At 67.1% G+C, this 57,671-nt stretch carries 44 protein-coding genes (1 of these 44 running past the window's edge); 25 read left to right on the top strand and 19 right to left on the bottom strand.

Annotated elements, in window-relative coordinates; genetic code table 11:
* From ACUKCB_RS19655 to ACUKCB_RS19625, 7 genes are all read left to right on the top strand, one after another.
* Positions 1–4,674 carry the 3' portion of an amino acid adenylation domain-containing protein gene (locus ACUKCB_RS19655; RefSeq protein WP_473037065.1) on the top strand. It extends 4,836 nt beyond the left edge of the window, so 4,674 of the gene's 9,510 nt are visible here — the last part of the coding sequence; its start codon lies off the left edge, out of view; it ends in the stop codon at positions 4,672–4,674.
* Between the two features lie 271 nt (positions 4,675–4,945).
* The gene (locus tag ACUKCB_RS19650; protein ID WP_473037064.1) at positions 4,946–5,734 is read left to right on the top strand and encodes a thioesterase II family protein; all 789 of its coding nucleotides are present in this window, start codon (positions 4,946–4,948) and stop codon (positions 5,732–5,734) included.
* Positions 5,735–5,806: 72 nt separating this feature from the next.
* Positions 5,807–6,838, top strand: coding sequence for a TauD/TfdA family dioxygenase (locus tag ACUKCB_RS19645; RefSeq protein ID WP_473037063.1), 1,032 nt, complete (start codon positions 5,807–5,809; stop codon positions 6,836–6,838).
* Positions 6,835–8,664, top strand: coding sequence for a non-ribosomal peptide synthetase (locus tag ACUKCB_RS19640; protein ID WP_473037062.1), 1,830 nt, complete (start codon positions 6,835–6,837; stop codon positions 8,662–8,664). The genes ACUKCB_RS19645 and ACUKCB_RS19640 overlap by 4 nt, the downstream gene beginning before the upstream one ends.
* Positions 8,665–8,810: 146 nt before the next feature.
* Entirely contained in the window at positions 8,811–19,340 is a 10,530-nt protein-coding gene (locus tag ACUKCB_RS19635; protein WP_473037061.1) for an amino acid adenylation domain-containing protein, read from the top strand.
* A gap of 2 nt (positions 19,341–19,342) precedes the next feature.
* Positions 19,343–19,543, top strand: coding sequence for an MbtH family protein (locus tag ACUKCB_RS19630; protein WP_473037060.1), 201 nt, complete (start codon positions 19,343–19,345; stop codon positions 19,541–19,543).
* A 142-nt stretch (positions 19,544–19,685) separates the two neighbouring features.
* Positions 19,686–20,987 (top strand): MFS transporter, encoded by a 1,302-nt coding sequence (locus tag ACUKCB_RS19625; protein WP_473037059.1) that lies wholly within the window; start codon positions 19,686–19,688, stop codon positions 20,985–20,987.
* Between the two features lie 47 nt (positions 20,988–21,034).
* On the opposite strand, the gene ACUKCB_RS19620 is transcribed toward ACUKCB_RS19625, so the two are convergent.
* From ACUKCB_RS19620 to ACUKCB_RS19600, 5 genes are all read right to left on the bottom strand, one after another.
* On the bottom strand, positions 21,035–21,727 hold the full coding sequence (locus ACUKCB_RS19620; RefSeq protein ID WP_473037058.1) for a DUF1449 domain-containing protein: 693 nt from the start codon (positions 21,725–21,727) through the stop codon (positions 21,035–21,037).
* 157 nt (positions 21,728–21,884) lie between these two features.
* The gene (locus tag ACUKCB_RS19615; RefSeq protein ID WP_473037057.1) at positions 21,885–22,493 is read right to left on the bottom strand and encodes a hypothetical protein; all 609 of its coding nucleotides are present in this window, start codon (positions 22,491–22,493) and stop codon (positions 21,885–21,887) included.
* A gap of 27 nt (positions 22,494–22,520) precedes the next feature.
* The gene (locus ACUKCB_RS19610; RefSeq protein WP_473037056.1) at positions 22,521–23,705 is read right to left on the bottom strand and encodes an MAB_1171c family putative transporter; all 1,185 of its coding nucleotides are present in this window, start codon (positions 23,703–23,705) and stop codon (positions 22,521–22,523) included.
* Positions 23,705–23,977: a hypothetical protein gene (locus ACUKCB_RS19605; RefSeq protein ID WP_473037055.1), complete on the bottom strand. Its 273-nt coding sequence runs from the start codon at positions 23,975–23,977 to the stop codon at positions 23,705–23,707. The genes ACUKCB_RS19610 and ACUKCB_RS19605 overlap by 1 nt, the downstream gene beginning before the upstream one ends.
* Before the next feature lie 336 nt (positions 23,978–24,313).
* Positions 24,314–24,745, bottom strand: coding sequence for a hypothetical protein (locus ACUKCB_RS19600; RefSeq protein ID WP_473037054.1), 432 nt, complete (start codon positions 24,743–24,745; stop codon positions 24,314–24,316).
* A 275-nt stretch (positions 24,746–25,020) separates the two neighbouring features.
* Between ACUKCB_RS19600 and ACUKCB_RS19595 the strand changes: the two genes are divergently transcribed.
* Entirely contained in the window at positions 25,021–25,584 is a 564-nt protein-coding gene (locus ACUKCB_RS19595; RefSeq protein ID WP_473037053.1) for a hypothetical protein, read from the top strand.
* Positions 25,585–25,948: 364 nt separating this feature from the next.
* Positions 25,949–26,335, top strand: a complete 387-nt coding sequence (locus ACUKCB_RS19590) for a hypothetical protein (RefSeq protein ID WP_473037052.1) — start codon at positions 25,949–25,951, stop codon at positions 26,333–26,335.
* A 269-nt stretch (positions 26,336–26,604) separates the two neighbouring features.
* On the opposite strand, the gene ACUKCB_RS19585 is transcribed toward ACUKCB_RS19590, so the two are convergent.
* From ACUKCB_RS19585 to lxmK, 5 genes are all read right to left on the bottom strand, one after another.
* Positions 26,605–27,402: a phosphotransferase family protein gene (locus ACUKCB_RS19585; protein WP_473037051.1), complete on the bottom strand. Its 798-nt coding sequence runs from the start codon at positions 27,400–27,402 to the stop codon at positions 26,605–26,607.
* A 191-nt stretch (positions 27,403–27,593) separates the two neighbouring features.
* On the bottom strand, positions 27,594–28,196 hold the full coding sequence (locus ACUKCB_RS19580; RefSeq protein WP_473037050.1) for a flavoprotein: 603 nt from the start codon (positions 28,194–28,196) through the stop codon (positions 27,594–27,596).
* A complete protein-coding gene (locus tag ACUKCB_RS19575; RefSeq protein WP_473037049.1) occupies positions 28,189–29,175 on the bottom strand; it encodes an LLM class flavin-dependent oxidoreductase in 987 nt (328 codons plus the stop codon). Before ACUKCB_RS19575 ends, ACUKCB_RS19580 begins: the two co-directional genes overlap by 8 nt.
* Complete coding sequence (locus ACUKCB_RS19570; RefSeq protein WP_473037048.1) at positions 29,165–30,139, bottom strand: T3SS effector HopA1 family protein; 975 nt, start codon at positions 30,137–30,139, stop codon at positions 29,165–29,167. The genes ACUKCB_RS19575 and ACUKCB_RS19570 overlap by 11 nt, the downstream gene beginning before the upstream one ends.
* Positions 30,136–31,275, bottom strand: coding sequence for a class V lanthionine synthetase subunit LxmK (gene lxmK / locus ACUKCB_RS19565; RefSeq protein ID WP_473037047.1), 1,140 nt, complete (start codon positions 31,273–31,275; stop codon positions 30,136–30,138). The genes ACUKCB_RS19570 and lxmK overlap by 4 nt, the downstream gene beginning before the upstream one ends.
* Before the next feature lie 294 nt (positions 31,276–31,569).
* On the opposite strand from lxmK, the gene ACUKCB_RS19560 reads away from it, so the two are divergent.
* From ACUKCB_RS19560 to ACUKCB_RS19545, 4 genes are all read left to right on the top strand, one after another.
* Positions 31,570–33,393 carry an ABC transporter ATP-binding protein gene (locus tag ACUKCB_RS19560; protein ID WP_473037046.1) on the top strand — a complete coding sequence of 608 codons (1,824 nt, stop codon included), beginning with the start codon at positions 31,570–31,572 and terminating at the stop codon, positions 33,391–33,393.
* A 275-nt stretch (positions 33,394–33,668) separates the two neighbouring features.
* Entirely contained in the window at positions 33,669–34,049 is a 381-nt protein-coding gene (locus ACUKCB_RS19555) for a hypothetical protein (protein ID WP_473037045.1), read from the top strand.
* Positions 34,049–34,402, top strand: coding sequence for a winged helix-turn-helix domain-containing protein (locus ACUKCB_RS19550; protein WP_473037044.1), 354 nt, complete (start codon positions 34,049–34,051; stop codon positions 34,400–34,402). Before ACUKCB_RS19555 ends, ACUKCB_RS19550 begins: the two co-directional genes overlap by 1 nt.
* A gap of 777 nt (positions 34,403–35,179) precedes the next feature.
* Positions 35,180–35,395: an LxmA leader domain family RiPP gene (locus ACUKCB_RS19545; RefSeq protein WP_473037043.1), complete on the top strand. Its 216-nt coding sequence runs from the start codon at positions 35,180–35,182 to the stop codon at positions 35,393–35,395.
* 94 nt (positions 35,396–35,489) lie between these two features.
* Here ACUKCB_RS19545 and ACUKCB_RS19540 read toward each other — a convergent pair whose 3' ends face one another.
* The 5 genes from ACUKCB_RS19540 to ACUKCB_RS19520 form a co-directional block, all read right to left on the bottom strand.
* Positions 35,490–36,356 (bottom strand): ABC transporter permease, encoded by an 867-nt coding sequence (locus ACUKCB_RS19540; protein ID WP_473037042.1) that lies wholly within the window; start codon positions 36,354–36,356, stop codon positions 35,490–35,492.
* A complete protein-coding gene (locus tag ACUKCB_RS19535) occupies positions 36,289–37,203 on the bottom strand; it encodes an ABC transporter ATP-binding protein (protein WP_473037041.1) in 915 nt (304 codons plus the stop codon). Before ACUKCB_RS19535 ends, ACUKCB_RS19540 begins: the two co-directional genes overlap by 68 nt.
* Positions 37,204–37,406: 203 nt before the next feature.
* Entirely contained in the window at positions 37,407–37,664 is a 258-nt protein-coding gene (locus ACUKCB_RS19530) for a helix-turn-helix domain-containing protein (RefSeq protein WP_473037040.1), read from the bottom strand.
* A 647-nt stretch (positions 37,665–38,311) separates the two neighbouring features.
* Positions 38,312–39,622: a M16 family metallopeptidase gene (locus ACUKCB_RS19525; protein ID WP_473037039.1), complete on the bottom strand. Its 1,311-nt coding sequence runs from the start codon at positions 39,620–39,622 to the stop codon at positions 38,312–38,314.
* A gap of 5 nt (positions 39,623–39,627) precedes the next feature.
* Positions 39,628–40,944 (bottom strand): M16 family metallopeptidase, encoded by a 1,317-nt coding sequence (locus tag ACUKCB_RS19520; protein WP_473037038.1) that lies wholly within the window; start codon positions 40,942–40,944, stop codon positions 39,628–39,630.
* 1,320 nt (positions 40,945–42,264) lie between these two features.
* Here ACUKCB_RS19520 and ACUKCB_RS19515 point away from each other — a divergent pair.
* The 5 genes from ACUKCB_RS19515 to ACUKCB_RS19495 all read left to right on the top strand — a co-directional run bounded on the left by ACUKCB_RS19515 (position 42,265) and on the right by ACUKCB_RS19495 (position 47,372).
* Positions 42,265–43,614: an MFS transporter gene (locus ACUKCB_RS19515; RefSeq protein WP_473041074.1), complete on the top strand. Its 1,350-nt coding sequence runs from the start codon at positions 42,265–42,267 to the stop codon at positions 43,612–43,614.
* Between the two features lie 96 nt (positions 43,615–43,710).
* On the top strand, positions 43,711–44,148 hold the full coding sequence (locus tag ACUKCB_RS19510; RefSeq protein ID WP_473037037.1) for a YciI family protein: 438 nt from the start codon (positions 43,711–43,713) through the stop codon (positions 44,146–44,148).
* A 42-nt stretch (positions 44,149–44,190) separates the two neighbouring features.
* Complete coding sequence (locus ACUKCB_RS19505) at positions 44,191–45,444, top strand: RNA polymerase sigma factor (RefSeq protein WP_473037036.1); 1,254 nt, start codon at positions 44,191–44,193, stop codon at positions 45,442–45,444.
* A 408-nt stretch (positions 45,445–45,852) separates the two neighbouring features.
* On the top strand, positions 45,853–46,599 hold the full coding sequence (locus ACUKCB_RS19500; protein WP_473037035.1) for an ABC transporter ATP-binding protein: 747 nt from the start codon (positions 45,853–45,855) through the stop codon (positions 46,597–46,599).
* Complete coding sequence (locus tag ACUKCB_RS19495; RefSeq protein ID WP_473037034.1) at positions 46,596–47,372, top strand: ABC transporter permease; 777 nt, start codon at positions 46,596–46,598, stop codon at positions 47,370–47,372. Before ACUKCB_RS19500 ends, ACUKCB_RS19495 begins: the two co-directional genes overlap by 4 nt.
* Positions 47,373–47,424: 52 nt before the next feature.
* Here ACUKCB_RS19495 and ACUKCB_RS19490 read toward each other — a convergent pair whose 3' ends face one another.
* Positions 47,425–47,988: a CGNR zinc finger domain-containing protein gene (locus tag ACUKCB_RS19490; RefSeq protein WP_473037033.1), complete on the bottom strand. Its 564-nt coding sequence runs from the start codon at positions 47,986–47,988 to the stop codon at positions 47,425–47,427.
* Positions 47,989–48,050: 62 nt separating this feature from the next.
* Between ACUKCB_RS19490 and ACUKCB_RS19485 the strand changes: the two genes are divergently transcribed.
* The 7 genes from ACUKCB_RS19485 to ACUKCB_RS19455 all read left to right on the top strand — a co-directional run bounded on the left by ACUKCB_RS19485 (position 48,051) and on the right by ACUKCB_RS19455 (position 52,923).
* Positions 48,051–48,887 carry an alpha/beta fold hydrolase gene (locus tag ACUKCB_RS19485; protein WP_473037032.1) on the top strand — a complete coding sequence of 279 codons (837 nt, stop codon included), beginning with the start codon at positions 48,051–48,053 and terminating at the stop codon, positions 48,885–48,887.
* 93 nt (positions 48,888–48,980) lie between these two features.
* On the top strand, positions 48,981–49,967 hold the full coding sequence (locus ACUKCB_RS19480; RefSeq protein ID WP_473037031.1) for an NAD-dependent epimerase/dehydratase family protein: 987 nt from the start codon (positions 48,981–48,983) through the stop codon (positions 49,965–49,967).
* A gap of 278 nt (positions 49,968–50,245) precedes the next feature.
* Positions 50,246–50,851 carry a DNA-processing protein DprA gene (locus tag ACUKCB_RS19475; RefSeq protein ID WP_473037030.1) on the top strand — a complete coding sequence of 202 codons (606 nt, stop codon included), beginning with the start codon at positions 50,246–50,248 and terminating at the stop codon, positions 50,849–50,851.
* Between the two features lie 28 nt (positions 50,852–50,879).
* Positions 50,880–51,164 (top strand): DNA-processing protein DprA, encoded by a 285-nt coding sequence (locus ACUKCB_RS19470; RefSeq protein ID WP_473037029.1) that lies wholly within the window; start codon positions 50,880–50,882, stop codon positions 51,162–51,164.
* A gap of 235 nt (positions 51,165–51,399) precedes the next feature.
* Positions 51,400–51,825, top strand: coding sequence for a hypothetical protein (locus tag ACUKCB_RS19465; RefSeq protein WP_473037027.1), 426 nt, complete (start codon positions 51,400–51,402; stop codon positions 51,823–51,825).
* A gap of 10 nt (positions 51,826–51,835) precedes the next feature.
* Complete coding sequence (locus ACUKCB_RS19460; RefSeq protein WP_473037026.1) at positions 51,836–52,351, top strand: IS630 family transposase; 516 nt, start codon at positions 51,836–51,838, stop codon at positions 52,349–52,351.
* Positions 52,348–52,923, top strand: coding sequence for a transposase (locus ACUKCB_RS19455; protein WP_473037025.1), 576 nt, complete (start codon positions 52,348–52,350; stop codon positions 52,921–52,923). Before ACUKCB_RS19460 ends, ACUKCB_RS19455 begins: the two co-directional genes overlap by 4 nt.
* 202 nt (positions 52,924–53,125) lie before the next feature.
* Here ACUKCB_RS19455 and clpB read toward each other — a convergent pair whose 3' ends face one another.
* The 3 genes from clpB to dnaJ form a co-directional block, all read right to left on the bottom strand.
* The gene (gene clpB / locus ACUKCB_RS19450) at positions 53,126–55,753 is read right to left on the bottom strand and encodes an ATP-dependent chaperone ClpB (RefSeq protein ID WP_473037024.1); all 2,628 of its coding nucleotides are present in this window, start codon (positions 55,751–55,753) and stop codon (positions 53,126–53,128) included.
* An 85-nt stretch (positions 55,754–55,838) separates the two neighbouring features.
* On the bottom strand, positions 55,839–56,384 hold the full coding sequence (locus ACUKCB_RS19445) for a heat shock protein transcriptional repressor HspR (RefSeq protein ID WP_473037023.1): 546 nt from the start codon (positions 56,382–56,384) through the stop codon (positions 55,839–55,841).
* A complete protein-coding gene (dnaJ, locus tag ACUKCB_RS19440) occupies positions 56,381–57,541 on the bottom strand; it encodes a molecular chaperone DnaJ (RefSeq protein ID WP_473037022.1) in 1,161 nt (386 codons plus the stop codon). Before dnaJ ends, ACUKCB_RS19445 begins: the two co-directional genes overlap by 4 nt.
* Positions 57,542–57,671 lie beyond the last annotated feature (130 nt).

Here is a 57,671-nt window from a genome sequence, read left to right as displayed (position 1 = left end):
GCCGGTATCCGGACGGTCGTCTGCGACTCCGCGTCGCGCACGGCCCTGGACGTGCCCGGTTCGTGCAAGGTGCTGATCGACGCCGAGGAGGAGGCGATCGGTGCCCTCGGAGCCGAGGACCTCGGTGTGGAGGTGTCCCCGGAGGACGTTGCGTGTGTGATGTTCACGTCGGGTTCGTCTGGTGTGCCCAAGGGTGTGGTGACGGCTCATCGGGGTGTGGTGGGCACGTTCTGGGGTCAGGACTATCTGGATTTCGATGCGGACCAGGTGTGGTTGCAGTGTTCGCCGGTGTCGTGGGACGCGTTCGCGTTGGAGCTTTACGGTGCTCTGCTTTTCGGTGGGCGTTGTGTGTTGCAGCCGGGGCAGCGGCCGCGTTTCGACGCGATCGCTGATCTGGTGGTGGAGCACGGGGTGACGAATCTGCAGATGTCGGCGGGTTTGTTCAATGTGATGTTGGATGAGCGCCCTGAGGTGTTCGATGTGGTGCGTGTGGCGATGACGGCGGGTGAGGCGGCGTCGGTTGCGCATGTGGCCAGGGCTTTGGGTGAGCATTCCGGGGTTCGGGTGGTGAATGGTTATGGTCCGGCGGAGAACATGGGGTTCTCGACCAGTTTCGAGGTGGTCTCGGTCCGGGCCGGCCAACGCTCCATCCCCATCGGGAGGCCACTGCGCGGTACCCGGGTCTATGTGCTCGACCAGTGGTCGAACCCGGTGCCGGTGGGCGTACCGGGTGAGTTGTACATCGCTGGTCGTACGTTGGCGCAGGGGTATCTGCGGCGTCCGGATCTGACGGCGGAGCGGTTCGTGCCCGATCCCTTCGGGGAGGCGGGGGAGCGGATGTACCGTACCGGTGACCTGGTCCGGTGGACCGGTGACGGGGAGTTGGAGTTCCTGGGCCGGGTGGACGACCAGGTGAAGGTGCGGGGTTTCCGGGTGGAGCCGGGTGAGATCGAGGCGGTGCTGTCCGCTCTGCCCGGCGTCGCCCAGAGTGTGGTGGTGGTTCGGGAGGACCGTCCGGGCGATCGGCGGTTGGTGGCCTACGCGGTGCCCGAGACCGGAACGGACCTCGACACCGACGCTGCGCGCACCGGCCTGGCCCGGACGCTGCCGGAGTACATGGTGCCGTCGGCGGTGGTGGTGCTGGACGGGCTGCCGTTGACCGCCAACGGCAAGTTGGACCGGCGGGCCCTGCCCGCTCCGGACTACGCTCACGCCTCCACCGGCCGGGCCCCGCGCACGCCCCGGGAGGAGATCCTGTGTGGGTTGTTCGCCGAGGTGCTGGGCCTGGAGCGGGTCGGGATCGACGACTCCTTCTTCGATCTGGGCGGGCACTCCCTGCTCGCCACCCGGCTCATCGCCCGCATCCGATCCACCCTCGGGGCCGAAGTGGAGCTGCGGGAACTGTTCGCCGCCCCCACGGTCGAGGGCGTGGCGGACTCCATCGAGGCGGCGGGCGAGAGGTGCTCCCGTCCGGGCGTCGTGCCCGCGGTTCGCCCCGACGTACTGCCGCTCTCCTTCGCGCAGCGGAGGCTGTGGTTCCTCAACCGCCTGGAGGCGGGGAGCACCTCCTACAACGTTCCGCTCGTCCTACGGCTGCGCGGTGAGATCGACGCGCAGGCGCTCCGTGCCGCGTTCGGCGATGTCGTCGGCCGCCACGAGGCCCTGCGTACGGTCTTCCCCGCGCCCGGAGGCGAGCCCCACCAGCGCGTCCTCGGGGAGGACGAGGCCCGGTCGCGCTTGAGCCTCGCGGTTGCGGACTGCCCGTCCGACGGGGTGGGGCAGGCCGTGGACACCCTGGTGGGCAGGGTCTTCGACCTGGCCGAAGACCTTCCGGTACGTGCCGACCTGCTGAGGATCTCCGATCGGGAGACGGTACTGGTGGTGCTGTTGCACCACATCGCCACCGACGGCTGGTCCGAAACGGTCCTCCTGCGCGACCTCGCCGAGGCGTACCGCGCCCGCAGCGTCGGTGATCCCCCCGGTTGGAGTCCCCTGCCCGTGCAGTACGCCGACTACACGCTGTGGCAGAACGCACTGCTGGACGAGGAGGAGCCGGAAAGCCCGGCCGCCGGTCAGCTCGACTTCTGGCGCCGGGCCCTGGACGGGTCCCCCGAGGTGTTGGAACTGCCGACGGACCGGCCCCGGCCCGCGGTGGCCTCCAACCGCGGCGAGAGCCTCGCCTTCTCCCTCGACGCGCAACTGCACGCACGGCTGCAGGAGATCGCCCGATCCCGGGGATGCACGCTGTTCATGGTGTTGCAGGCCGCGCTGGCCGTCGTGCTCGCCCGCTCGGGCGCCGGTGACGACGTCCCGATCGGTACACCCGTGGCGGGACGCGACGACGAGTCCCTGCACGACCTGGTCGGGTTCTTCGTGAACACGCTGGCGCTGCGCACCCGTGTCGACCGGGACCGCGCGTTCGCACGGATCCTGGACGGGGTCCGGGACGCGGACCTGGCGGCGTTCGAGCACCGGGACGTGCCCTTCGACCGTGTCGTGGAGGCGGTCTCGCCGACCCGGTCCATGGCGCACCACCCGCTCTTCCAGGTCATGCTGGTGCTTCAGGACGGCGTCGGCCAGACGATGCCCGGACTGGACGCGGAACGGGAACCGTTCGGATGGCGGATCGCCAAGTTCGACCTCACGTTCTCCTTCTCCACAGGGCCCGAGGGCATGTCCGGTGCGCTGGAGTACGCGGTCGACCTGTTCGACCGGGACACGGCGGCGGCTCTGGTGGCCCGTCTGGAGCGGGTGCTGGCCGCGGTGGCGGAGGACCCCGAGGTCGTGCCGGCCGAGATCGAACTGCTCTCCGCCGGGGAGCGGCGGCGTGTGCTGACGGACTTCAACCGGTCCGGCTCGTCCCCCCTGGACGGTGGGGTGTTGCACCGGGTGTTCGAGGAGCAGGCTGCTCGGGTGCCGGGTGCGGTGGCGTTGGTGTCGGGGCGGGAGCGGGTCTCCTACGGGGAGTTGAACGCGCGGGCGAACCGGTTGGCCCGGTACCTGCGGGACCGGGGGGTGGGTTCCGGCCAGTTGGTGGGCGTGTACCTGCCGCGGGGCCCGGAGATGGTGGTGGCGCTGTTGGCGGTGCTGAAGGCGGGCGCGGGTTACACGTTGCTGGATCCGGCCTTCCCGGCGGCCCGACTGGAATCGGTGGTGGCCTCGGCGGGGGTCGGCACGGTGCTCGCGGATGCGGACGGCCGGGATGTGCCGTCGGCTCCGGGTGTGCGGGTGCTGTCGGTGGACGGGGCCGGTGTGGCCGCGTACGGGGACTCCGACCTGGAGGTCGAGGTCTCGTACGAGGACGTTGCGTGTGTGATGTTCACGTCGGGTTCGTCTGGTGTGCCCAAGGGTGTGGTGACGGCTCATCGGGGTGTGGTGGGCACGTTCTGGGGTCAGGACTATCTGGATTTCGATGCGGACCAGGTGTGGTTGCAGTGTTCGCCGGTGTCGTGGGACGCGTTCGCGTTGGAGCTTTACGGTGCTCTGCTTTTCGGTGGGCGTTGTGTGTTGCAGCCGGGGCAGCGGCCGCGTTTCGACGCGATCGCTGATCTGGTGGTGGAGCACGGGGTGACGAATCTGCAGATGTCGGCGGGTTTGTTCAATGTGATGTTGGATGAGCGCCCTGAGGTGTTCGATGTGGTGCGTGTGGCGATGACGGCGGGTGAGGCGGCGTCGGTTGCGCATGTGGGCAGGGCTTTGGGGGAGCATTCCGGGGTTCGGGTGGTGAATGGTTATGGTCCGGCGGAGAACATGGGGTTCTCGACCAGTTTCGAGGTGGTCTCGGTCCGGGCCGGCCAACGCTCCATCCCCATCGGCGGTCCGATCGGCGCCTCCAGGACCTACGTCCTCGACGACCGCCTGCGCCCGACCCCCGTCGGAGTCCCGGGTGAGTTGTACATCGCTGGTCGTACGTTGGCGCAGGGGTATCTGCGGCGTCCGGATCTGACGGCGGAGCGGTTCGTGCCCGATCCCTTCGGGGAGGCGGGGGAGCGGATGTACCGCACCGGTGACCTGGTCCGGTGGTCGTCCTCCGGCGATCTCGACTACCTGGGCCGGGTGGACGACCAGGTGAAGGTGCGGGGTTTCCGGGTGGAGCCGGGTGAGGTCGAGGCGGTGCTGTCCGCTCTGCCCGGCGTCGCCCAGGCCGTGGTCGTTGCTCGGAACGACCACGGCGGCGCCGCATCGCTCGTCGCGTACACCGTCCCGGTCGCCGGCGCGGAACTGGACGGAGCCGCCGTCCGCGCCGCGGTGTCCGACGCCCTGCCGGAGTACATGGTGCCGTCGGCGGTGGTGGTGCTGGACGGGCTGCCGTTGACCGCCAACGGCAAGTTGGACCGGCGGGCCCTGCCCGCTCCGGACTTCGCGGCGGCGGTCTCGGGGCGGGGGCCCCGCGACCCGCGCGAGGAGATCCTGTGTGGGTTGTTCGCCGAGGTGCTGGGCCTGGAGCGGGTCGGGATCGACGACTCCTTCTTCGATCTGGGCGGGCACTCCCTGCTCGCCACCCGGCTCATCGCCCGCATCCGCTCCGCCACGGACACGAAAACCACTCTGGAGGACATCTTCCGCGCCCCCACCGTGGCCCAGCTCGCCGAACGCCTCGACCGAGCGCCCGTGACCCGGGCCCGGCCGGCTCTGCGCCGCCGTACCGAGGCCGGGGTGGAACTCGGCGGCTGACCCCGCCGACCCCGCCCCCCGCAGCGGCCGGGCCCCTGACCGGGGCACCGGCCGCTGCGCCGTTCGCTCCCGCGGCCCGACTCCGACGTGAGGCAGAACGCCGACTTGGAACTGCCGCCACCTTGCCGTCACTTCCTGCCTCGTGCGCCACGGACACGGGCATATCTTTCCATTATTCGATCAGTTCCGCAGAAGGAATTCCCGATGGCGGTCCGGGTGGACCCGGGGATTGACGTCGGCCCGTAAGTGCGAACTGGAAAGGAATGGAATAATGGAATTCGAAAACGAATCGGCCGCGAGTGAGATCCTCTGGGAACTGCGGCGCGGTTCTCCCGGCGCCCCGTCCCTGTTGATCCTGCCCCACGCCGGAGGCAACGCCCACTACTACGCCCAGTGGGAGGAGCGCCTTCCCCAGGGGGCGGGCCTGCTGGTGGCCCAGTACCCGGGCCGGGGCTCGCGGTTCACCGACGACCTGCCCGAGAGCATCGACGACCTGGTCTCCCCGATCGTGTCCCTGCTCGCCGATGACCACCGTGACCTGGTGGTACTCGGCCACAGCATGGGGACCCTGGTGGCCTACGAGGTCGCCCGGGGGCTCACCGAGGCCGGGCGCCCGCCCCGGGCGCTCATCGGATCGGCCTGCCGTGCCCCCTTCCTGCCCAACCCCAGCCCGGTCCTGCCCGAGACCCTCTCGGACGAGGACCTGGTGGAGGCGATCAAGGCCCGGGGTGGCACCGACCACGAGATCCTCGACGAGCCCGAGCTGCGGGAGATCATCCTGCCCTCGATCCGAGCCGACTTCTCCCTCGACGACGCCTACCGGCGCGATGACGCCGTGCGCACCCTGAACGTCCCCGTGACGATCGTGGGCGGCGACGCGGACTCCGTCGTGCCGGTGGGCGACCTCGTGGAATGGCGCGAGGTGAACCGGGGTGAGACCTCCGTCGAAATCCTCTCCGGGGGCCACTTCTACTTCGACGAGAGCGAGGAGAACATGGCCCGCTTCATGGCGGTCATCGGTTCGGTGACCGCGTCGGTGTCCGTCGCACACGCGTCCTGAACAGCTCGGCGGAACGAAGAAGAGACCGTACGCAGCGCGGGTGGTCGGACCCGTGAGGAAGAAGGAGGAAGAATGTCGTTGGTAACCGAGAGGACCACGCCGCGCCGCGAGGCGGGCAAACCCTCGATCATCGAGATCCACGGTGCGCGGGACATGGACGAGGCGGTCCGGATCCTGGAGCGCGAGCGCGCCGCCATCACCGGGGAACTGGCCTCGGCGGGCAGCGTTCTGGTCAGGGGTCTCCCCGTCCGGGACGCCGCCGCCTTCGGCCGGGTCCGCGACGTGCTGATGCCCCAGCCCGCCGCCTACAAGGAGAAGGCGACCCCGCGCACCGATTTCGGCGGCGGCGTGTTCTCGTCGACCGACCTCCCCGCCATCCAGCCGATCCGCCTGCACAACGAGAACAGCTACACCCTCGACTTCCCGGGCACCCTGATGTTCTGCTGCGTCGTCGCCCCCGAGAAGGGCGGCGCGACGACGGTGGGCGACATGCGCGAGGTGCTGGAACTGATCCCCGAGGACCTGCGCCGCAGGTTCGAGGAACACGGCTGGCTGCTGGTCCGCAACTACTCGGCCCTGGCCGGCCTTCCCTGGCAGACCAGCTTCGCCACCGAGTCCCCCGCCGAGGTCGAGGCTTACTGTGCCGAGAACGTCATCGGCTGCGAGTGGCTCGACGCCGAGACGCTGCGCACCCGCCAGCGCCGGTCGGCGATCATCACCCACCCGGGTACGGGGGAGCGGGTCTGGTTCAACCACGCCGCCTTCTGGAGCCGGTGGTCCCTGGACGAGGACGTCCGCGACGTGCTGTTGGAGACCTACGGCGAGGACGGGCTGCCCTTCGAGACCTTCGTCGGTGACGGCACCCCGCTCACCCGGGAGGAGGCCGAAGCGCTCAACGCCGCCTACACCAGGGCCACCCGTAGGGAGACCTACCAGGTGGGCGACCTGCTGCTGGTCGACAACATCCTCAACGCGCACGGCCGGGAGGCCTTCGAGGGCGACCGGAAGATCCTCGTCGCCATGGGTGATCCGGTGCCCCTGGCCGACTGCGCCCCGACCGCTCCCCCCGCCACCGGTACGAGCCAGAGCGGGAGCGCCCAGTGACCACGTGGACCGAACCCCTCGCAACCCCGACCGGGCGGGGCGGCGCCGTCCGGGACCTTCTCGACCGCCTCGCCGAAGTGCCCGGTTCCCGCGACGCCGTCGTCGACGGGGACCGCGTCCTCACCTTCGACCAGCTCAGGGCGGGGGCCGTGCAGGTGGCCCGCGCACTGGTCGGCCGAGGCATCGGTCGTGAGCGCGTCGTCGCCCTGTGCATGCCCCGTGGGGCCGATCTGGTCCTGGGCCTGATCGGCACCCTGACGGCCGGATCGGCCTACCTGCCCGTCGACCCGGCCCTGCCCGCCGAGCGCCGCCGCCACCTGCTGGAGAACGCCGCCGCGGACCTGGCCGTCGTGCCCTGTACTGCTGGTGGGGACGGTCACGGGGACTGCGGCCGTGCGGAGGGAGCCGCCGCCGAGACCCTCGCGATCTGCCAGATCGTCCCCGGGCGGACCATGGCCGAGGCGGGCCAGGAACCCTTCCTGCCCGCGGCCGTCAGCCCCGGCAACCTCGCCTACGTCATCTACACCTCCGGGTCCACCGGTCGGCCCAAGGGCGTGGAGGTCGCCCGCGCCTCGGTCTCGGCCCTCCTGACGGACTTGGAGGACGAGCACCTGGTCGGTCCCCCCGGCGGCCGCGTGGGCTGGAACGCCTCCGCGTCCTTCGACGCCTCGGTCCAGCAGTGGGTCCGCCTCTGCAGGGGTGACACCGTCGTCACCCTCGACGACCGGACCCGGTCCGACCCGGCTGCCATGGCCCGGCTCATCGACGAGCAGGCCCTGACCGACCTGGACATCACCCCGTCCCACGCCGACCTGCTGCTCGACCACCTGGAGGGGCACCTGGGCCCGGACCGCGCGGCGGGGCCGCTGACGATGCTCATCGGAGGCGAGCCCATCAGCCCACCCCTGTGGCAGCGCCTGAGCGCGATGGCGGAGCAGGGATCGATCCGCGCGGTCAATGTCTACGGGCCCACGGAGTGCACCGTCGACGCGACCGCGGGCTGGATAGACCCCTCCCGCGAACCGCACATCGGCGCCGTCCTCCCCGGTCTGGAGCTGCGCCTGCTGGACGAGCGCCTGCGTCCGGTGGCGGAGGGCGCCGCCGGTGAGATCTACCTCGCCGGGCACCGGGTGGCCCGCGGCTACCGCGGAGCCCCCGGCCTGACCGCCGAGCGTTTCGTCCCGGACCTCGAAGCCGCCGACGGTTCGCGTATGTACCGCACCGGTGACCTGGCCCGCCGCTGCGAGGACGGCCGTCTGGAGTACCTGGGCCGGGGAGACCGCCAGGTCAAACTGCGGGGCTTTCGCATCGAGCCCGGTGAGATCGAGGGCGTGCTGGGCTCCCATCCCGGTGTCGCCGAGGTGGTCGTCGACCTGCGCGATCTGGCCGGGGGCCCGGCGCTGGTGGCCTACTACCGGGCACGCGGCGCCGGACCGGAGCGGGGGCTGCGCGATCTCGCCGCCACCGAGCTGCCCGGCTACATGGAGCCCGCCGCCTACGTGGAGCTCACCGAGTTCCCCAGAACGCCCAGCGGCAAGCTCGACCGCGCCGCCCTGCCCGACCCCGAGCCGACGGACCGGAACGGCGCGGACGGCGAGGACCTGAGCCCCGTGGAACAGCTCATCGCCCAGGTGTGGGCCAAGGTCCTCGGCGTCTCGGTGATCGGTGCCCAGGACGACTTCTTCCGCCTCGGCGGCCACTCGCTCCTGGCCATCAAGCTGGTCTCCCAGGTCAAGGCGCGGATGGGGGTGAAGATCCCGCTCAAGGCCGTGTACGAGAACCCGAAGTTGCGCGACCTCGCGTCCGTCATCGAGTCCGAGGTCTGAGTGGGCGCTCCCGCTCGGAGAACCCGCCCGGCCGAATCCGCCCGCGGGGGGTCGATCCCCTGTCCTCGACCCCCCGCCGGCCCCCGAACGACCCCGCAGGCCCGCACGCCAGACCGGCGGCGAACCCCATCCGAGAAGGAGTAACCGTGATCCCCCTTTCCTACGCGCAGCGGCGGCTGTGGTTCGTGAACCGTCTCGAAGGGGCGGGTTCGACGTACAACGTGCCGGTGGTGGTGCGTTTCGGTGTCGGTCTGGACGTCGGTGCGCTGGAGGCGGCGCTGGGTGACGTGGTGGAGCGGCACGAGGTTTTGCGGACGGTCTACGGGGAGCAGGGGGGTGAGCCCTATCAGCGGGTGCTGGATCCGGTTGAGGGGTGTCCGGTCTTCGAGGTGGTGGAGTGCGCGGCCGGGGGGGTGGACGCGCTGGTGGGGGAGTTCGCGCGTACGCCCTTCGATCTGGCGGTCGATTATCCGGTGCGGGTGCGTTTCTTCTCGTGTGGTTCGGGCTTGTCGGTGTTGGTGGTGCTGGTGCATCACATCGCGACGGACGGTTGGTCCGAGGGCGTGTTGGTGCGGGACCTGTCCGAGGCCTACGCCGCACGGCGTGGGGGTCGTGCGCCGGGGTGGGAGCCGCTGCCGGTCCAGTACGCCGACTACGCGCTCTGGCAGCACGACGTCCTCGGCAGCGCGGACGACCCCGAAAGCCTCCTCGCCCAACAGTTGGACTTCTGGAACCGGACGCTGGAGGGCGCCCCCAGCCCGCTGACGCTGCCCTTCGACCGGCCGCGTCCGGCCGTCCCGACCGCACGCGGTGCGCAGGTACCCCTGGACGTCGACGCGGACCTGCACGCGGAACTCTCACGGGTGGCCAGGGAACACGGCTGCACTCTGCTGATGGTGGTGCAGGCGGCCCTGGCGGTCACGTTGTCCGAGGCCGGCGCCGGGAACGACATCCCCCTCGGGACTCCGGTGGCCGGTCGTGATGAGGAGGCCCTGGACGACCTGGTCGGGTTCTTCGTCAACTCCCTGGTCCTGCGTACCGGGGTCGATCCGGACCGGACGTTCGCGGAGATGCTGGCCGGGGTGCGTGAGACCGACCTGAAGGTCTACGCGCACCAGGACGTGCCCTTCGACCTCGTCGTCGAGAGCCTCAACCCGAACCGCGCGGTCGCGCATCACCCGCTCTTCCAGGTGACGGTCGCGGTCAGCGGCGAATCGGGCGGGCAGGCGGCGTTCGACGGCGTGGAGTCGGTGTCGCTCTCCTCCGTCTCCACCGGTGTGGCCAAGTTCGACCTGGCCGTGGGGTTCACCGAGCGCAGGGACGGGGGTGGTTCCCCGGCCGGTCTGGCCGGTGTCCTGGAGTACGCGGTCGACCTTTTCGACGCGGACACGGTCCGGGCCGTGGCTACGGTGCTGGAGCGGGTGCTGCGGGCGATGGCCGAGGACACCTCGGCGAGGGTGGGTGCCGCCGTGCACCTGTCAGGCCCGGAGCGCACGGCACTGACAGCCCGATGCGCCCAGGAACCCGCTGCGGAGGCCGAACAGGACGGTCCGGCGCCGGGGAGCGCGCAGACCCCGCGGCAGGAGATCCTGTGCGGTTTGTTCACTGATTTGCTGGGCCGTGAGTCGGTGGGTCTGGGGGAGAACTTCTTCCGTGCGGGCGGTAACTCGTTGCTGGCTCTGCGTCTGGTGTCGCGGGTGCGTTCGGTCCTGGACACGGAGGTGGGGCTCCGGGACTTCTTCCGTGACCCGACGGTACGGGGCGTGGACCGGTTGGTCACCGAGGGGCGGGGCGCGGCCGATCGCCCGGCTCTGACGGCGGTGGAGCGTGGTGCGGAGTCGCCGTTGTCGTACGCGCAGCGGCGGCTGTGGTTCGTGAACCGTCTCGAGGGGGCGGGTTCGACGTACAACGTGCCGGTGGTGGTGCGTTTCGGTGTCGGTCTGGACGTCGGTGTGCTGGAGGCGGCGCTGGGTGACGTGGTGGAGCGGCACGAGGTTTTGCGGACGGTCTACGGGGAGCAGGGGGGTGAGCCCTATCAGCGGGTGCTGGATCCGGTTGAGGGGTGTCCGGTCTTCGAGGTGGTGGAGTGCGCGGCCGGGGAGGTGGACGCGCTGGTGGGGGAGTTCGCGCGTACGCCCTTCGACCTGTCCGTGGACCACCCGGTCCGGATCCGCTGTTTCGCACCTGGCTCCGAGGCGCCCGTACTGGTCGTTCTGACGCACCACATCGCGACGGACGGTTGGTCCGAGGGCGTGCTCGTCCGGGACCTGTCCGAGGCCTACGCCGCACGGCGTGGGGGTCGTGCGCCGGGGTGGGAGCCGCTGCCGGTCCAGTACGCCGACTACGCGCTCTGGCAGTACGACGTACTGGGTTCCGCCGAGGACGAGGGCGGTCTGCTGTCCCAGCAGTTGGACTTCTGGCGGGGGGCTCTGGAGGGCGTGCCCGAGGTCCTGGAACTGCCGTTGGACCGCGCTCGGCCGGCCGTGCCCTCGCACCGGGGCGAAAACGTCGCCTTCGGTCTGGACGCCGACCTGCACGGGCGGTTGACCGAACTGGCCCGGGCACGCGGCTGCACTCTGCTGATGGTGGTGCAGGCCGCTGTGGCGGCGGCCCTGTCCAAGGCCGGCGCGGGTGAGGACGTTCCGCTGGGCACCCCGGTGGCGGGCAGGACGGAACCGCAGCTGGACGACCTGGTGGGCTTCTTCGTGAACACGCTGGTGCTGCGCACGGATGTGGCCGGGGAGAAGACCTTCGCCGAGGTCCTGGAAGGGGTCCGCGACGCTGACCTGGCGGCGTTCGACCACCAGGACGTGCCCTTCGACCTGCTGGTGGAGGAGCTCAACCCCGAGCGTTCCACCGCACACCACCCGCTGTTCCAGGTCACGGTCGCACTCAACCAGGCCGACACGGAGGAGTCCACCCTCGGCGGTACGGCCGTGGAGGTCACCTCGGTCACCACCGGCGTGGCCAAGTTCGACCTCGCCGTCGGATTCGTGGAGAACCGGGACGGGTCGGGGGCTCCGGCGGGACTTTCCGGGGTCGTGGAGTACGCGTGCGATGTCTTCGACGCTGACACGGTCCGGGCGCTCGTCGCGGTGCTGGAGCGGGTGCTGCGAGTGATGGCCGAGGACGTCTCGGTACGTGTGGGTTCCTGTGTGGAACTGACGGAGCAGGAGCGCGCGGCGCTGACGACTCGTGTGGTCGAGCGGGTGCCCCCCGTGGGCAGCGGTGAGGGCGATGCCGGACCTGACGCGCCCCGTACGAGCCGTCAGGAGATTCTGTGCGGGTTGTTCGCCGGGTTGGTGGGCCGTGAGTCGGTGGGGCTGGGGGAGAACTTCTTCCGTGCGGGCGGTAACTCGTTGCTGGCTCTGCGTCTGGTGTCGCGGGTGCGTTCGGTCCTGGACACGGAGGTGGGGCTCCGGGACTTCTTCCGTGATCCGACGGTGCGGGGCGTGGACCGGTTGGTCACCGAGGGGCGGGGCGCGGCCGATCGCCCGGCTCTGACGGCGGTGGAGCGTGGTGCGGAGTCGCCGTTGTCGTACGCGCAGCGGCGGCTGTGGTTCGTGAACCGTCTCGAGGGGGCGAGTTCGACGTACAACGTCTCCGTGGCCCTGCGCCTGCGCGGTGCACTCGACGTAGGGGCCCTCGAAGCCGCAGTCGGTGACGTGGTGGAGCGGCACGAGATCCTGCGCACCGTCTTCACCGAACACGAGGGGCAACCCCGCCAGCACGTGCTCGGCGCGCGGCAGGCCCGCGAACGCCGCCTCCTGAGGGTGAGCGCGGTCCCCGAAGCCGCCGTCGCGGCCCGGATCGAGGAGATCAACGACCACGCCTTCGACCTGGCCGAGGATCTGCTCGTGCGCGCCGAACTGCTGAGGACCGGCGACGGGGAATCGGTGCTGGTGGTGCTGGTGCACCACATCGCGACGGACGGTTGGTCCGAGGGCGTGTTGGTGCGGGACCTGGCCGAGGCCTACGCCGCGCGCTGCCGGGGCCGGGCCCCGGAGTGGGAGCCGCTGCCGTTGCAGTACGCGGACTTCGCGCTCTGGCAGGAGGCCCTGCTGGACCGGACCGGCCCGGAGGGCCTGGCCGCGGCTCAGCTGGACTTCTGGCGGAAGGCTCTGGAGGGCGCGCCCGAGGTCCTGGAACTGCCGTTGGACCGCGCTCGGCCGGCCGTGCCCTCGCACCGGGGCGGGAACGTCGCCTTCGGTCTGGACGCGGACCTGCACGGGCGCTTGCTGGAGGTGGCGCGCGCCCACGGCTGCACCCTGTTCATGGTCCTCCAAGCCGCCCTCGCGGTCACGCTGAACCGTTCGGGCGCGGGTGAGGACGTTCCGCTGGGCACCCCGGTGGCGGGCAGGACGGAACCGCAGCTGGACGACCTGGTGGGCTTCTTCGTGAACACGCTGGTGCTGCGTACGGACACCTCGGGCAACCCGGCCTTCTCCGAGTTGTTGGAGCGGGTGCGCGAGACCGACCTGGCGGCGTTCGACCACCAGGACGTGCCCTTCGACCTGTTGGTGGAGGAGCTCAACCCCGAGCGCTCCACCGCACACCACCCGCTGTTCCAGGTGATGATGGTGCTCCAGAACAACACCGTCGTCGAACCGCACCTGCCGGGCCTGAGCGTCAGCCCCGAACCCTTCGGTTCCCACACCGCCAAGTTCGACCTCACCTTCGCCTTCCACGAGGGGCCCGAGGGGATCACCGGTGTCGTCGACTACGCCCGCGACCTGTTCGACCGGCGGACCGCGGAAGGGCTCGGTGAGCGCCTGGTCCGGGTGCTCACCGCCGTCGCGGACGATCCCGGAACCGGTGTCGCCGACATCGACCTGCTCACCGACGACGAGTTCCGCTCCCTGGTGACCGACGTCAACGACACCGCCGCGGGCGAACCGTCGGCCCTCGTGCACACGCTGTTCGAGGAACGGTCCGCCGCGGCGCCCGACTCCGTGGCGCTGGTGTTCGAGGGCGCCGAGTTCACCTACACCGAACTGAACACCCGGGCCAACAGGCTCGCCCGCCATCTGCGGGCGAACGGTGTCCTGCCGGGCACGATGGTCGGCGTCCTGCTGGAACGCGGCGTCGACTACGCCGTCGCGCTGTTGGCCGTGCTCAAGGCCGGTGCCGGATACGCACCCCTGGACCCGGCCTTCCCCGACACGCGATTGGCGGCGATGGCGTCGGCATCCGGTGCCGACCTGGTCATCACCCGCGCCGCTCTGCTGGAACGGGAGACGGGAGCGGTCCGCCTCCTCCCCGTAGACACCCTCGCGGCCCCGATCGACGCACACGAGGGCACCGACCTCGCCCTGGAGCTGTCACCGCTGAGCACCGCCTGTGTGATGTTCACGTCCGGATCATCCGGCGTACCCAAGGGGGTGCTCGCCCCGCACCGGGCCATCGTGTCCACCTTCACCGGCCAGCACTACGCCGAACTGGGACCCGACCGGGTCTGGCTGCAGTCGGCACCCGTCTCCTGGGACGCCTTCGTCCTGGAGTTCTGGGGAGCACTGTTGCACGGCTCCGTCTGCGTCCTCCAGAGCGGCCAGGTCCCCGAACCGCCGCGCATGGCCGAACTGGTCGCCGAGCACGGAATCGACTCGCTCTTCCTGTCCACCGGCCTGTTCAACCTGGTCGTGGACGAGTATCCCCAGGTCTTCGACGGAGCACGACAGGTCCACGTCGGTGGCGAGAAGCCCTCCGCCGAGCACATGCGCCGATTTCGCGCCGCATTCCCCGACACCAGCCTGCACAACGGGTACGGGCCGGTGGAGAGCATGGTGTTCACCCATTCCCACCAGGTGCGCGACCAGGAGGACGGGCCCGTGCCCATCGGGGGCCCGCTCGGCAACCGCCGGGGCTATGTCCTCGACGAGCACCTGCGGCCGGTGCCCGCGGGCGTCCCCGGGGAGCTGTACGTGGCGGGCGCCGGACTGGCGCACGGATACGTGGGGCGCCCCGACCTGACGGCCGAACGCTTCCTGCCCGACCCCTTCGGGGAGGCGGGGGAGCGGATGTACCGTACCGGTGACGTCGTCCGCTGGGCCGCGCCCGGCCGCCTGGAGTACCTGGGCCGCGCCGACGACCAGGTGAAGGTGCGCGGTTTCCGGGTCGAACCGGGCGAGATCCAGGCCGTGGTCGCCGCGATGCCCGGGGTCGCCCAGACCGTCGTCACCGCCCGCAGGGACCACAGCGGGGCCATGGCCCTGGTCGCCTACGTCGTTCCCGCGGCCGGAGCGGTCCTGGACGGCGCCCGGGTCCGTGCCGCGGTCGCGGAGGCGATGCCGGACTACATGGTTCCCTCCGCCGTGATGGTCCTGGACGCACTGCCGTTGAACACCAACGGCAAACTCGACAGGCGCGCCCTGCCCCGACCGGACTTCGCGTCCGCCACGGGTTCGGGGCGCGGTCCGCGCGGACCGCGCGAGGAGATCCTGTGCGGGCTGTTCGCCGAGGTGCTGGGGCTGGAACGGGTCGGTGTCGACGACTCCTTCTTCGACCTGGGCGGCCACTCCCTGCTGGCCACCCGCCTCATCGCCCGGATCCGCTCCGTGCTCGGCGCCGACCTCGGTCTCCGGGAACTGTTCACCTCGCCCACCGTGGCCGGGGTCGCCCGGACGGTCGAGGCCTCCGGGGACCGCTCCGCGCGCCCCGGTGCGGTGCCCCAGGTGCGGCCCGAACGCCTTCCGCTCTCCTTCGCCCAGCGCAGGCTGTGGTTCCTGCACCAGATCGACGGCCAGGAACGCGCCTACAACATCCAGACGGTGCTGCGCCTGGACGGCCGCCCCGACCCCGAGGCGTGGTCGGCCGCGCTGGCCGACGTCGTCCAGCGTCACGAGGTGCTGCGCACGGTCCTGCCCAGCGACCGGGGTGAGCCCTACCAGCAGGTCACGGACGGTTCCGACATCCGCCTGAGGGTGAGCGAGCACGAGGCCGAGCAGATTCCGGACGTGCTCCGGGAGATCGACTCCCACGTCTTCGACCTGGAGTCCGGGCCCCTGGTGCGCGCCGACCTGCTGCTCGCCGGTGAGGGTGAATCGGCCCTGGTGGTGCAGATGCACCACGCCATCGGTGACGGCTGGTCGCTCGCCCCCCTGGTCGGGGACCTCCGGGAGGCCTACGCCGCGCGGAGCCGGGGGCACGCCCCCTCGTGGGACGCGCTGCCCGTCCAGTACGCCGACTACACGCTCTGGCAGAACGCACTGCTGGGTGACCCCGAGGACCCGGAGTCGGCCCACAGCCGACAGGCCCGCTACTGGGAGCGGACCCTGAGCGGGCTCCCCGAGGTCGCGGAGTGGCCGCTCGACTTCCCCCGCCCCGCCGAGGCCCGCTACACGGGCGGCACCGTCACGACCGTGCTCGACGAGGACCTCCACGCCGGGCTCCGGCGCATCGCCCGCGAACACGACTGCACCCTCTTCATGGTGGTGCACGCCGCGCTGGCCGCCCTGTTCACCAGGATGGGCGTCGGCGACGACATCGCCGTCGGCACTCCGGTGGCCGGCCGCACCGACCCCGCTTTCGACGACCTCGTCGGGTTCTTCGTGAACACGCTGGTCCTGCGCACCGACACCTCCGGCTCCCCGACCCTCGCCGGACTGCTGGCCCGGGTACGGGAGGCCGACCTGGCCGCGTTCGACCACCAGGACCTGCCCTTCGACCACGTGGTGGAGCTCGTCAACCCGACGCGCAGCACCGCACACCACCCCCTCTTCCAAGCCATGCTCTCCCTGGCGACGGGTGAGGTCTCAGCCGTTCCCGAGGGGACGGATCCGGGCCGCTACGGCCGCGCCGAGACCGGTACCGCCAAGTTCGACCTCGGCTTCACCGTCGCCGACCGCACGCCGGACGGGACCCGGCCCGCGACCATCGCCCTGGAGTACGCCACCGACCTGTTCACCGAACGGACCGCGCGGGACCTCCTCCGGCGCCTGGTCGCGGTGATGCGCGCCTTCACCGCAGACACCGGACGCAACCTCGACGAGCTCGACGTCCTCCTGCCGGACGAGCGGATCCGGCAGCTCGCGCCGACGGACGCCCAGGAGCCGCCCGAGCACCGGTCGACCTTCCTCGGACGGCTCGCGGAGCAGGTGCGCCGCACCCCGGACCGGACCGCGGTCATCTTCGACGGCAACGAACTCACCTACCATGAGCTCGACGTCCGGGCCAACCGCCTCGCCCGCACGCTGATCGGCCTGGGTGCGGGTCGTGACCGGCCGGTGGCCCTGCTGATGGAGCGTTCGGCGGACCTGCTCGTCGCCATGGTCGCCGTACTCCGGAGCGGTTCGCCCTTCCTGCCGCTGGATCCGCGCAACCCCGCGGAACGGCTCACCGGCATCATCGAGGACTCCGGGGGCGGGCTGCTGCTGACGGACGCGCACACCGGCTCGCACGAGGCCGTGCGCGGGCTCTCCGCATCCGTCACCGTGCTGCCCGCCGACGAACGGTTTCCCGCTCCGGACGCCTCCTGGGACGAACCCCACCCGCTCCCGCACCCCGACTCCCTCGCCTACGTCATCCACACGTCCGGGTCCACCGGGCGCCCCAAGGGCGTGGCCGTCACCCACGCCAACCTCGCCCACCTGCTCCGCTCCCTGGAGGACGGCGGTTTCTACCTGAGCGAACCCGGGGTCTGCGCCTGGACCGCCAGCGCGGCGTTCGACGCCTCCGTGCAGCAGTGGGCGCCGGTCTGCCGAGGGGACGCGGTGCTGATCGTGGACGACCGGACCCGCGAGGAACCGGACGCCTTCGCCCGGGAGCTGCTGCGCCACGGCACCACCTACCTGTGCCTGACCCCCACCCACTGGGAGCTGGTGCGCGACGGGCTCCTCCAACGGCCGAAGGACCTCCCCCCGCTGCGCCTCGCACTCGGCGGTGAGGCCGTACCCGCCCAGGTGTGGACCGAACTGGCGGCCGTGACCGACCGCGTCGCCGCGTTCAACCTTTACGGCCCCACGGAGGCAACGGTCGACGCCACGATGGCGACCGTGGCGGGGGAGCACCCGCACATCGGCCGGGGTCTGCCGGGCACCCGGACCCTCATCCTCGACGAACGGCTGCGGCCGGTGCCCGCCGGCGTCGTCGGCGAGCTGTACCTGGCGGGCGGGGGAGTGGCCCGCGGGTACCTGCACAGGCCCGGTCTGACCGCCGGGCGGTTCGTCACCGACCCCTACGGGGAACCCGGTTCCCGGATGTACCGGACCGGGGACCGCGCCTCCCGGACCCCCGGGGGCGACATCCGGTTCCACGGGCGGTCGGACGACCAGGTCAAGATCCGCGGCTTCCGGATCGAACCCGGCGAGGTCGAGGCCGTCCTCTGCGCCCACCCCGACGTCGCACGGGCGGCGGTCGTGGTTCGCGAGGACCACCCCAAAGACACGAGGCTGGTCGCCTACCTCGTGGCCGGGGCCGGACGCGGGATCGACCCCGACGAGCTGTCCGCGCACGCGGCGCGCTCTCTGCCGGGGTACATGGTCCCGGCGGCGACCGTCGTCCTGGACGGCCTTCCGCTGAACTCCAGCGGCAAACTGGACAGGCGCTCCCTGCCCGCGCCCCGCTACGCCCCCACCGAGGTCGGGCGCGATCCGCGCACCCCGCACGAGGAGGCGCTCTGCGCGCTGTTCGCCGAGGTCCTGGGGCTGGAACGGGTCGGAATCGACGACTCTTTCTTCGATCTCGGCGGTCACTCCCTGCTGGCCGCGCGGTTGGTCGGCCGGGCCGGAACGGAACTGGGCGCCGAGCTCAGGGTCCGGGACGTGTTCCGTTCGCCCACCGTCGCCGGGTTGGCGGCCGAGACGGACCGGGGACGGCCGGGACGGTCTCCGGCCGACGCGGGGTCGGGCGGCGAGGCGGTGCCCGAGAACCCCGCCGGCGCTCTGGACGTCCTGCTTCCCCTGCGGACACGGGGGGAGCGGCCACCGCTCTTCGCCGTTCACCCCGGGATGGGCATGAGCTGGTGTTATGCCGGCCTGGCCCGGCACCTGCCCGAGGACCAGCCGCTCTACGGCCTGCAGACGCGGGCGCTCACCGTTCCCGGGGAGCTGCCGCACAGCGTCGCCGAGATCGCCGAGGAGTACCTGGAGCGTGTCCGCTCCGTCCGGCCGCACGGCCCGTACCGGCTCCTGGGCTGGTCGTTCGGCGGCATCGTCGCCCACGAGATGGCGGTCCGCCTCCAGGCCGCGGGGGAGGAGGTCGCCTTCCTCGGACTCATGGACTCCTACCCCGTGCCGTCCGGCGCCGAGCGCACCGACTTCACCCAGGAGGAGGTCCTGGCCATGATGCTCGACCTCCCGGCCCACGCCGGCCCCGCCGGAACGCCGGTCGACCGCGCCGCGGTGGTCCGGGCCGTCCAGCAGGGCGATCCGGTCCTGGCCGAGTTCGAGGAGGCCGATCTGGCGCTCCTCGTGGACGCGGCGGTCAACCACGCGGTGGTCATGAACCGCCACACCCCCGGAACCTTCACCGGGGACGCGATCTTCTTCCGCGCCACGCGCGGGAGAACCGAGTACTCGCCCCTGGTCGAGTACTGGAGGGAACACGTCGACGGTTGCATCGACATCCACGACATCGACTCCACGCACATGGGGATGACCCGCCCGGAGCCGGTGCGGCAGATCGGCCGACTCGTGTCCGCCCAGATGGAATCCACCCCCTTCGAACAGCTGAGGAGCTGACGATGAACAACCCGTTCGACAACGCCGAGGGCACCTTCTACGTCGTGGTCAACGCCGAGGGCCAGCACTCCCTGTGGCCGTCCTTCGCCGACGTCCCCGCCGGCTGGGACGTCGTCGCGGGTGAGGACACCCGTGAGGCCTGCATGCGCTACGTCGAGGAGAACTGGACCGACATCCGGCCCCGGAGCCTCGCCGCCGTCTGACCGGCACCCGTTTCGCACCACCGGTGCGGGCCCGTGCGACGGGCCCGCACCCGCACCACCGCAGTCCGCCCCACCCGGTTCAGGGCTGTACGGCCCGTCGCCTCCCCGCGCCAACCGCCACCAGGAATTGAGAGCTGAGAACATGGCAGTGCAGACCAGACCGAGCAGATCGGTCCGCGGCCTGGGCCGCGACTTCCACCGCTTCTGGATCGGAAGCATGAGCAGCAGCGCGGCTGACGGCATCATGGCGACCGTCCTCCCCCTGATGGCCGCCATGTTCACCAACGACCCCGTACTGGTGGCCGGGCTGGCCTTCGTGCGCTTCCTGCCGTGGCTGATCTTCGGCCTGTTCGTCGGCGCGCTCGTCGACCGCCTGGACCGGGGCAGGGTGCTCATCGCCGCCAACCTGGTGCGCGCCGCCACGCTGGTGGTACTCGCGGTGATCGTGGCCTCGGGCAGCGCCACCATCTTCACCCTCTACGCGGTCATGTTCGTGGTGATGTCCTGCGAGGCCTTCTACGACATCGGCGGCCGCGCCCTGATGCCCGAACTGGTCGCCAAGACCTCCCTGGACCGGGCCAACAGCCGTATCGTCGGAGGCCGGGTGGTCGTCCAGGACTTCGGCGGCGCCCCCATCGGCGGCCTGCTGATCGTGGTCGCCGCGGCACTTCCGATCGCGGTCAACGCCGGGGCCTATCTGCTCGGCGCGCTCATTCTGATCGGCCTGCCCCTGAGCGCCCGGCGCCCCAGGGGCGAACAGGCGGATCCGGGTGCGCGTGCCGTCTCCGTCCTCGCCTCGGTCCGCGAGGGGACCTCGTTCCTCTGGAACGACCGGCCGCTCCGGTACCTGGCACTGCACGGGTCACTGGTGGCCATGGGCTTCATGCTCCAGTCCTCCGTGCTGGTCCTCATCCTGCGGTCGCACTTCGGGGTGCCCGAGGCGCTGTACGGCGTGTTCATCTCGTCGGCCGCGCTCGGGGCGCTGATCGGCGCCCTGTCGGTCTCCCGCGTGGTCGCCCTCCTGGGGCGCTTCCGCACCGAGGCCATCGCCTACACGGTGATGGGCGCCGGGTGCGTGGGGTTCATCCTGTCGCCCAACGCCTACGCCGCCGGTTTCTTCTGGGCCCTGATCGCGGTCGCCATGGCCGTGTCCAACACCGTCATCATCGGTGTCGCCCAGCTCGCCATCCCCTCGGAACTGCGCGGCCGGGTGCTGGGATCGGTACAGATCTTCGCGATGACCTTCAACGCCTGCGGCGCCCTCATCGGCGGCTTCCTCGGCCGCGTCGACCTGCGGCTGCCCTCACTGGTCGGCGGGGCGATCGTCATCATCGCCACACTGCTCTTCCTGCCCGCGCTGCGGACCATGACCCGGCGCGCCAACGAGGCCGAGGAACGCGATCGGCTGGAGGCGGAACGCGACGAGCGGGCCGGATCGGCCTAGCCACGCGAGTGGAGGAGTCCGGGGCGGCTGCCCCGGCACGACCCCGGTCAGGACTGGCCGGGGTCGAGTGCTGCGTCGAAGGCGGTCACCAGGAAGACGTCCTCGCCGGGGTCGTGGTCGAAGATCAGTGCGGTGCTGCCCAGGGGGAGGAGTTCGCCGCCGGTGGTGCGCACCGGGATGGAGATCGAGGCGCCGCCCGCGGTGGTGATCTCGGCCTGGCCGAAGTCCTCCCGGGCCTCGCCGATCCGGATCACGCAGGTGCGGCCGACCAGTTCGTGCTTGGAGTCGCTCCTGCGCCCGGGCAGGAGGCGCTGGAGGCCCATCACGACACCGCTGGTGACCGCCCAGGCGGCGACCAGCGCGATGACCAGCACCACGGCGCCGAGCGCGTACAGCAGCGGGGTGGAGGCGGTGTCGACGAGGGTGGTCAAGATGCTTCCCATCATGCTCACGAACCAGGCGACGCAGATCAGCATGGTCAGGGTCACGGTCACGGGGACCTGCCCGACCCGTCGCCCACCACCACTCTCAACGGAAGCCTTCGGCGCTGTTCCCGTCAGACCCGCCTTGCCCAGGAGGGCGCTCAGACCGGCCGCGTCGCCGTCGGCGTCCACGCTGTCGAGCATCTCGGTGTCGGCGGCGCCGACGATCACGAAGATCCAGTAGCCCAGGACGACGACGAGCATCGGGGTGAACAGGACGGAGGGGAAACCGAAGGCGGTACTCAGGAAAAGACCCACCCCGCGCACCCACCCCTTCACACCCGGGTTCGGAGCCGGTGCCGTGCCGACACGCCGTACTCCCTCGCAACTGTGCCGGAACTCTACCGAAGGCCCCAGTTCAGCGGGTTCGGAGGGGTGTCGTTGTCCGGTTGTGGCCACGCGGGGAGGCGCACGCTCAGCGGAGAAGGGAGAAGACGACCGCCGCAATGGCCGAGCCGAGTACCGCTCCCACTACTGTCTGCGCCCACGTGTGGTCACGAAGGCGTACGCGCGACCAGCCGACGAGTACGACGCCCGGGACCGTGACCGCCATAGCCGTGCCATAGGTGAGTACGAGGATGACCGAGACGCCTCCAGCCACGGCGGTGTGGACGGAGACCTTCCACCACACGGTGATCACCAGAGTGAAGATCAGAGCAGTCAGCATGGCTATGACCAGTGCGAGCAGTACCTGCGGCGCGTCCAGGAACACCAGCGTCGTGATTCCGAGGGTCACACATCCGATGACGATCAGCAGGGGAACGAAGCGCTGGCGGCGCTCCCGGACATGGTGGTCGGTCCACCAGCTGAGCCGAGCTCCGACGATGAGGATCGCGTAGGGGACGATGCCGCAGAACAGCGCGGAGAGGAACCCCCAAGCGATCCCGGAAAGGTTTTGGGTGCTGTACCACCCGACCGCGAGAAGGATGACGATGACAAGGACACCGGGCGCGAGGACCTCGGTGACGGCCCGGGCCGCCCGGTCCGCAGTGGTCGGTGTACGAGCGTCGTCGAGAGCGGTCACAGTAGTTCCTCGGCCTTGTCGGTGTCATCAGTGGTGTGGGAAGAAGGATGCGGAGAGTTCGCGGACAGCCGGGGAGCGGTAGGCACGGGCGACGCGACGCAGCCAGCAAACCTCATGGTCCAGGTCCCCTCCGCCATGGTGTCTGTCGCCGGACCCTGGAACCCCAGGGATACCGCGGGCCTTGGCGTGGAGGGCGACACTCCACTGGCACGCTTGAACGAACGCTTCGATATCCGCCCTGTGCGTGCTGGACGCCGCGGCGGCCCGGCGGGCGACATCGTCGACTCGGTCCTGCGTATGCTCGCGCAGAGCGAGAACACCATCACGTATCTCGATGGTGTACCGGTACAAGCGCAGACGTGTGTCCCAGAAACGCCTCTCGTACCAACGCGGATTCGTGTCGATCTCCAGAACCACATCCGGATTCTGCAGGTGGATCGCTTTCCACAGGGGACGAAGTTGGTGCAGAGCCCGGAGGTCGTTCACCCTTTCCAGGGCCGACGCCACGAAATCTGCGGGAAGTGTCGTTCCGATGATGACCAGGAAGAGCGAGAGGTTGAGCAGCAGGCTGTTCAGCAACGTCGTGAAGTCGGGGGTGAAGGGCGGTTCGATGCCGGGGGTGAACCCCAAGATCATGAACAACGCCTTGTTCGCGACGTAAAAAAGTCCCATGATCGTTCCAGCGCCACCGATGGCCAGCCCGTAGCGCAGACGTCCGGCGGGTGCCTGACGTGCCTGCCGGAGGAAGAGCCCACTCGCCATGGCGAGGACGATTCCGAGGTGTGCCAGCCAGGCGCCCCAGTAGATCAGGATCGGGATACTGCCTCCGCCTCCCAGGGCGAAGTCACCGTCGGAGGACCGGGGGACGAAAGGCAACGCCCAAAGCATGACGGTGGCGGTGACGGCTGCCAAGGTGATTCGTGTTCTGCGTCCCCGCAGGTCATGGCCGCGCCCGACCAACCACGCGATGAAGTCGAGAACGGCGGCTGCCGCGACTACGCCTGCCAGATGCTTGGGAACGGTGAGCAGGTAGGCAAGGTCGATCTCGCGGAAAATGGCCTCAACGTAGGGTACACGCAGGGTGGCCGCGACCGTGAGTCCGAGGAAGGCCACCGTGAGCGGACGGTGTTTGGGGTCTCGAAGGGCCTTTGGAGCGCGCCATGCCACCACACTCCCCGCCAACAGCGGTGGCAGAAGCTCTAGGAGAGGCATCAGGTCGTGCCCACACTGCCGCCGAGGGTCTCCTGAAGACGGCCCAGAGCGCCTCGTCTCGGCGTGGTCACGGACATTCGGTCGACCATCTCGCCGAGCAGGCTGGCGGTCATCTCCGCCTGACGTTCTTCCAGGGAGTTGTACCGGGCACGCTTGCGCAGTAGAACCCGGCGAACGACGAGTGGATCAAGATCGGGGAACAGTACCGCGAGACCTCGATCGTCCTGTAGGAGCTCGTGCCCCCACAACATGTGTGCGATCTCGTGCAGCACGATGTGACGCTGGTGTGTTTCCGATGTGTTCGCTGCGTAATAGACGTGGTCAACGTCGCTGGTACTGATCCAAGCCCCACACATCTGGTTACTGGGCGTGGCGTTTTCCCACGGGTGCAGACGGATGGACCGACCTCTCCGGGATTCCAGGCTGCGGAGGAAGGTGTCGAACGAGAAGGGAACTGAGGCAGGTGGGACAAGATCGTGAATCTTCGCTGAGCACAGCTCACGTAGTTCGGCATCAGGATCCTTGGGGAAAAGACGTGAGTACCATCTTCCTGAGCTGGTCACCCCGAGGTTCCTCCCACTGGTTCAACTACTGTGGCATGCAGGATGCTAACAGTCTGATTCGTCTGTTTCTCCTGGACTCAGTCCTTCCAAGGACCGTATGTGATCGATGATCGCACCGAGCTGTTCGCGGCTGGAGTCGGACAGGTCCTTGGCTCGGAGCGCCACGTTCAGCGCGCCACTCTCCTTGAGCTGGGACAGCAGTGCGAGCTGGGGTTCGACGCGCGCGGCGTAGTCGCTATCGAAGAAGTACCTGAGGTCGGTCCCCGCCCACGCGGCCAGCGCTTCCAAATGGTGGATCCGCGGGTTGGTGGTCTTCCCGGTGGCCAGCTCCCATACATAGGGGCCGGATATGACGTTCCGGCCCTCCTCCTCGTTGATGCTGCGAGCGACCTGCCCGTAGGAGGGGCGCTTGCCCCCGGGCGGAGTACGTAACTCGATGAGTCGCTGCACCTTCTCCGCCAGGCTCTGTGGCCGCATGTGGCCAGTGCGGCGACCGTTGCCCTCCTCCAACGCTGACTCCTTCACCTGGTACGGGCCCCGGCCACGCCGCGATTCGGCGTGGCGCTGCGAACTGGCCAACCACTCTAAGCATTGCGCGGGAAGGACTTCGTGTCATAAACAGGTGTTTACGACTCAATGGTTCACGCGCTCCATCTGATGGCATGCTAGCTGGGAGAATATCCCTTCGTTCACGCATGAAGATGAGACGTCTGGGGCGGGTGGTCTGAAGGCTGTGACGGTATGAGGTGCAGATGGGCAGGGTCATGCGTGTGCAGACGCTCGGGGGCATCCGTGTCGACGGTGCGCCGGCTCGGAGCGGGCGAGCCCTGGAGTTGGTAGCCATACTCGCGCTCTCGGGAGGGGTGGCGCCCCGGGACTGGTTGTTGGAGAACCTGTTCGAGACACCGCCCTCCCCATCGAGCCTGCCGACGCTCGCGATGCGGGCGCGAAGGCTTGGTCTCGACGTCGCATACGACATGGACCGGTGTCGGTATCGCTTGGACGGCCGTGTTTCCTGTGATGTGGTGGAGGTTCTGGACCTTCTTCGGGAGGGGTGTATATCAGATGTTCTCAAGGTTTACCATGGTCCTTTTATTCCCAGGAGCCACAGCCCCTTTGCCATGGGTATAAGAGGAGAGCTGGAAAAAAGAATGTCAGATGCCGCAATCCGCTCTTCGGATTCCCGTGTCATGATAGCTGTGGATCGCGTTGTTAAGCACCCGGAACTGAGTATGGCCCTCCTGCGGTCCGATTCCGACCCGTCGACAGTCTCGTTGAGCCGTTCATGGCTGGGAACCCTGGGATGTGACCAGTGAACGGTTGACCCAGTTCGTGAGTAGGTCTGTATCCCCGCGTAGGCTCAGGTTCTTCGCTGATATCGAGGGCGCGTATGCCTTCCTGATGCCCAAGGCAGTGGTGTGGCTCTTCGAGATGCCCACCACCGCAAACGTGGCCGCACCGGCCCTGGTGTCGTTTCTCGTCCTGCAGGGGGCGGCCCAGAGGGTGAATTACCCATAGTTCTCGTCGCGCAGGCAGGCCGAACCCCTGTGCCGACGGCGTTGGCGGCCGTTCGTCGGGCTCAGTCATGATCCGGACCTTCAGGAATGACTTCACCAGCGCCAACACCCGCTCGTCCTTCACCCGTACTCGCACACGGTCTGCCTGAGTTGGCTCATGGTGTTGTCCTCGCAAGCGGACCATCGCACCGACCTGTTCGAAGACGACCACCAAGAAGCCCTGGACCCCGACCTGGGACCGGCCGCGCCCAGAGTGAACCTGGTGGCTCCGCCCCAGGAGCCGACGTTGCCGATCCCCGGGACCAATCTGGCCGCCCGGCCGACGTTCCATCGCACACGGCAGACGATCGAGGCGCATCTGACCTTCGCGTTCACCGCTTTGGCCTGCACCTGCCGAGTACAGGCCCGTAGCGGAGTGAGTATCCGGGCCCTCGTGCGGCAGCTGCGTCCGCTGCGCTCGGCGACCATCGTGGGCGACGGAATGGCCCAGCCCTTTCCGCCGGAGATTCCGACTGCCCAGCAGGAGGCGCTTGACGCACTTATGCAGTGATGAGGACGCGTACTGACCGTTTGAGCCAACTCAGGTTGGAGTTCTACACACCGCAAGAAGTATTTTACAAGCTCCCGCTTGAGGGCGAGGGTGTTGTTTCAACGAGTTGACACCACCCACCGCTCCCGTGCCTGCAAGGAGAACCGGGCGAACCCACGGCTTGGTCAGGTAGAAGCCGACCCGAAGAATTTAGGCCGGGGACCCACATCTGCGATAGAAAGCTGTCCTGCCTCCTGAACGTGCAACCCCTCTTTTTCAGGTTGTCCATATCATGGATTCCGCCTTACTGTTCCATGCTGTCGAACGGGTTGGGGGTATATGCCTTCTTGCCATTCATGGAACAAGCTGAGGTTCGTTCCGTCGAGGCGCTCGCCAACAATATCCAACATGTCATGGAGATCATCGTGCCAGCCTACGTAAGAAGCGTAGTCATGGGCATGGACCATAGTCCGCAACGCCGATATATTGACTAGTGTATCAATTTTCGGAATGCTACCGTAGCCCTGGAGGAAGGACTGGCCCAGAAGTGCATAGTCTGCTCCGGGAATTTGGCGCATATCACGCTTGTGGGAATCGTGCAGTTCAGTGATTTCCCCGATTAGCCAGGCGATATCGAATGTAGGATCACCGTTGCACATGTCCTCGCCTATTATCAGTGCCCCAGTGCCGCTGCTTTCTGCGGGAACAATCTGGGCGAGTGCAGGGTTTCCATGCAATACTGAATGGTTCGATGAAGACGAGCTAAAATGTTCCGTGAACTCGCGCAGGCGTTCCATGCGGTGGAACCCGAGGCGGCTGTGGGCCAGGCGCCATAGGCGGCGCGCTGACATGCTTTCCCCTCCATCGGCGAACCAGCGGCGTGCCCTGATGAAACCGGGAGGATCAGGTGGCAGTTCGGCAACTGCGGGTAGCCGGTGCAGGGCTCTGAGCGCTGCACCCACGGCCCTTAGCAGGTCTGCGACACCACGATCGATGTCCACGCGCCCGGTGCGCAGGACCGCCGCAGCTGGAACAGATCCGCTCATCTCATAACGCAGCGGCTCCGTCGAATTCTCAGCGAACTGCACGGAAACGCCGACGGATGGTACGGCCTCCCGGACCTTCGCCTTCAAACGACCCTCGGCACAAGCCAGCGGGCCAGGGGCGGCAGTCCCCGTGCGCCTCATCCAGATGTAGCGACCGTGCCCCGTGCTGCGGACCACCGTTCGGACGTTACGAGTACCGAACGTGGCCACAACAGGGCCATGCGACATGTGGGTCATGGGTTCGGGTCCTCTTCGGAAACCATCGCCTCGATGCGTTCCAGTAGTTCGGGAAAAGGGGCAGCCGCGAAACCAGGAGCGTGTTCGCTCGCACTGCTCGGAGCGGGACGAGGTGAGGCGACGGTCAACCTGGGCTGCTTCCGCACAGCGCTCGCGTGCTGTTGAAAGGCGACACTCTCGATTCCACCGGGCGGTACCGCCGGGGCCACCCCGATGAAAGCCTTCGTGCACTGGAGCGCCAGCAAGGACGGGCTCTCGGTCAGGCCGAGTGCGAGTCTGCCCAAGTAGTGCATACTGCACGGGTAGACAGCGATGGCCTCGGGCCATTGCGCCAGTTCTACGTGTAGAGCGTCTTGAGGTGCGTCACCAGGCCTATCCCAGGTGTCGGTCAGGGTCTCATGCCCGGCCACCGCGCTGAGCGCGGTGCGGGTGACGAACCTCTGGGCTCCCTTCGTGACCACCGTGCGGGTCTCGACATGGGGATGGGTCAGGCGCAGCCAGTTGAGCCAGTACGGCAGGAAGGTCACTCCCAAGGCCCCGGTTCCCACGATGAGCAGGCGGTGCACGGAAAACGATCCGTTGCGATAGGGATCAAGCATGGTGCTTTTCCATGGCTGCGGTAATTTCCTCCAGATCGGTGAGGGCGGCGTCCATTCCCTCCGCGGCAAGCACCCCGGTTGTGTTCAGGATGATCTCGTCAACACCGCACTGTGTGTATTGGCTGAGTTGGTCCACCACCTCGTCCGTGCTGCCTGTCACGAACACACCCGACTCCACCAGCATCCGTGCCGATCCGACCGGATCAGAGGGATCGGCGTCGATTCCCGCCTTGTTCAACATGTCCACGTAGTGCGGTAGCCGCAGATGAGTGCCGGCTCCCAGCTGGGCAAGCCGACGCGGGTCACGACGCGGGCGCTTGAGAGCGACATGGACGGTCGAAGCCACACGCGGTATGGGACGGCTGGCCTCCTCGGCCCCTTCTCGCAGTGCGGGCAAGATCCGTTCGGTCAGGAACGCCAAGGGGGTGAGCAAAGTAATGGCGACATCGGCGACTCCTCCCATCGATCGGGCCATTCCAGGCCGCAGCACACCGGCCCCAACCTCGACAGGAGGACTTGGCATCTCTGGAAGTTTGTCGTGGAGCTGGAAGTACTCTCCGTCGTGCCGGACGACTTCGCCCGAGAGAAGGGCACGAAGCAAGGAGACGTACTCAACTGTTGCCGCTCTGCCGCTGTGGTAGGGGCGTCCGTTGAGCAGCCGAACCCAGCCCGGATAGCCGGGGCCGACACCGATGACGGCTGGTCGTCCCGTCAACGCAGCGATCGAACGGGCTTCCACGGCTGCCGTGTAGGGGTGGCGCAGCGGAGTGAGGGCCACGCTCGTGCCCATGGGGACGTCGACACCGTATCCGGCGAGGTAGGACAACGCAGGGAAGGTCTCGATCTGCATCGACTGCCCCATCCAGAACCGACGGGTACCGATACGGGACGCGCAACGTCCGTAAGCGAGTAGTTCATCCACCGACGTGGGTTGGAGCGGGAAAAGTACGGAGGGCCGTCCGTCCCTGTCATTCACCATGGGACACCTCCGGCAGGAAAGGGGAGGTCAGGTTGCGATGCGGTTTTTGCGGATCGATGCCTGCATGGAACATCGCCTTCTCGACTCGTTGCTCCAAGGCTTGGTGAGAGGACTCACCGACCTCGAAAGCAGAGTCGATCAGTGCCTCAGCGACCACACTTGCTCGGTGCTGCCCGAAACTGAGCGTCGGCCGGCCCTGACGTCCGTCCTCCGGTTCCCAGGCGTAGGCGACTCCCGGGGCGAGCTGCTGGGTGAACACCGAGGTCTGGCCCGAAGCGAGCGGAAGGTCACCAGCCGTCGCCACGAGTTTCTCCACGGCATGCCAGTCCTCACTGGACAGGTAAACCACCATGGCGTCCCGGCGGGGGTAGTAGCGTCGTGCTGCCAGGATCTTCGCCCGGTACCGCACGTCCATTCCTTCCAGCGTTCTGAGAACTTCCCCCCACACGCGCGGTGCTATCTCAGAGGCCGCCAAGTGGAAGTAGATACGCAGGACCGCACCACTGGGAAACAGTCCCTGGCTTCCATCGGCCAGGAAGAATCCAGGGGACAGTGACGGTCGGACCGCATCCGTCCGGAGCTGGAGACGATCGCCGGCACCGATGCCGTCATCCACCAGGTTCGACGGGATACGGACTTTCACTCCCTCCATCCGAACGACGACATCACCGTTGTGGACCCCCGGGTCGGGGTCGAGCATGATCGCTCGACGACTGGTGGTGCGGTGTGGGACGGCGGCATACAGGGCCTCGCGCAGGTCCGGGTCCCACCACAAACGTCGCTCCTCGACATCCAGAGCGGAGTGCCCTATGTGCCACTCTTCGTACAGAGTGGCAGGCAGGCGAAAGCGCAGTTCGCTGGGTTGGTCGATTTCGACGACACGGTCACCGACAACGAGACTGCTGAGATCAGGAGCGATACGCACATCGCGCAGTGCACGGCTGACATCAGGTGAGAGAGTCATTTCTGGATCCCTTTTTCATCAATACCGATACTCGTCGATGCGGATTTCGGTTCAAGGAGCATCATGCGTCCGACTCCCACAGTGGCGCGGTCGACAGCACTCAAGGAGATACGGTTCTGGGCTCTGGCCAACATGCGTTCGAATAGATGCCATCCGGCATAGGCTGTCACGCGTTCAGCGAAGCCTCGGTCGGGCTCCGCCACCGTCCTGTAGGCATTCCAGAAGGACATGATGAACTCCTTGTAGAAATCGATCATGCGTGCACCGCGTTCCAGAACGGCTTCGTGCGAGAATGCTGATTCAGTGAATTCGAGATCGCCAGAGGGAATATCGATAATCTTTGACAGTGCGTGTAGCACCCATTCCCCAGCAAAGGATCCAACATCTCGTGCGGGGTCGCCCAAACGGCACTCCTCCCAGTCGGTGAAATATATTGATTCCTTGGTCACGAGGATCTGATCCAGGCGAAGATCCCCATGCAGGATGGAATGGTTGGCGGTCGCCTCCGTGTGTTGGAGGGAACTCAGAGCCTCGATGAGCTGCGCGTCACGCTGCATCAGCGCCCAGGAGTCCAATTCTCCTCGAGAACAGGAGTTGAAGAGGTGTAGGGGGATCGCCTTCAACAGTCCGAGGGGAGGGAAAGCGAAGGGGGCTGTGCTGACGGACTGATCCGAGACAGGGGCGCTGTGCAACTCGCCCATGGCTCTTCCCACACGCTCGGCCATGGTTTCAGTGAAGCGCTCGTCGGACACTAGTTCCGCGCCTGTTTCTGCGTCATCGACCAAGGCATGGACCAGTAATGCTGATTCGGGATCGTGGCTGATGAACTCGGGGCGTTCGAGCGCGCCGAGTTCCAGACTATCGAGCACCTTTTCGCTGTTGACGATCCGAGCAATCCGATTTTCAATATCCCAAGCTGTGCCAGCGAGCTTTTTCACTAGCACCCGGCGACCTTTTGTTGTTGTGCCGGCCCAAATATCGTTACGTCCAAGGAAAGACACAACGGTATCCGGAATAAATTTTCCGAGTCGGTTGCTTTCGAGTAGAAGGTCGACTTCAGGGACAAGGGACAGGTTGATCGCCGTCCAAGTCCTCCTTTCTGCCATCGGTTCTTTCTCGAAATTTACTGATGTCATGTGTACTCACATAGGTAGAAGCCCTGTGGGATCTTGCTGACTCGAAATGCTAGCGCCCTGGTCGAGAGGTTCAAAATTTTTTTCCTATTTAGGAACCTACTGGTTTATTTGGCTGTCCTAAATAGGACATGTGCTTTGCTGCGGGAGGTTTCTGTTGTCCTCGCCGCTGGATCTCAGGCAGGCTGAAGGAAGGGGACTGCGCCTCCTGGGCAACCGCAGTTGCGAGACGTACGTCGCGCTCGTCGGCAGACTTCACGCGCCAAACCCGAAGAGATATTTGAGAAAAGGAAATCCATGACGATGCCAGAGAATGTTCCGTCGCGAAGGCGGAAAATGAGCATTGCGAGAGAACTGCTGGAAAAATCTCCGCTGAGGGTCATGGCGGCTTTTGTTTCAGGTGTCGCTGGGGCAGCATTAACCATCATGATTCCGCTTGCCGTTGGAGATCTGATTTCGGCGATGATGGCCAAGGGTTCCCCTGAGCTCATGGACATCGTCCCCGTCGCCCTGATGGCCCTGGGTGGTTCACTCGCCGGGGCGTTTTCGGCCTATCTGCTGGGGAGCGCCGGTGAGGTCCTCGTGCTCAGCATCCGGCAGAGGATTATTAAGCACGTCTTGCACCTGCCGTTGAAGAGGGCAAAGGAGTTCGGCGAGGGGAACCTGGTGGCCCGGGTGACGTCGGACACCACCCAGTTGCGGTCAGTCGTCGACATAGGCGTTGCCCAGATTCCTGTATCGGCTATCACCGTTGGTGCATCGTTGATCATCATGGGACTTATTGACTGGGTCCTGCTGCTGATCGTCGCGGTGACCTTCTGCATCGCCGCTCTGGGAACGGGAGGGTTTGTCGTCGGTGTTCGGCGCAGTACTGCCCAGCTCCAAGAGGCAATCGGCAGCCTCGCGCAACGCTTCACCGCATCGCTCGGCGCGCTGCTCACGATCAAGGCCTACTGCGCAGAGTCCAAGGCTCAGGAGAGGGCCGGTCACCAGGCTGAGCAGGCTAGGAAATCAGCAACAAGGGCGATCATCATGCAGTCCGCCCTATCGCCACTCATCGGGACGGGACAGCAGGTTGCCCTGATCGGTGTGGTGATCGGCAGCGGAGCGCGACTCGTCTCCGGTGACCTTTCGATCGCTGAATTCTCCTCATTTTTACTCTATCTGATCCAAATGATCGCGCCGCTCACTACCATCGCCACGGGTGTCGGTCGCCTGCAGGCGGGTCTGGCTGCGAAACATCGCATTGATAGTGTCCTGTCCACGGCCTCCGAACCCTATGACGAGGATCTTCTGGATTTCGACCTCCTCGGCGATCCACCGGACGATGCCCATTCCGTGCGTTTTGACAACGTCACGTTCTCCTATCATGAGGACGTCAACCTGAAAGGCATTTCGTTCGTCATTCCAGGTCGGGGGCTTTTTGCTCTCGTGGGGCCGTCCGGTGCAGGAAAGACTTCGATTATCAACCTTATAGAGAACTTCTATTCCCCTGAGAAAGGTTCAGTGAGCGTATTCGGGAGAAAAACATCGGATTGGGATCTGCACGAACTTCGTGGAAATATCGCCTATGTCGATCAGGAATTTACTCAAATCGAGGGTACAGTTCGCGAAAACCTCACCCTCGGCCAGAGCGAGCAGATCGATGACACGGTACTCATGGAGTACATCGCGGAAGTCGGATTGCTGAACACGGTGGAGCGCCTGCCGGAAGGGCTGGACACCTGTCTCGGTGCGGAAATCGCTCTTTCTGGTGGTGAACGCCAGCGGCTCGCGCTGGTGCGGGCCCTGTTGTCCGACGCGCCGATCTTCCTCCTCGACGAACCCACCTCCCAGCTCGACAGCATCAACGAGGAGCTGTTCCGTCAGGTCATCAACCGCCTGGCGCAGACCCGGACGGTGGTGGTGGTCGCCCACCGCTTGTCCACAGTCAGACACGCGGCCCAGATCATCGTTCTGGATGCGGGCCAGGTGATCGGAACGGGACAGCACAAAGAGCTCCTGCGCACATGCCCCATGTACGCGGACCTGGTGCGCGGTCAGATGCTTCCCGGGTCCGACAGTGATGGGACGGAAGCCTCTGCTTGGGCCGACCTGTCCACGCACACGAAATCCGGTTGATGGACTGCGACGCCGTACCGCGCCTCCCCTCTCGAAGGATCGTCCTCGCAGGGGACGAGGCGGCACACGGCCTGCGTGAGAACCGATCCCGCACGATACTTTCCTCACAGGAAAGAGGCTGTTAGACTTTCCGGTGAGGAAAGCATGAGGGGAAGGGGACACCAGCCATGGACAGACAGGAAGCGCGGGAAGCTCTGCACCTCGCACAGGTGCAACGTGGGAACACCATCGCCGAGGGAAACCGCTTCCCTTGGTTGACGTGGACCCTGGGAAGCATGAGCCTCGCAGGCATCCTGGCCACGGTCGACCTCGTGGACAGTTTCGCGGACATGGACGACTCCCCGGGGCGCTGGGCACTGTCGTTCGCGGCACTGGCCTTGCCACTGGTTGCGGCCGTCGCCTTCTCTGCGTGGTGGGAACTCTCCCGCGCGCGTGTCCGTCCGCACCGATCTCTGTACACGTGGCGGAGTGTTCGGACCGTGGCCATCGCCTTCGCTTTGCCCGTGGCGGTTACCGCAGTCGCGACGGTCGGATTCAACGGGGGCGGTGTCCCGCTGCCCAATGTGTGGACGGGGATCTGCCTCGGCGCGGCTCTGCTGGTGACCGGACTCCTGGTCTCCCGCCGATCCCCCGCACCGCAGCAGAGGGGGGAGTGATGGATCCCCGGGCACAGACGTTCAACGAATTTGTCCATGCTCGCCCCCGCCTGTCCATCTTCTCCCTGTTGGCGCCTGCAGAGTGGGCGGAGTTCTCCTTCGTGCGTGACCACGTGGGCTTGAGCGACTCCGCTTTGTCCAAGCACATCAGCGCGATGGAGGCGGCGGGCTACGCCGAAGTTCGCAAGGGCGTGGAAGCCAAGCGCCGGCGCACGTGGGTACGTCTCACCGACCAGGGCCGGGCGGTTCTGAACTCGCACCTCGACGCTCTGGAACAGATCATCGCGGCGTCCAGGGAAACGTCCAAGCCAGATGCGGCCTACGGCACCCAGGAGGAAGGAGACGACGGCTAGCTTGGCGTTTGGCCGCGAGGCCGGGACCGTATACCGTCCTGGTCACGGGCTTCGTCGTTTCTCGGACACAACAACGGTCTTCGGGCCATGTGCTTCGACCAAGAACACATCGGAATCGTCCCGATTCCGCTCCGATTTCCATGCCTGCCTGCCCAAACGCGCTGATGCCCTCTTCGAGGTCTGCGAAGCCCTGGTCAGTGCCCCGACCCCCCGTGCACCACCTGGCCCAACTCTCGTTGGAGCCCGAACCCCGCCGCGGTCACGGCTCGGTCGATGCCGCCCTGAACCAAGGCCCTATCACTACCTCCCACCTACGCTGGAGCCTGGCCGCGCTGCCCCAGCCCCGTTTCGGCGTTGGAGGACCCGGTCCAGATCGGGGACCTGGTCGGCGAGAGCCTTGCTGGGTTCCGATCACGCGGCGGTGGGCGGCCAGATGCCGGGCGAGGAGCTCGACCACGTGGCGGGGAACGTCGAGCGTGGCGGAACAGAGGGCCAACGTGGAACCTCTGCTTCAGTGGACGATCTTGTGGTGAGGCCTGTCCTGCCAGGGGTTTCACGTCTGTCCGGGCGCAGGGTCGGCTCGTAGCGTCTCATGCTTGCGCACACCAACCTGTTATTTCACTCAGCACCCTCCCAGTGTCCTAAAAATGTCATTTCCCTGATCTTCGAGAAGCCTGGATGGACGCTTTAGGACATCCCATTGTTTGTACTATAAGGAACGAATAGAGTACTTCTTGGCAGGCCGCTCATGAGGCGGCTGAAGCCACACTATTTCGGATGATCGAAAACAGTAACAGGAGGAAACTCATGGACGCGATGGACCTCATGGGCGGTTACACTGCCTACACCACGCCGGACGAGCTCGCCTATGACGCCGACGGCGCAGAGACTGCGAGCGTCTGCGGCGGCATCTGTGTGTCGGCCATCGTCAGCGCTGGGGCCAGCGCCGTCGTTTCTGGTGTCGGCACCGCGACGGCCGCGAACAGCTGCTGAAAAATCTTCTAGCTCCGGCCCTGTCCCGCATCCAGCGGAACAGGGCCGGAGCCTTTTATGTTGTTTTATATGATCCGCGTTCCACGGAAATATATTATTTTGAAGAATCCCAACGAAACAGTGACACCGCGATCACCGCACACAGCATCGTCACTCCTGCGACAGCGAAGTAGTCCAGCAACAGGGGATACCGTGGTTCAGATCCGGCAATGATATACAGGAGTGCATCGATCAGGTAGGTCGTAGGGATGAACCTCAGCAAAGATTCCGCCCCGCTGGGCAGGGTGCCAGGTGGAAGACCTAGGAGCGAACCGCTGAGCATGGGCACCATAAGCACGAGGGAGAGTATCTGTGTGGTCATCTCAGCACTGCTGATCCGGCTTCCGATCAGGGTGCCCACCGCAGCGAACATCAACAGTCCCAAGAGCGCAGTGGTGTATACCTGAACGAGCTCGACAACCCCCAGGCCCGCGATGAGAACGACTAATCCAGAGAGCAGTAAAATCTGTGTGCCGGCCAGTGCCAGACGCGACGGCAGCAGTGCAAGGAGTACTACTCTGCGCGGCAGAGGTGTCATCCCCATCAGCCTGAGTGTCCCCCGCTCACGCATGGCCACGAGTGGCGAGACCGATCCGAAAAAAGCAGTGGTAGCTGCCGCGCTCACCACGACCAGCGGCATCATCGACGCGGTGAAATCGAAACCAGGGCTGTCGGGTATAATAAATCCGAGTCCGAAGAACGTCGCCAGCAAAAGAAAGGGCATGGCGGTCGATATCGCCAACACCTTTCGATCCCGGAGAAGTTCACGCCCGTAGGCGGCGGACAACTGAAACACCGCGGATTCGGCCGACTTTATTTTCATTTTCATTTGCCCTTCGTGATGAGTGGATCCGCTATCCTTTTTCGCCTGACTGGTACCCGTGTCCTGTGAGATTGACGAATACTGAATCGAGTTGTCCACCATGCACCTTGATCTCCCGAGCCTTGATCGGTGAAGCTAGCATGGTGGCGATCAAATCGTCAGGGAAATCGGTGCGGACATATACCAAAAACCCATCCTTCACCGGGCGAGATTCCACCTCAATGGCTTCTGGCAAGAGGGACAGGCGTTCGACGGCCTCCGTACTGCTTACTCTCCCGCCGACACCTTCTTCCGAGGCGTGTGTCCTTACGAGTTCGTCAACAGTTCCGCAGGCGATGACGGTTCCCCTGTCGACGAGTGCCACGCGGTCACACAGCTCTTGGGCCTCCTCCATCGAATGGGTTGACAGCAGCACGGTGGTCCCGGCCGAACAGCGGTCCCGGATGACCTCCCACAGGGAATGACGGGTCCTGGGATCGAGTCCGGATGACGGCTCGTCCAGGACGAGCAGGCGTGGCTGGGGAACGAGCGCGGTCGCGATGAACACACGCCGTCTCTGACCTCCTGAGAGTTTGTCGATACGCACGTCGCGGCAGGAGGAGAGACCGAGTGATGTGATGATCTTTTCCGTTTCGGCCGGCTCCTGGTAGAAGGATGACCACAGTCGGAGCGTCTCGCTGACCGTCTGATGCGGAAGGAGCGCGGCTTCTTGCGGTTGGATCCCGACGATGTGCCGGAGGCCGCGGTCGGAGTAGGGGTCACGACCAAAGACCCGTACGCGGCCCCGGGTCGGCGCGAGCATCCCAACGATGGTTTCGATGGTCGTCGTCTTGCCCGCACCGTTCGGGCCGAGCAGGCCGAACACTTCGCCTTCGCCGATATCGAAGGTGACATCGCTGAGAACGGTGGTGGAACCAAAGCTCTTGACCAGGCCGGTAACGCTCACCGGTGCCTCACCGTGAGGGGGTGTACTCATAGGTCCTCGTCTGATTTGTCGGAGAGCATCGGGGCGTGGGGAGTCCGACGACGAAGTCAGCCTCAGCCCAGGGGCCACCATGCCGTGCCCGGGACCCTCCGTGATCCTTTACTTTCCTATGCGGAAAGTCTACAGCTTAGTTTCCTCATTGGAAAGTAGGCGGCTGCGTCGGTCTACAGCAGCCCTTGCTTGGCTGCTATCACCCCGGCCTCGAACCGGCTGTGCGCCCGCAGGCGTCGCATGATGTCCGACATCTTGCGGCGGATCGTCCGTTGGGAGACCCCGATGCGCCGCGCCACGCTCTCGTCGGTGGCGCCCTCGTTGAGCATCCGAAGAATCTTCAACTCCTGGCTGGTGAGTGCTGTCCCCGTGTCGAACCATGGTGCATCGTTGGTCTGCGCCCAGAGCTGGCCAAACAGGAGATCTATCATTTTAAGGAGGGAGGGAGCCCGAACCAATAATCCGGCATCACTGGGGGAAGCTCCGCCTTCACACGCCAGGGCAACGCTGTGGTCCACCATGATGAAATATGGGGCACTTTCTGACAGAGAGCGTATTTCAATTCTTTCGCCACTGTCATGAACGGCCGTGGGAATTGCATGAACACGTGGCTGTTTGCCAGTGAAGAGAATCCTCCCCTTCGTTCTACTGAAGGTGTTCTCCCATAGGGGGCGAATGTCAAAGATGGAGGAAGTGTCGCAGGGGACGACCGCCACGATCTCCTCTCTGGCGTTTTCCCATATTTGACTTTGCCAGTGGCGGATATGTTGTTCGGAGCCAAGGCGCTCCAGTAGAGGAGCATCTTGTGATCTTGGCTTGAGCGGTTGTTTCCAATGGTGATTTGGGAGCCTTACGCCCCCGTGTTCTTCCAGTGCGTCTCCGAACTCCTGAAGAGCGCCCGTAAGTCCTTTTGTCAGTGACTCCAGGAAGTTCAGGCGCTGGTCAATGTTGGGGTCGCTGGATAACCGTTGTTCGGAAATTATCGACGACCGATGTACTTCTCCTCTTCCGGTGGATCCTCCGGTGGCTGCCTGTGCCCCGTTTCGTGTTTTCGAAGAGAAAGTCATCTCTTTCCTTCTCACCTCGCAGAGCCCTCGAACATGCTCACGTCTCCGGCCGCAGCGCCGAGCAAGGAGGATGAGCGCAACACCTCTGAGGCGACTTCAGCGACTTCCTCAGTCCCGACGGCTGCCAGAGCATCAGGACGTGAGATCAGCCAACTCGGACTCAGTCCTCGTCGAACCGTGTCCATGAGAGCACTGAGGGCTCCGCTCTGGGAATCCATTGCAATGCGGAGTGAACCGACCATGTACGCGCGAGCCCGTTCGATCTCCTGCACCGAGGGAGGATTACTGGACATCTGTTCCACCTCCCTCTTTATTTCATCTAGGGCAGCCGATGCGGAGGAGGGGTGGGTATCGGTGCCGATGAGCAGAGTATGGGCGTCCTGAGCAGTGTCCACCATCGTCCAGACCGAATAACAGTAACCCTTGTCCTCGCGAAGGTTGGCGACGAGGCGGGAGGAGAAGAATCCTCCGAGGACGGTGGCTGCGATCTGCTGAGCGCTCTGCCCCTTCTCTTGAGGTCCCAAAGCAGGGAGTGCTAGACGGAGTGAGCAGTGATCCGCTCCGACCAGAGGAGCTAACCGTATTTCTCCGGAAACGTAAGGATCCGTGGACGGTCTGGTTTTCCCCGACGATCCTCGATGCTTTCTCCCATTGCTTCGCCATATGGCGAACTCCTCCATGGCCTGGTGGGCCATGCTCGACGCGTTCGAACCGCCCACCAGAAGCAGCGTGGAGCCGTGAGGCGACAACAGATCAGGATGAGAGCGGCGCACCTCATCGGCTGAGACATCGGAGAGCCGGTCGATCAATACCTCGTCCACTACACCGGGATGATGGATAAAGCTGCTGCGCCAGAGCTCACGCATCGCCATACGGCCGGGGTTTGCGACAGCCCGCGCATCGTTCCTCACCAGTTCGCGGCGTGCGGCGTGCACCGCTGGGGAAGGGTAGCCGTTGCGTGTGACCGCCTCGGCCATCGAACGGAGCAGCAGCTGCATCTCAGCGGCGGGGGCGTTGGCGCGAACAGTCATCGCGTTCGTGTCCACCGCTGCGGCCAATTCGCCTCCCGTGTCCTCGAGGCAGATCCCGTTCCGGCCGAGGGGGAGGGAATCCGTATCCCACAGCAGGACCATGGCACCGAGCGCGGCTACAGCCGCGTTCTCCATGGATAGCCCGGCGGATGGGACGACCAGCGCGGCGTGTACCAGCGGGACGTCGGGAACCTGAAGGGCGATGACCCGGAGACCGTCGGCGGTTCGTTCTTCGTGTAGCGGAAAGGAGGGAAAGTGCTTCGGGGAAGGGCATGCCGGCGGGGTTTTCATCGCAATTACTTCCTGCTGTCGCGCTGCGAGTGAGGGTTCGCTGTGCTGTTCTCCTTGGTGAGAGTTAGTTCGGCGCGTTCATGGCGTTCCGAGGATAATCTTTGGATGGCTCGTGTGGCGTCGTCACGGCTGACATCGAACATTCGCCGTGGCAACTCCCAAAGAAATTCTCCACGACCCATGAGAATTTCGAACCTGGCTGTGGCCTGCGCTTGGGACAGGAGTGTGTCACACTGTCGGTAGAAGCGGGTCGAAGCGCGTTTAACAGCTCTTATATATCCTTTTTCGGAGATTCCTGAATCGGCGTGGTAATCCAGAAGGGAGTCGATCTCCGAGCGGATGGTTCTGGCATCTGTATGTGCATAATGCAGTGCCACGATAGTGAATGTGTCGGGGGTGCGCATGGTGAATGGCCCCTCTCCGAAGCCACATCCGACGGTGACTGCGGAAGCCATCTGTGTTTTTCCGACCAGGTGTTTGCGTAGAGCTCCTCGGGCACCGTCTCCGAGGAACGCTCCAGCGACCACCAGAGGTAGGTATTCTTCTATGTCTGAAGGTTCGGGTGTTCGGTATCCCAGCGCAACAGAAGGGTGAGGAATGCGAACCGATTTTAGATGAATTTCACGCCTTGACCGCAGGTCGCTCTCGACTGTTTCAGAAGGTTGGATGGTGCTTCTTCGAGGAATGTACGAAAAATATTCCTCGGCCATTTTCGCCACTTCGTCTCCGGATATATTTCCGACGACGGCGAGCACTGCGTTGTTCGGGGCATAGTAACGTTGGAAGAATTTCCAGCACTGCTCAATATGCATGGTGCGAAGGGAGCTGACGTCACTGTATCCGTCGTGAAAGTTCCCGAAGTTCCGGTAGAGAATACGTGACAGATGGTTTCGGGGAAATCCATAGTAAGGGTTTTTACGGTGACTTCTGATTTCCTGTGTGATGACGTCCTTTTGGATCTCCAGCTCGCGTTCCCCGAATGTGGGAGCGCGCATCCGATCGGCTTCGAGAGCCAGTGCGGTACGTACATACTCAGTGGGTACAACCTGGTAGTAGTCGGTGACATCGGGCTTCGTCACGCCACCGGTTTCCCCACCGCATCCCTGCACGATCCGGAAGTGACTGTTCCGGGCGAAATTCGCGCTACCCTGGAACATCAGGTGCTCGAAGAGGTGAGCTAAACCCGACTCTCCTTCTGCCTCTGAACGGTATCCGACTCCATATTGGAGGCTGAGGGCGACTGATGAGCAAAGGTCCTTCTCTGATACCAGAACCCGAAGCCCATTTTCCAAAGTGTACCTAGAGAATTTTTCTTGGCGCATGGGCGGAGCTAACTTTGGTGGGTCATATTTTCACTGGCTGCACAGGAAAATAATGCGATATTATACTACCTTCGGGTGGAATTTCTTGCGCCAGGGGCAGGTCTCACTCCGTTTGATCTCTTTTGCGGTCCTGTTGAAATCGAAATTCTTTCAGTGTGTTTTGGCGAATGTGGTTTATTTCGCGTGATCTTCCGGGTGGAAGTCATTGTTCCATTTGTAAGATCCCTGGGTTGATGTTGCGCGGGGATCGTGCTCATCCGCGTAGCACTGTCTGTTTCGTGTCAGGTGCTGACGGGACTCCGCAGCTATACGGATGGCGTGTTTGTGCAGATCATCGAGATATTTTCTCGGCTCTGGCGTGCTCTTCGGCCTTCCCGGGACTGAGAGTCTTTGTCACACTCCGCAACACCATCCGCGGTGCCGATGCTTCAGCCGAGTCCGATACAGGGCAGTGGGTTCACGACGCATTCCCACGGCGAGGGTGGCGGGACAATTACGCCCGTAGAGGTCGAGCTGGTCGATGCGGCCGCCGGGGCGGCGGTGGTCTCCACGGCCGAAGCGGGCGCCGGGGCCAGTAGGAGGGTTCCGAAAAGCAGGCCGGCAGCGGTCGCGGTCACTCGTGTTCGGGATGTCATCAGGATCCTCTCGTTGTCGGGAGGTTCCAGCCTGGGTCATGCGCTTCACGGGGGGTTCACACGATGCGGGACACCGGTGAAGAAGATTTCCGAGAAAAAGTTCCAGGGGCGTGTCGATCCGGTGTGGATCCGTTGACGAGTGTGTGAGGGCAGTGGGGGACGAGTCCCTCGATGCCGGGGAAGGCGAACACCATGCGCTACCTCATGTCGAGGATGCCCGACCAGGAGTCCGGGGCAGGGGCAGCGCCGGCCCCGAAGGCTCTTGAGGCGATGGGGGTACAACGACGAGATGGTCAAGGCCGGTCCCGCCGGCCTGTGAGGGACTGGCGTCCACCTCCGACGGGCTGATCGTCTCCTTTCGCCTTCACACCGGCGGCCCCTTCCGCGGCTCCGGGCCGGGGCGTGGGAGAGGCGGCGCGAGCAGGTCTGATGTCAGGACCCTGGGTCCGGTTGCGGCCAACCGGACACCTCCGGCCACTCCGAGTGGTTGCCCGTGATCAGGGAAGGCGTTCCCGGCCCGGGGCACGGTCGCCCGGCCCGGCGGCTTCCGTGACCCGTAGTTGACCAATCACGGGCAGTCTGGGGTCGGTCGGAATGCCCCATGCCACGTGAAAGGGACACAACCCCTGTGAACAGTGCATCCCCCGCCCGGGAGACCCCCGGGAAGAAGACGGCGAAACCACCGATGGGACGGGACTTCAACCGGTTCTGGGCCGGGAGTCTGGCCAGCAACCTGGGCGACGGGATGATGCTGGTCGCGTTGCCGCTGGTGGCGGCGATGCTCACCAACGACCCCCTGCTGGTGGCCGGGCTGACCGCCGTCCGGTTCCTGCCCTGGCTGCTGGTCGGGCTGTTCGCCGGTGTGGTGGTGGACCGGGTGGACCGGGGCCGCCTCATGGTCCTGACCAACCTCGGCCGCGGCGGAGCCCTGGTCGCCCTGGCGCTGCTGATCGTCACCGGGCACGCCTCGATCTGGGTCCTGTACGTGGTCATGTTCACCGTGATGGTCTGCGAGGTCTTCTACGACCTGGCCGGGCGCGCGATGCTGCCGGACATCGCTCCCGCCGGGGCGATCGACCGGGCCAACAGCAGACTGGTCGGCGGGCAGACGGTCACCCAGCAGTTCGCGGGCGGCCCCGTCGCCGGTTTCCTGTTCGCGGTGGCGGCGTTCCTGCCCCTGGCGGTCAACGCCGGCACCTACGTCCTGGGCGCCCTGGTGCTGCTCGGCCTGCCCCTGGCGGTGCGCCACCCCGCGAAACCGGCGGAGGGGGACCTCCGGGCCTCCAGGGCGGCCGGGGGCGGATCGGTGCGCTCCGTCCTCGCCGACGTACGACAGGGTGTGGTCTTCGTCTTCCGGGGGAGCTCTCTCGGGCCGGTCATGGCCTTCAACGTGGCCGTGAACATGGCGTTCATGGCCCAGTCCGGTGTCCTGGTGCTCCTGGTCCAGGAGCACTTCGGGGTGCCCGCCGCCCTCTACGGCGTCTTCCTCGGCTCCTCCGCGGTCGGTGCTCTGCTGGGTGCGTCCACGGTGAGCGCCATCGTGGCGAGACTGGGCCGGTTCCGCACCGAGACGGCCCTGTTCACCCTGGCCGGGCTGTCCTGTCTCGCCTTCGGCCTGTCCCCCAACGCCTATGCGGCCGCGGCGGCCTGGGCGTTGATCGCCTTCGCCATGACCTCGTCGAACGTCGTGATGATCAGCGCCATCCAGCTCATTGTCCCCGGCGCGCAGATGGGCCGGGTGATGTCCTGTGTGCAGGTGTTCGGCGCGGGCTTCGCACCGTTCGGCGCGGTGCTGGGCGGGCTGCTCGGCCGGGTGGAGCTGTACTACGTGCCGGTGGCCACGGGGCTGGTCATGTTCGTCGCCCTGGCCCTGTCCGTCCGCGCGTTGCGGCGCCTCACCGTCCAGGCGGACGGGGCCGAGGCGGTGCAGGTGGCCGAAGCTGAACAGGCGGCCGAACCCGCGGAGCACGGGGAAGGGGGGCAGGACCGGGACGGGCGTGCCGACCAGGGTGAACGGGGGCAGGACGCCGGGTAGGAAAAAACTTCGGGAAGGGTGTCGATCCGGGCCCGACCCGTTCGACGTACGGGTGAGAGCGGGGGAGAACACCCCCCATGACGAGAGGCGAACACCATGCGTTACCTGATGTCGATCATGTCCACTCCCGAGGACGAGGCCGCCGCCTACGACATCGGCCCGGAGGTCTACGAGGAGATGGCCAGGTACAACGAGGAGCTGGCCAAGGCCGGTGTCCTGCTGACCGGGGAGGGGCTCGCCCCCACTTCCGAGGGTGCCGAGATCCTCTTCCGCGACGGCGAGGTGTCCGTCACCGACGGCCCCTTCACCGAGGCCAAGGAGTTCATCGCCGGGTACTGGGTCCTCCAGGTGTCCTCGCACGAGGAGGCCGTGGAGTGGGCCAAGCGCTGCCCGCACCCCCCGAAGGGCAGCGGCGCCGAGATCAAGCTTCAGCTGCGCCGGATCGGTGAGCTGGAGGACCTGGACCGGATGCCCGAGGAGCTCAAGGAGCGCGAGCGCGAACTGCGCGCCGAGCAGGAGCGGCGGAACGGCTGAATCCTGTTGCGTCGTTGCGGCCCGCGGTGCTGAGATGGTGCCGTGGGCCACACCGGTGTCGAACGCGAGGTGGAGGCGGTCTGGCGGATCGAGTCGGCCCGCCTCGTCGCCGCGCTCACCAGGATGGTCGGTGACGTCGGCCTGGCCGAGGAGTTCGCGCAGGACGCTCTGGTCTCCGCCCTGGAGAAGTGGCCGGAGGAGGGCGTGCCCCGCAAACCCGGGGCCTGGCTGACCACGGTCGCCCGGCGCCGCGTCCTCGACCGCTGGCGGCGGGACGAGCGCTTCCGGCTGCGCATGGTGGAGCTGGGGCGCGAGATCACCGAGAACGACGGGCAGGCGGAGTTCGACGCCGTCCTGGAGGAGGACTACGGTGACGACCTCCTCAAGCTGATGTTCGTGTGCTGCCACCCGGTCCTGCCCACACGGGCCCGCCTCGCCCTCACCCTGCGGTTGCTCGGCGGCCTCACCACCGACGAGATCGCCCGCGCCTTCCTCGTGCCCGAGTCCACCGTCGCCCAGCGGATCGTGCGCGCCAAGCGCACCCTCGCCAGGAAGGGGGTCCCCTTCGAGGTCCCCGCCGGCGAGGACCGCGACGCCCGTGTCGGCTCCGTGCTGGAAGTGGTCTACCTCGTCTTCAACGAGGGGTACACGGCCACGTCGGGTGAGCGCTGGTTGCGACCGGAACTGTGCGAGGAGGCCATGCGCCTGGGCCGGGTCCTCGCGGAGCTGCTGCCCAAGGAACCCGAGGTGCACGGGCTCCTCGCGCTGATGGAGCTGCAGGCCTCCCGGTTCCGCGCCCGGGTCGGCCCCGACGGCGGCCCCGTCCCCCTCGCCGAGCAGGACCGGTCGCGCTGGGACCGGCTGCTCATCGGCCGGGGGCTGGCCGCGTTGGAGCGCTCGGTTCCAGCTGACCCCGCCCGCTCGAGGGGCGTCTACTCCCTCCAGGCCGGGATCGCCGCGAAACACGCGGTGGCCCTGCGGCCCGAGGACACCGACTGGCACGGGATCGCCGCCCTGTACGAGGCACTGGTCCGCCGCACCGGATCCCCCGTGGTCGAACTCAACCGGGCGGTGGCCGTGTCGATGGCGCTCGGCCCCGGCGCCGCCCTGGGCATCGTCGACGCCCTGCGCGACTCCGGGGCCCTGGGCGGATACCACCTGCTCCCGGCGGTCCGCGCCGACCTGCTCCAACGCCTGGGCCGCACCGAGGAGGCCCGCGCCGAGTTCGGACGGGCAGCCGAGCTCACCCGCAACGAACGCGAACGCGCGCTCCTGTTGGAGCGGGCCCGACCCTGAGGCCCGCGCCCGCCGGAGCCGATTGCCGCGTCCGTCTCCTCAGGCCACCTCTCCTGCTTTTCGTGTCCGGATCCGGCCATTTTCCGGTGGCCTTTTCCGGTGCGGGTCCAGATGTTGTGAGTCCCGCCCCTGGCTTTCGTCGTGTCCACGGTTCGAGGGGCACACCGAAAGCTTGTCTGAATTACATCGAAAGTTGTGGCGCGCCTCGGCCGTCAGCGGGCCCGGGCCCGGGGCGACGCCCATGGCGGCCTTGCCTACCAGGGGTTCCAGTCTCAGGGGAACCCACGAAAGTCAGGTCCTGGCGCGCTGTCCAGAATTCCACAACAGGCACGAGAACAGGTAGAAGCCACTGTTAGCGTTCTTTCGTGAACGGGTCGAACGAGTATGCCCCCGGTAAAGGTGAGTTACATGGCAGCGATTGAGATAAGAGAAATAAGAAAGTCGTTCCGGAAGAAGAAGGCGGTGGACGGGGTCTCCTTCACCGTCGACCCCGGAACGATCACCGGCTTTCTCGGCCCCAACGGGGCGGGGAAGACCACCACGCTGCGCTGCCTGCTCGGGCTGGTCCGGCCGGACAGCGGCGAGGGGCTGGTCAACGGGCGTGCCTACACCGACATCCCCGACCCGCTGACCGAGGTCGGCGCGGTCCTGGAGGCCACCAACCTCCACCCCGGGCGCAGGGGCCGCGACCACCTGCGGGTCGTGTGCGACGCCGCCGGTCTCCCCGCCTCCCGCGCCGACGAGGTGTTGGAGGAGGTCGGACTGACCGAGGCGGGCCGCAAACGGGTCGGCGGTTACTCGATGGGCATGCGCCAGCGCCTGTCCCTGGGGGCGGCCCTGCTGGGCGAGCCGAAGGTGCTGATCCTGGACGAGCCCGCCAACGGGCTGGATCCCGAGGGCATCGACTGGTTGCGCCGCTTCCTGCGCTACCAGGCCCACGAACGCGGGGTTGCCGTGCTGGTCTCCAGCCACGTCCTCGCCGAGGTCGAGCAGACCGTCGACAACGTCGTCATCATCGCGGGCGGCCGCAGCGTCCAGCAGAGCGCGCTGTCCGAGCTCACCAGGGAGGGCGAGAGCCTGCACGAGGCCTTCCTCCGTCTCACCTCGACCGGATCGATGCCCATGACCTTCGGAAAGGCCGGTGCGGACCAGTGATCCCCCTCCTCAAGGCGGAACTGCGCAAGACCTTCACCACCCGCGTCTGGTGGATTCTGCTCCTCGCGGCCCTGGCCTGGACCGGGTTGATGCTGGCCGGGACCTTCCTCATCGCGGGGATGGAGCACGGACCCGGACGGGACAGCGCCGAGTACGGCGCGATGGCCTGGCCCCAGCTGGCCAACGGCACCACCTTCGCGTTGGTCATCGGTGTCCTGATGGTCACCACCGAGTACCAGCACCGCACCGTCAACGTCACCTTCCTGGTCACCCCGCAACGGGGCCGGGTGATCGGGGCGAAGCTGATCACCGCCGCCCTGGTCGGGGTCGGCTTCGGCCTGACCGTTGCGGTCCTGGGCGGCGGCGCCGTCGCCGCGTCCATCCTGTCCGCGGGCGGCTCCCTGGACCTGGCCGCCAACGAGGTGCCGCGCGTGGTCGGTGGCACGATCGCCGCCTACGGCGTCTACACGATGATCGGGGTCGGGGTCGGCGCCCTCGTCCGCAACCAGGTCGCCGCCGTCGTCGCCTGTCTGCTGTGGGTGTTCATGGTCGAGCCGGCGTTCATGGTGGTCCCCAACGAGGTCGTCCAGACCATCGGTTCCTGGATGCCGGGTATCGCGCTCGCCTCTCTCTACAGCGCCAGCAGCGCCGACTTCGGGTTCGACCCGGGCCAGTTCCTCCCGGTGTGGGCGGCCGCCCTCGCCCTGGTGGGGTACGCCGTCCTGGCGTCCCTGGCCGCCTCGTTCACCACGGCTCGGCGCGACCTCGCCTGATCCGGCCCCCGACCGACCCGGTCCCGACCGCCCCGCCCCCGACCGGCCCGGGTCACGGTCGGCCCGGCGACCGGCGGGCGCGGTGGTTCGCGACGTTGAGCCGGTTACCGCACAGGCTCGGCGTGCAGTAGCGCCGCCGCCCCGCCCTGCTGGTGTCGACGAACACGCCCTCGCACGCGGACGAGGCGCAGTGCCGGAACCGGCTGTGGCCCAGGACGTCGAGGACGCCGAGGAGGCCGGTTCCGGCGAGCACCGCCAGCCGGTCCGCGAGGGGGGCCTCCGGCGCGGTCCCGACGTACCACCGCCACCGGCCGTCACCGTCGCGGTGCAGGACGGGGCCGATCCCCGCCCGTGCGACCAGGGCGTTGGCGGCCCCGGCGGTCTCGTCCTCGTCCTCCGTCTCCAGGATGTCGCGTAGCCGGTTCCGCAGGGAGAGCACCTCTTCGAGGTCGTCGGCTCCCGGCTCGCCTCCGTCGACGCCGTGTTCGGCCAGGAAGTTCCGCAGGGCCCCGGGATCGGCGAGTACCTCTCCGGCCTCGCGGACCAGGGGTGAGGTGTTGACCAGTTCGGTGGCCAGTGCGGCACCCCGGGCGTAATCGTTAAAAGGTATTTTCAAGCCTTACTCCATGTTAGCGTAAGCGTTGCAAGGCAATTATACGTATTACATGGAGGTCCGCTGTGCCCACCCGAACCGAAAGCTGTCAGCTCACCGACCGTGTCCGCGTCTCCGGCGGCGAGGTCGCCACCGGGGTCTTCGGAGACGGTCCGCCCGTGGTCCTGGTCCACGGGACCCCGGCCTCCTCCTACCTCTGGCGCGGAGTCGTCCCCTCCCTTGCTCGACAGCACACCGTCCACGTCTGGGACATGCTCGGCTTCGGCGGCTCCCACCCCGCTCCGGGGGCGACCCCGTCGATCGCCCAGCAGGCCCGCGCCCTGGCCGAACTCGTCGAACACTGGAACCTGGAGGCACCGAGCCTGGTCGGCCACGACATCGGCGGCGGCGTGGTGATGCGGGCCCACCTCGTCGAAGGCGTCCCCGCGAACCGGCTCGCCCTGCTGGACGCTGCCGTCATCGGCCCGTGGAACACCCGTTTCACCGAGCACATGCAGCGGCACGCGGAGGTCTACGCGACCATGGAACCGAGCGTCTTCGCCGACATCGTCAACCCGCGCGTGCGCACCGCGACCAGCCGTCCGATGTCCGACGAGGTCGCCGCCGCCTACCTCGCGCCGTGGGCCGGGGCCCGGGGCCAGCAGCGCTGGATCGACCAGGTCGCGGCGGTCAGTTTCCACGACACCGAGGAGGCCGTGCGAAGGCTGGACCGGGTCACCGCGCCCACCCTGGTCCTGTGGGGCGAGGACGACGGCTGGATGCCCACCTCGATGGGGGACGAACTGACCGAGGCCATCCCCGGGGCCCGTCAGGAGAGGATCGCCGGTGCGGGCCACTTCCTCCCCGAGGACGCGCCGGAGGAGACGGCGGAGGCGCTCCTGCGCTTTCTCGGTCCGCGGTGACGCGGAACGGCCCGACGGTGGCTCCGCGCACGCCGGTTCTGCTGTGAGCAGGCAACCCTGGTGTTCGGGGACCCCGGCCGCGAGACTGGCCGCATGAGGAGACTTCTGGTTCTGGGCGGTACCGAGTTCGTGGGGCGGGCGGTCGTGGCGGACGCGCTCGCCCGGGGTTGGGAGACCACCGTCTTCCACCGGGGACGCCACCCCGCCCCCGAAGGGGTGGAGGTCCGCCACGGCGACCGCACCGCCCGGGGCGGTCTCGACGAGTTGGCGACGGGGGAGTGGGACGCGGTCGTCGACACCTGGTCGGGCGCCCCCTCGGCGGTCACCGCGACCGCCCGCGCGCTCTCCGACCGGGTCGGTCACTACGCCTACGTCTCCAGCCGCTCCGTGCACGGGGTGCCCACGGCTCCCGGCGCGGACGAGGACGCGCCGACCGTGGAGTCGTCCCCCGACGACGACGGCGGTGACTACGCGCGCGCCAAGCGCGGCGGCGAACTGGCCGCGGAGGCGGTGTTCGGTGAGCGCGCCCTGTTCGTGCGGGCCGGGCTCATCCTCGGCCCGCACGAGAACATCGGTCGTCTGCCCTGGTGGCTGAACCGGATCGCCCGGGGTGGGCCGGTCCTGGCGCCCGGCCCGCGTGATCTGCCGCTCCAGTACGTGGACGCCCGAGATCTCGCCGCCTGGACCCTGGACGCGGTGCACAAGGGGCTGGGCGGCCCGTTCAACCTGGTCAGCCCGGTCGGCCACACCACCATGGCCGGCCTGCTGGAGGCCTGCCGGGAGGTCACCGGCTCCGACGCCGAGTTCCGGTGGACCTCTCCCGAGGTGATCGAGGAGGCCGGGGTCAAGCCCTGGACGGATCTGCCGATCTGGTTGCCGCCGGGTGAGCTGCACGGGACCCTGCACCAGGGGAACGTCGACCGGGCGCTCGCCACCGGTCTGAGGTGCCGCCCGGTGGCGGAGACCGTCGCAGACACCTGGGACTGGCTGCGCGCCGTCGGCGGCGAGGCACCCCAGCGCCCCGACCGGCCACGCGTCGGCCTGGACCCCGAGACCGAGGCCCGCGTCCTGGGACCGTGAGACCGACCCCGCGTTTTTCCGGAGCGGGCTGCTTCGGACACGAGGCCCGCTCGCCCGTCCCCGGAGGGCAGACACTGTGGCCCGCACGTCCCAGGCGTCGGGCAGGAGTCCCGGGGTTGTTCGCACCGTCGGAATCCTCGTACCCACGCGCAGTTCCGTAGACAATGTCAGCCCTCTGTTAGAACATGTGTACTAGCCAGTCGTTCGAGTGCCGAGGGGAAGGGGTGAGTTCTGTGTCGTGGGCCAGAGACAGTGGCGGAAGTCTTAGCCTGGGGAACATGAAACAGAGCGAGGAACATGCGGCTCTTCTCGCCCTTCTCCTGGGTGGGCGGGTCCGATGGCGCGACGTGGCCGAGCGGGTCCTGGACTCGACCAGCGCCACTCATGTTCTGCGTGATGTCTTCGGGGACCGGGACACGCTTTTCAGCCTTGACCAGGGGCCGATGGAAGCGGCCCTGGCAGAGGCGCGACAGCTGCTCTCCCGCTGTGCCGCTGACGGAGTCGGAGTGCACGCTTTCTGGGACGACTCATACCCTGCCCAGCTTCGCGATGTGCACGAGATGCCGCCTCTGGTCTTCGCCCGTGGAGCGGTTCTGAGCGAGGAGCAGCGGTCGATCGCCGTGGTCGGGTCCCGGAAGGCTTCCGAGCACGGTTTGGCGGTCGCGGGCAGCATCGCACGCAGGCTGACCGGTGAGGGCATCACGGTGGTGAGCGGGCTGGCCGCCGGTATCGACACCGTGGCGCACAGGACGGCTCTGGACCACGGCGGCCGAACCGTCGCCGTGCTCGGTACGGGGATCAACCGGTACTACCCCTCGGAGAACCGCCGACTCCAGGACGAGATTGCTGAGGGGGGGGCTGTTGATCAGTCAGTTCCTTCCTGACGCCGCGCCCACGAAGAAGAGTTTCCCCATGCGCAACGCGGTCATGAGCGGCTACGCCGCCGCGACCATTGTCGTGGAGGCGGGAGAACACAGCGGAGCCCGTATTCAGGCACGGATGGCGCTCAAACACGGCCGACCTGTCATTCTGCCTCGGGAGTTGCTGCGGAACCAGTGGGTGCGTGACTATGAGAGGCGCCCAGGTGTTTACCTGGTCGGCGACATCGAGGAGTTGATGTCCGCTGTGCGATCGGTCCTGGCCGATGCCGAGGTGAAACCAGAGGAACTGGTGGGGGAAGCCGAGCTTGTCTGGTGAGTCGCGCCGGTACTCCGTCCGTGCCCACGTCGAGGTCCAGCTCGCCTACCTGCATGGATCCCCAGCTCAGGGGGCGGGGGTCTGCCAGATGTGTTTCGGGGCGTGCCGACCTTCCTCCGCCCGCTGCTCCCCCTGTGAGGAAATCGACTACCAGGCCGGATCCATGGCGGCCGACCTCGTCGTTCCCATCACCTACCGAAAGGGCTCTGGCGGACAGCACAGTCAGAACCTTCGTATGTACAAGCAGGAACCACACAACAGAACAGCGCGAAGAAGCCTGACCGCGCTTTTTGCTTATTTCTGCCTTCATCACATCAGTTGTGTGAAGGAAGTGGCGAACGTTGACCGATTCACGCATGTCTGTTTCGTTCCGAGTACGGAGAACCCCTCCCAGGAAGTACATCCCCTGGAGGAGACGCTCGGCGACAAGGTGCGGAGCCTGTGCAGCATCCGGCTCTCGGTCAATCAGCAGGTCCCTGCTGGCTCCCGGTCCTTCCACAAGGACTGGTTCGAGACCGGCGCCATCCCGGACCAGCGTTCGGAGACCGACGTCCTTCTGCTGGACGACACGTGGGTGACCGGTGCCCGCGCGCAGACGGCGGCCTATTGCCTTACTGAGTTTTTCGTTAGTTGTGTGGGTATAGAAAGCTCGGTCGTGTGAGCATGGCGGTATGCCCCGCCAAGCTGAAACCGCTGCCCCCGCACAAGCCGTCCCGCCGCTGACCCGCCCGCAACTGGCCGAGGCCCGACGGATGCGTGCGGTCGAACTCCTGGACCAAGGCCACTCCCAGTCCCAGATCGCGCGCATGCTCGGGGTCACGCCCGAGAGCGTGCGGCGCTGGCAACGGCGGATGGAACAGGGCGGGACCGCGGCGCTGCGCCGCCGCCCGCCCACGGGGCGTCCCCGCAAGCTCACCGATGCGCAGGTGGAACAGATCCGTGTGGCCTTGGAGGAGGGTGCGGTGGCGCACGGGTTCGCCTCTGATCTGTGGACGTTGGAGCGCGTGGGTTCGGTGGTCGAGCGCACGAGTGGTGTGGGTTTGTCGCGGGCCTCGGTGTGGCGGCTGCTGACTGGGCGGTTGGGGTGGAGCTTGCAGCGGCCCCAGCGCAAGGCTGTGGAGCGCGATGAGGACGAGATCGCCCGGTGGGTGTCGCACGAGTGGCCGCGCATCAAAAGGGGGCCTTGAGAAACCGGGCATGGATCGTCTTTCTCGACGAATCGGGTGTCTCGCTGCTGCCTCAGGTGCGCCGCACCTACGCACCCCGTGGCCGCACCCCCACCCTGGCCCACCGGTTGAACTGGAAGCGAGCGGGAATGGCCGCCGCGCTGGGCTACCGAGCCGCCGAGGCCGGACGTGGGGCGCGGTTGTGCTTCGACCTGCGTCCGGGCAGCTATGACACCGAGGCGCTGATCGCAGTACTCGAACAGCTCAAGGCCTTCTACGAGGGCGAAAACGTGGTGTTGGTCTGGGACGGGCTTTCCGCGCACTGGAGCCGGGCCATGCGCGCTTGGGTGGAGGGTCAGGACTGGCTCGCGCTGGAGCGGCTGCCTGCCTATGCCCCCGAGCTCAACCCCGTGGAGATGCTGTGGTCGTCCATCAAGGCCCGGGAGTTGGCCAATGTGGCCGGTGGCCACCTGGCCGACGTCGCCGACGCAGCCGAACGAGGTATCAACCGCGTCTGTGAAGACGACCGACTCCCATGGTCCTTCCTTGCTCATACCGGGCTGGAGATCCACTCTCCAACCCCACACAACTAAAGAAAAACTCAGTAGGTCCTGATGCTCGAATCCGCGGCTTCCGACACCGGTGTGCGACCGGGAGCCGCGGGTCCGAGCTCCCCGACGAAGAGTGGGTCCGCCCGAGCCCAACGCCCACCACCCAACACGGGGCCGTCGGTGCGACCACCGCCGGGTCGACGGATCGGGGCCGCGCCCCGATGGGCACGGCCCCATGACCCGATCAGGCCGGGAGCCGCGGCTCGTCCGCCTTCCTGGTGGTGACCGCCAACCGGTCGCGGTCGTCGTTCACGTCCACCATGACGGTGTCGCCGTCGGTCAGCTCCCCCGACAGCAGCTCCCGGGCGAGCGGGTCGCCGATCGAGGACTGCACCAGACGCCGCAGCGGCCGGGCGCCGTAGTTCGGGTCGTAGCCGGTCAGCGCCAGCCACTCACGCGCCCCCTCGGTCACCTCCAGGTCGAGCTGGCGGTCGGCCAGGCGCCGGGCCAGCTTGTCCACCTGCAGGTCCACGATCCGGGTCAGGTCCTCGGTGGACAGCGCGTCGAACATGATCACGTCGTCCAGGCGGTTGAGGAATTCCGGCTTGAACGTCGCCCGCACCACGTCCATCACGCGGTCCCTGCGCACGGACTCCTCCAGGGACGGGTCCACCAGGAACTGCGAACCGAGGTTGGAGGTCAGGATGAGGATGGTGTTGCGGAAGTCCACCTGGCGCCCCTGGCCGTCGGTCAGCCGGCCGTCGTCCAGCACCTGCAGGAGGGTGTCGAACACCTCCAGGTGGGCTTTCTCCACCTCGTCCAGCAGCACCACGGTGTAGGGGCGGCGGCGCACCGCCTCGGTGAGCTGACCGCCCTCCTCGTAGCCCACGTACCCGGGGGGCGCACCCACCAGGCGGGACACCGAGTGCTTCTCCGAGTACTCGCTCATGTCCACGCGCACGATCGCGCGCTCGTCGTCGAACAGGAACTCGGCGAGGGCCTTGGCCAGCTCGGTCTTGCCCACACCGGTCGGGCCGAGGAACAGGAACGAACCCGTGGGCCGGTCCGGATCGGAGATGCCCGCCCGGGCGCGGCGCACCGCGTCCGACACCGCGGCGACGGCGTCCTTCTGCCCGATGAGCCGCTGGCCCAGCTCCTCCTCCATCCGCAGCAGTTTGGAGGTCTCCCCCTCCATGAGCCGTCCCACCGGGATACCGGTCCAGGAGGACACGACGTCGGCGACCTCGTCGCCGCCCACCTCGTCCTTGACCATGGGGTCGTCCTCGGTGCCCGCGGCCCCGGCCGCGTTCTCCTCCGCCTTGGACGCCTCCTCGACCTGCTTCTCCAGCTGGGGGATCTCCCCGTACATCAACCGGGAGGCCTCCTCGAAGCGGCCCTCGCGCTCGGCCAGCTCCGCCTGGGTGCGCAGCTCGTCCAGTTGCCCCTTGAGCTCACCGACCCGGTTCAGCCCGGCCTTCTCCTGCTCCCACCGGGCCACCAGCCCGTTGAGCCGCTCCTGGTGGTCGGCCAGGTCGGCGCGCAGCTTCTCCAGGCGCTGCTGGCTCGCCGGGTCGGACTCCTTGTCGAGCGCCATCTCCTCCATCTTGAGCCGGTCGACCGTGCGGCGCAGCTCGTCGATCTCCACCGGGCTGGAGTCGATCTCCATGCGCAGGCGGGACGCGGCCTCGTCGATGAGGTCGATCGCCTTGTCCGGCAGGAACCGCGCGGTGATGTAGCGGTCCGACAGCGTCGCCGCCGCCACCAGGGCCGAGTCGGAGATCTGCACCTTGTGGTGCGCCTCGTAGCGGCCCTTCAGACCGCGCAGGATCGCGATGGTGTCGGTGGCCGACGGCTCACCGACGAACACCTGCTGGAAGCGGCGCTCCAGCGCGGGGTCCTTCTCGATCTTCTCCCGGTACTCGTCCAGGGTGGTCGCGCCCACCATGCGCAGCTCACCGCGGGCCAGCATCGGCTTGAGCATGTTGCCCGCGTCCATGGCGCCCTCGGCGGCACCCGCGCCCACCATGGTGTGGAGTTCGTCGATGAAGGTGATGATCTGGCCCTCGGACTGCTTGATCTCCGAGAGCACCGCCTTCAGCCGCTCCTCGAACTCGCCCCGGTACTTGGCGCCCGCGACCATCGCGGACAGGTCGAGGCTGATCAGGCGTTTGCCGAGCAGCGACTGCGGCACGTCGCCGGCCACGATGCGCTGGGCCAGCCCCTCCACCACGGCGGTCTTGCCGACCCCCGGCTCACCGATGAGTACGGGGTTGTTCTTGGTACGGCGGCTGAGGACCTGGACGACCCGGCGGATCTCGCCGTCGCGTCCGATGACCGGGTCGACCTTGCCCTCGCGGGCGCGTTCGGTGAGGTCCACACCGAACTTCTCCAGCGACTGGTAGGTGTCCTCGGGGTTCTCCGAGGTGACCCGGCCGGTGCCGCGTACCCGCTCGAAGGCCTCCAGCAGCGCCTCCGGGGCGGCCCCGGCCTCGTTGAGCAGCCGGGCGGCCTCGCCGCCGTCGGTGGCCAACCCGACCAGCAGGTGCTCGGTGGAGACGTACTCGTCCTCCATCTGCTGGGCGCGCTGGGCCGCGGTGTTGATGGAGACGATGAGCTGGCGGGAGGAGCTCGGCGAGCTGACCGTGGAACCGGCCGCCTTGGGCAGGTTCGCGATCGCGGCCTCGACCCTGTCCCTGATCCGGTCGGGGTCGGCGCCGACCTCCTTGAGCAGCGGCCGGGTGATGCCTCCGGCCTGGTCCAGGAGGGCGTTCAGCAGGTGCAGGGGCTCGGTCTGCGGGCTGCCGTCGGCGGTGGCCTGGCGGATGGCGGCGGCCAGGGCCTCCTGGCTCTTCTGGGTGAGCTTGTAGTTCATCTCCGGTGACTCCGTTCGCAATTACTGTCACTCAGGGTGACGCTCGTTGGCCGAACGCGCCCCGTGTCGAAAGGTCGGAACCCTGTCAGCCCCGGGTGGGCCCGCCCGTCCCCGGTTCGTCCTGGTCGCTCTGCCCGCTCGGGCCGTGCTGCCCGCCCGGGCCGCCCTGTCCGCCCGGACCCTCGCCCCGGTCGGGGCGTCCGTCCTCGGGCTCCGCGGTGTTGAAGATCGTGACGCGGGTGCGGCGCACCAGCTCTCCGCGCACCGGTCCGCCCTCGGGGCGGGCCGGGCGGCCGCGCCGGGACACCGCCCGGCGAGCCGCCTCGAGTTCGTTGGCCAGGTGGAACACCTGCTCGCGCAGTTGCTCCACCTCGTCCTGCAGCTCCAGGATCCGCTTGATGCCTGCGAGGTTGATGCCCTCCTCCTGCGACAGGCGCTGCACCTCGCGCAGCGTCCGTACATCGCGCATGGAGTAGCGGCGGCCCCGCCCGGACGAACGGCCGGGGGAGACCAGGCCCAACCGGTCGTACTGTCGCAGCGTCTGCGGATGCATCCCGGCCAACTCAGCGGCCACCGAGATCACGTAGACCGGTGCATCGGCGCCGAAGGCAGGATCGTTCACGTTGTTCACGCGCCCTTCGCCCGCGCTTCGAGCCCGTCGCGCGGGTCGTAGTCCGACGTCGCCGCTCGGAACTTCTCCAGCGCCTCGCGCGCGTCGTCGTTGAGTTTCTGCGGCACCGCCACCTCGAAGGTGACGAGCATGTCGCCGGTGGTGCCGTCCTTGCGGGTGGCGCCCTTGCCGCGGACTCGCAGTGTGCGCCCGTTCTGGGTGCCCGGCGGTACCTTCACGGTCACCGGGAACCCGCTGAGGGTGGGGACCCGGACCTCGGCGCCCAGGACGGCCTCGGGGAACGTCACCGGCACGGTGATGGTGATGTTGTCGCCGCTCCTGCCGAACACCGGGTGTCCCTTCACATGGACGACGACGTACAGGTCACCGTTGGGGCCGCCGTGCTCGCCGGGGGCGCCCTTTCCCTTGAGCCGGATCCGCTGCCCGTCGGACACTCCGGCGGGGATACGGGTCTGGATGGTGCGGGTGCTCTTGCCGCGCCCGCTGCCGGTGCAGGTGGGGCAGGGGTCGTCGACCACGAGGCCGCGCCCCTTGCACTCGCTGCACGGCTCGGACAGCGAGAAGCCGCCCAGGTTGGTGCTGTCGTGCCCGGTGCCGCTGCACTTTGGGCACATGCGCGGGGCGGAGCCGGCGCGTGCTCCCGTGCCCTTGCAGGTGGGGCACGGGGCCTCGCTGCTCAGCTGGAACGAACGGGTCACCCCGTCCGCGGCCTCGCGGAAGTTCAGTGTGGCCTCGGTCTCGACGTCGGCTCCGCGCCGGCGGCGGGTGGACTCACCCGCTCGGCCGCGGTTGCCGAACAGACCGCCGAAGAGGTCGCTCAGGCGCTCGCCGCCCGGGGCCCCGCCGCCCCCGGTGCCCTGACCGAAGATGTCGCTCATGTCGAACCCGCCGGGTCCGGCGCCGCCGGGACGGTAGGAGCCGCCGAACGTCGAGCGCGCCTCGTCGTACTCCTTGCGGCGCTTGTCGTCCGACAGGACGTTGTACGCCTCGGAGATCTCCTTGAAGCGGTCCTCGGCCTTGGGGTCACCGGTGTTGGCGTCCGGGTGGTTCTCCCGGGCCAGCTTGCGGTAGGACGACTTGATCTCGTCCTTGGAGGCGGTCTTTGAGACTCCCAGGACCTTGTAGTAGTCCTTCTCCAGGTAGTCCTTGGTGCTCATCGACTGGTGCCTTCTCCCGCTGGTGCCGGTTGCGTCCGATGTTTTCACGTGTCCCCGCGCCGGGTGGGGCCGGGGTGCGACCCGGGGGCCGTGACCGACGCTCTCACGCCGGCCACGGCCGCACCAGGCT

It is taken from the genome of Nocardiopsis moroccensis (assembly GCF_055763695.1).
This window is presented reverse-complemented; position numbering and strand designations above follow the sequence as displayed.

Bases quoted from the DNA above. Each gene is read 5' to 3' on its own strand.
- ACUKCB_RS19570 (WP_473037048.1), bottom strand. From the start codon at position 30,139: ATGACTCTCTCACCTGATGTCAGCCGTGCACTGCGCGATGTGCGTATC.
- ACUKCB_RS19520 (WP_473037038.1), bottom strand. From the start codon at position 40,944: ATGCGCCAAGAAAAATTCTCTAGGTACACTTTGGAAAATGGGCTTCGG.
- ACUKCB_RS19595 (WP_473037053.1), top strand. From the start codon at position 25,021: ATGGGCAGGGTCATGCGTGTGCAGACGCTCGGGGGCATCCGTGTCGAC.
- ACUKCB_RS19555 (WP_473037045.1), top strand. From the start codon at position 33,669: ATGAGCCTCGCAGGCATCCTGGCCACGGTCGACCTCGTGGACAGTTTC.
- ACUKCB_RS19475 (WP_473037030.1), top strand. From the start codon at position 50,246: ATGAAACAGAGCGAGGAACATGCGGCTCTTCTCGCCCTTCTCCTGGGT.
- ACUKCB_RS19530 (WP_473037040.1), bottom strand. From the start codon at position 37,664: ATGATAGATCTCCTGTTTGGCCAGCTCTGGGCGCAGACCAACGATGCA.
- ACUKCB_RS19645 (WP_473037063.1), top strand. From the start codon at position 5,807: ATGTCGTTGGTAACCGAGAGGACCACGCCGCGCCGCGAGGCGGGCAAA.
- ACUKCB_RS19510 (WP_473037037.1), top strand. From the start codon at position 43,711: ATGCGTTACCTGATGTCGATCATGTCCACTCCCGAGGACGAGGCCGCC.
- lxmK (WP_473037047.1), bottom strand. From the start codon at position 31,275: ATGACATCAGTAAATTTCGAGAAAGAACCGATGGCAGAAAGGAGGACT.
- ACUKCB_RS19470 (WP_473037029.1), top strand. From the start codon at position 50,880: ATGCGCAACGCGGTCATGAGCGGCTACGCCGCCGCGACCATTGTCGTG.
- ACUKCB_RS19630 (WP_473037060.1), top strand. From the start codon at position 19,343: ATGAACAACCCGTTCGACAACGCCGAGGGCACCTTCTACGTCGTGGTC.
- ACUKCB_RS19580 (WP_473037050.1), bottom strand. From the start codon at position 28,196: ATGCTTGATCCCTATCGCAACGGATCGTTTTCCGTGCACCGCCTGCTC.
- ACUKCB_RS19500 (WP_473037035.1), top strand. From the start codon at position 45,853: ATGGCAGCGATTGAGATAAGAGAAATAAGAAAGTCGTTCCGGAAGAAG.
- ACUKCB_RS19650 (WP_473037064.1), top strand. From the start codon at position 4,946: ATGGAATTCGAAAACGAATCGGCCGCGAGTGAGATCCTCTGGGAACTG.
- ACUKCB_RS19550 (WP_473037044.1), top strand. From the start codon at position 34,049: ATGGATCCCCGGGCACAGACGTTCAACGAATTTGTCCATGCTCGCCCC.
- ACUKCB_RS19575 (WP_473037049.1), bottom strand. From the start codon at position 29,175: ATGGTGAATGACAGGGACGGACGGCCCTCCGTACTTTTCCCGCTCCAA.
- ACUKCB_RS19515 (WP_473041074.1), top strand. From the start codon at position 42,265: ATGGGACGGGACTTCAACCGGTTCTGGGCCGGGAGTCTGGCCAGCAAC.
- ACUKCB_RS19610 (WP_473037056.1), bottom strand. From the start codon at position 23,705: ATGCCTCTCCTAGAGCTTCTGCCACCGCTGTTGGCGGGGAGTGTGGTG.
- ACUKCB_RS19545 (WP_473037043.1), top strand. From the start codon at position 35,180: ATGATCGAAAACAGTAACAGGAGGAAACTCATGGACGCGATGGACCTC.
- clpB (WP_473037024.1), bottom strand. From the start codon at position 55,753: ATGAACTACAAGCTCACCCAGAAGAGCCAGGAGGCCCTGGCCGCCGCC.
- ACUKCB_RS19480 (WP_473037031.1), top strand. From the start codon at position 48,981: ATGAGGAGACTTCTGGTTCTGGGCGGTACCGAGTTCGTGGGGCGGGCG.
- ACUKCB_RS19600 (WP_473037054.1), bottom strand. From the start codon at position 24,745: ATGCGGCCACAGAGCCTGGCGGAGAAGGTGCAGCGACTCATCGAGTTA.
- dnaJ (WP_473037022.1), bottom strand. From the start codon at position 57,541: ATGAGCACCAAGGACTACCTGGAGAAGGACTACTACAAGGTCCTGGGA.
- ACUKCB_RS19525 (WP_473037039.1), bottom strand. From the start codon at position 39,622: ATGAAAACCCCGCCGGCATGCCCTTCCCCGAAGCACTTTCCCTCCTTT.
- ACUKCB_RS19625 (WP_473037059.1), top strand. From the start codon at position 19,686: ATGGCAGTGCAGACCAGACCGAGCAGATCGGTCCGCGGCCTGGGCCGC.
- ACUKCB_RS19460 (WP_473037026.1), top strand. From the start codon at position 51,836: ATGCCCCGCCAAGCTGAAACCGCTGCCCCCGCACAAGCCGTCCCGCCG.
- ACUKCB_RS19560 (WP_473037046.1), top strand. From the start codon at position 31,570: ATGACGATGCCAGAGAATGTTCCGTCGCGAAGGCGGAAAATGAGCATT.
- ACUKCB_RS19465 (WP_473037027.1), top strand. From the start codon at position 51,400: ATGTACAAGCAGGAACCACACAACAGAACAGCGCGAAGAAGCCTGACC.